This is a genomic window from Celerinatantimonas marina (genome assembly GCF_046054165.1).
Taxonomy (GTDB): domain Bacteria; phylum Pseudomonadota; class Gammaproteobacteria; order Enterobacterales; family Celerinatantimonadaceae; genus Celerinatantimonas.
Map to the genome: position 1 here is coordinate 1 of NZ_JBFNXK010000016.1, position 56445 is coordinate 56445.

59 protein-coding genes and 2 pseudogenes are annotated in these 56445 nt (G+C 46.4%); 40 read left to right on the forward strand and 21 right to left on the reverse strand.

The genetic code is table 11. The features are described from left to right. Nucleotides 1-153: 153 nt before the first annotated feature. On the reverse strand, nt 154-1809 hold the full coding sequence (hcp, locus tag ABUE20_RS15425; RefSeq protein ID WP_408620848.1) for a hydroxylamine reductase: 1656 nt from the start codon (nt 1807-1809) through the stop codon (nt 154-156). A 172-nt stretch (nt 1810-1981) separates the two neighbouring features. Next, nucleotides 1982-3511, reverse strand: coding sequence for a nitric oxide reductase transcriptional regulator NorR (norR, locus tag ABUE20_RS15430; protein WP_408620849.1), 1530 nt, complete (start codon nt 3509-3511; stop codon nt 1982-1984). Between the two features lie 231 nt (nt 3512-3742). Between norR and katG the strand changes: the two genes are divergently transcribed. After that, nucleotides 3743-5908, forward strand: a complete 2166-nt coding sequence (katG, locus tag ABUE20_RS15435; protein ID WP_408620850.1) for a catalase/peroxidase HPI — start codon at nt 3743-3745, stop codon at nt 5906-5908. Between the two features lie 649 nt (nt 5909-6557). After that, on the forward strand, nt 6558-7673 hold the full coding sequence (locus ABUE20_RS15440; protein WP_408620851.1) for a hypothetical protein: 1116 nt from the start codon (nt 6558-6560) through the stop codon (nt 7671-7673). Here the strand turns inward: ABUE20_RS15440 and ABUE20_RS15445 are convergent. The 6 genes and pseudogenes from ABUE20_RS15445 to ABUE20_RS15470 form a co-directional block, all read right to left on the reverse strand. Next, nucleotides 7670-8206 (reverse strand): GNAT family N-acetyltransferase, encoded by a 537-nt coding sequence (locus tag ABUE20_RS15445; protein WP_408620852.1) that lies wholly within the window; start codon nt 8204-8206, stop codon nt 7670-7672. The two genes, ABUE20_RS15440 and ABUE20_RS15445, sit on opposite strands and share 4 nt — an antisense overlap. 49 nt (nt 8207-8255) lie before the next feature. Continuing rightward, on the reverse strand, nt 8256-9182 hold the full coding sequence (locus ABUE20_RS15450; protein ID WP_408620853.1) for a ketopantoate reductase family protein: 927 nt from the start codon (nt 9180-9182) through the stop codon (nt 8256-8258). Between the two features lie 326 nt (nt 9183-9508). Beyond that, nucleotides 9509-10105, reverse strand: a complete 597-nt coding sequence (locus ABUE20_RS15455; protein WP_408620854.1) for a hypothetical protein — start codon at nt 10103-10105, stop codon at nt 9509-9511. A gap of 116 nt (nt 10106-10221) precedes the next feature. Next, nucleotides 10222-10665 (reverse strand): GNAT family N-acetyltransferase, encoded by a 444-nt coding sequence (locus ABUE20_RS15460; RefSeq protein ID WP_408620855.1) that lies wholly within the window; start codon nt 10663-10665, stop codon nt 10222-10224. A gap of 21 nt (nt 10666-10686) precedes the next feature. Beyond that, nucleotides 10687-11168 (reverse strand): annotated as a pseudogene (locus tag ABUE20_RS15465) (CatB-related O-acetyltransferase); the annotation flags it as partial. A gap of 368 nt (nt 11169-11536) precedes the next feature. Further along, entirely contained in the window at nt 11537-12139 is a 603-nt protein-coding gene (locus ABUE20_RS15470) for a nitroreductase family protein (RefSeq protein ID WP_408620856.1), read from the reverse strand. 719 nt (nt 12140-12858) lie between these two features. On the opposite strand from ABUE20_RS15470, the gene ABUE20_RS15475 reads away from it, so the two are divergent. Beyond that, on the forward strand, nt 12859-13848 hold the full coding sequence (locus tag ABUE20_RS15475) for a permease (protein ID WP_408620857.1): 990 nt from the start codon (nt 12859-12861) through the stop codon (nt 13846-13848). A gap of 76 nt (nt 13849-13924) precedes the next feature. Next, nucleotides 13925-14161: a thioredoxin family protein gene (locus tag ABUE20_RS15480; RefSeq protein WP_408620858.1), complete on the forward strand. Its 237-nt coding sequence runs from the start codon at nt 13925-13927 to the stop codon at nt 14159-14161. Nucleotides 14162-14653: 492 nt separating this feature from the next. On the opposite strand, the gene ABUE20_RS15485 is transcribed toward ABUE20_RS15480, so the two are convergent. After that, complete coding sequence (locus tag ABUE20_RS15485) at nt 14654-15367, reverse strand: S24 family peptidase (RefSeq protein ID WP_408620859.1); 714 nt, start codon at nt 15365-15367, stop codon at nt 14654-14656. Between the two features lie 75 nt (nt 15368-15442). Here ABUE20_RS15485 and ABUE20_RS15490 point away from each other — a divergent pair, with 75 nt between their 5' ends. Genes ABUE20_RS15490 through ABUE20_RS15505 form a run of 4 tightly spaced genes read left to right on the forward strand, consistent with a single transcriptional unit; the run spans nt 15443 to nt 17758 of the window. Further along, nucleotides 15443-15688, forward strand: a complete 246-nt coding sequence (locus tag ABUE20_RS15490; protein WP_408620860.1) for a Cro/CI family transcriptional regulator — start codon at nt 15443-15445, stop codon at nt 15686-15688. Nucleotides 15689-15704: 16 nt separating this feature from the next. Next, nucleotides 15705-16745, forward strand: a complete 1041-nt coding sequence (locus tag ABUE20_RS15495; protein ID WP_408620861.1) for a phage replication protein O — start codon at nt 15705-15707, stop codon at nt 16743-16745. Further along, a complete protein-coding gene (locus ABUE20_RS15500) occupies nt 16742-17380 on the forward strand; it encodes a replication protein P (RefSeq protein WP_408620862.1) in 639 nt (212 codons plus the stop codon). Before ABUE20_RS15495 ends, ABUE20_RS15500 begins: the two co-directional genes overlap by 4 nt. 48 nt (nt 17381-17428) lie before the next feature. After that, a complete protein-coding gene (locus ABUE20_RS15505) occupies nt 17429-17758 on the forward strand; it encodes a hypothetical protein (protein WP_408620863.1) in 330 nt (109 codons plus the stop codon). Here the strand turns inward: ABUE20_RS15505 and ABUE20_RS15510 are convergent. Continuing rightward, a complete protein-coding gene (locus ABUE20_RS15510) occupies nt 17755-18030 on the reverse strand; it encodes a hypothetical protein (RefSeq protein ID WP_408620864.1) in 276 nt (91 codons plus the stop codon). The two genes, ABUE20_RS15505 and ABUE20_RS15510, sit on opposite strands and share 4 nt — an antisense overlap. A 524-nt stretch (nt 18031-18554) precedes the next feature. Then, nucleotides 18555-18833, reverse strand: a complete 279-nt coding sequence (locus ABUE20_RS15515) for a hypothetical protein (protein ID WP_408620865.1) — start codon at nt 18831-18833, stop codon at nt 18555-18557. Between the two features lie 312 nt (nt 18834-19145). Here ABUE20_RS15515 and ABUE20_RS15520 point away from each other — a divergent pair, with 312 nt between their 5' ends. From ABUE20_RS15520 to ABUE20_RS15650, 27 genes are all read left to right on the forward strand, one after another. Beyond that, on the forward strand, nt 19146-19679 hold the full coding sequence (locus ABUE20_RS15520; protein ID WP_408620866.1) for a hypothetical protein: 534 nt from the start codon (nt 19146-19148) through the stop codon (nt 19677-19679). A gap of 430 nt (nt 19680-20109) precedes the next feature. Beyond that, nucleotides 20110-20445: a hypothetical protein gene (locus ABUE20_RS15525; RefSeq protein WP_408620867.1), complete on the forward strand. Its 336-nt coding sequence runs from the start codon at nt 20110-20112 to the stop codon at nt 20443-20445. After that, on the forward strand, nt 20393-20923 hold the full coding sequence (locus tag ABUE20_RS15530; protein ID WP_408620868.1) for a transglycosylase SLT domain-containing protein: 531 nt from the start codon (nt 20393-20395) through the stop codon (nt 20921-20923). The genes ABUE20_RS15525 and ABUE20_RS15530 overlap by 53 nt, the downstream gene beginning before the upstream one ends. After that, nucleotides 20916-21335: a hypothetical protein gene (locus tag ABUE20_RS15535; protein WP_408620869.1), complete on the forward strand. Its 420-nt coding sequence runs from the start codon at nt 20916-20918 to the stop codon at nt 21333-21335. Before ABUE20_RS15530 ends, ABUE20_RS15535 begins: the two co-directional genes overlap by 8 nt. Next, nucleotides 21253-21489, forward strand: a complete 237-nt coding sequence (gene lysC, locus ABUE20_RS15540) for an Rz1-like lysis system protein LysC (RefSeq protein WP_498038926.1) — start codon at nt 21253-21255, stop codon at nt 21487-21489. Before ABUE20_RS15535 ends, lysC begins: the two co-directional genes overlap by 83 nt. Beyond that, on the forward strand, nt 21465-21737 hold the full coding sequence (locus ABUE20_RS15545; RefSeq protein ID WP_408620871.1) for a hypothetical protein: 273 nt from the start codon (nt 21465-21467) through the stop codon (nt 21735-21737). The genes lysC and ABUE20_RS15545 overlap by 25 nt, the downstream gene beginning before the upstream one ends. 147 nt (nt 21738-21884) lie before the next feature. Continuing rightward, nucleotides 21885-22424, forward strand: a complete 540-nt coding sequence (locus ABUE20_RS15550; RefSeq protein ID WP_408620872.1) for a hypothetical protein — start codon at nt 21885-21887, stop codon at nt 22422-22424. After that, nucleotides 22421-22927, forward strand: coding sequence for a phage baseplate assembly protein V (locus ABUE20_RS15555; protein WP_408620873.1), 507 nt, complete (start codon nt 22421-22423; stop codon nt 22925-22927). The genes ABUE20_RS15550 and ABUE20_RS15555 overlap by 4 nt, the downstream gene beginning before the upstream one ends. Beyond that, nucleotides 22924-23409 carry a hypothetical protein gene (locus ABUE20_RS15560; RefSeq protein ID WP_408620874.1) on the forward strand — a complete coding sequence of 162 codons (486 nt, stop codon included), beginning with the start codon at nt 22924-22926 and terminating at the stop codon, nt 23407-23409. Before ABUE20_RS15555 ends, ABUE20_RS15560 begins: the two co-directional genes overlap by 4 nt. Further along, nucleotides 23390-23680, forward strand: a complete 291-nt coding sequence (locus ABUE20_RS15565) for a PAAR domain-containing protein (protein WP_408620875.1) — start codon at nt 23390-23392, stop codon at nt 23678-23680. Before ABUE20_RS15560 ends, ABUE20_RS15565 begins: the two co-directional genes overlap by 20 nt. Nucleotides 23681-23682: 2 nt before the next feature. After that, complete coding sequence (locus ABUE20_RS15570) at nt 23683-24021, forward strand: GPW/gp25 family protein (protein ID WP_408620876.1); 339 nt, start codon at nt 23683-23685, stop codon at nt 24019-24021. Then, nucleotides 24018-24908, forward strand: a complete 891-nt coding sequence (locus ABUE20_RS15575) for a baseplate assembly protein (RefSeq protein WP_408620877.1) — start codon at nt 24018-24020, stop codon at nt 24906-24908. The genes ABUE20_RS15570 and ABUE20_RS15575 overlap by 4 nt, the downstream gene beginning before the upstream one ends. Further along, nucleotides 24901-25536 (forward strand): phage tail protein I, encoded by a 636-nt coding sequence (locus ABUE20_RS15580; protein ID WP_408620878.1) that lies wholly within the window; start codon nt 24901-24903, stop codon nt 25534-25536. The genes ABUE20_RS15575 and ABUE20_RS15580 overlap by 8 nt, the downstream gene beginning before the upstream one ends. Before the next feature lie 21 nt (nt 25537-25557). Beyond that, nucleotides 25558-27024, forward strand: a complete 1467-nt coding sequence (locus ABUE20_RS15585) for a phage tail protein (protein WP_408620879.1) — start codon at nt 25558-25560, stop codon at nt 27022-27024. A gap of 2 nt (nt 27025-27026) precedes the next feature. After that, the gene (locus ABUE20_RS15590; RefSeq protein WP_408620880.1) at nt 27027-27446 is read left to right on the forward strand and encodes a phage tail assembly chaperone; all 420 of its coding nucleotides are present in this window, start codon (nt 27027-27029) and stop codon (nt 27444-27446) included. A 178-nt stretch (nt 27447-27624) separates the two neighbouring features. Beyond that, nucleotides 27625-29067, forward strand: a complete 1443-nt coding sequence (locus tag ABUE20_RS15595) for a phage tail protein (RefSeq protein WP_408620881.1) — start codon at nt 27625-27627, stop codon at nt 29065-29067. Further along, nucleotides 29067-29513, forward strand: coding sequence for a phage tail assembly chaperone (locus ABUE20_RS15600; RefSeq protein WP_408620882.1), 447 nt, complete (start codon nt 29067-29069; stop codon nt 29511-29513). Before ABUE20_RS15595 ends, ABUE20_RS15600 begins: the two co-directional genes overlap by 1 nt. 73 nt (nt 29514-29586) lie before the next feature. Further along, nucleotides 29587-31053, forward strand: a complete 1467-nt coding sequence (locus ABUE20_RS15605; protein ID WP_408620883.1) for a phage tail sheath C-terminal domain-containing protein — start codon at nt 29587-29589, stop codon at nt 31051-31053. After that, complete coding sequence (locus ABUE20_RS15610; protein ID WP_408620884.1) at nt 31053-31568, forward strand: phage major tail tube protein; 516 nt, start codon at nt 31053-31055, stop codon at nt 31566-31568. The genes ABUE20_RS15605 and ABUE20_RS15610 overlap by 1 nt, the downstream gene beginning before the upstream one ends. A gap of 72 nt (nt 31569-31640) precedes the next feature. Continuing rightward, nucleotides 31641-31937: a phage tail assembly protein gene (locus ABUE20_RS15615; RefSeq protein ID WP_408620885.1), complete on the forward strand. Its 297-nt coding sequence runs from the start codon at nt 31641-31643 to the stop codon at nt 31935-31937. A 103-nt stretch (nt 31938-32040) separates the two neighbouring features. Continuing rightward, nucleotides 32041-34446, forward strand: coding sequence for a phage tail protein (locus ABUE20_RS15620; protein WP_408620886.1), 2406 nt, complete (start codon nt 32041-32043; stop codon nt 34444-34446). A gap of 2 nt (nt 34447-34448) precedes the next feature. Further along, the gene (locus tag ABUE20_RS15625) at nt 34449-34877 is read left to right on the forward strand and encodes a phage tail protein (RefSeq protein WP_408620887.1); all 429 of its coding nucleotides are present in this window, start codon (nt 34449-34451) and stop codon (nt 34875-34877) included. A gap of 6 nt (nt 34878-34883) precedes the next feature. Next, nucleotides 34884-35090 carry a tail protein X gene (locus ABUE20_RS15630; RefSeq protein ID WP_408620888.1) on the forward strand — a complete coding sequence of 69 codons (207 nt, stop codon included), beginning with the start codon at nt 34884-34886 and terminating at the stop codon, nt 35088-35090. Beyond that, on the forward strand, nt 35081-36085 hold the full coding sequence (locus ABUE20_RS15635) for a contractile injection system protein, VgrG/Pvc8 family (RefSeq protein WP_408620889.1): 1005 nt from the start codon (nt 35081-35083) through the stop codon (nt 36083-36085). Before ABUE20_RS15630 ends, ABUE20_RS15635 begins: the two co-directional genes overlap by 10 nt. 202 nt (nt 36086-36287) lie before the next feature. Continuing rightward, on the forward strand, nt 36288-38549 hold the full coding sequence (locus tag ABUE20_RS15640; protein ID WP_408620890.1) for an ATP-binding protein: 2262 nt from the start codon (nt 36288-36290) through the stop codon (nt 38547-38549). A 36-nt stretch (nt 38550-38585) separates the two neighbouring features. Beyond that, the gene (locus ABUE20_RS15645; RefSeq protein WP_408620891.1) at nt 38586-39527 is read left to right on the forward strand and encodes a GGDEF domain-containing response regulator; all 942 of its coding nucleotides are present in this window, start codon (nt 38586-38588) and stop codon (nt 39525-39527) included. Between the two features lie 96 nt (nt 39528-39623). Then, the gene (locus ABUE20_RS15650) at nt 39624-40508 is read left to right on the forward strand and encodes a LysR family transcriptional regulator (protein WP_408620892.1); all 885 of its coding nucleotides are present in this window, start codon (nt 39624-39626) and stop codon (nt 40506-40508) included. A gap of 96 nt (nt 40509-40604) precedes the next feature. On the opposite strand, the gene ABUE20_RS15655 is transcribed toward ABUE20_RS15650, so the two are convergent. After that, the gene (locus tag ABUE20_RS15655) at nt 40605-40892 is read right to left on the reverse strand and encodes a YciI family protein (protein WP_408620893.1); all 288 of its coding nucleotides are present in this window, start codon (nt 40890-40892) and stop codon (nt 40605-40607) included. Nucleotides 40893-41103: 211 nt separating this feature from the next. On the opposite strand from ABUE20_RS15655, the gene ppiC reads away from it, so the two are divergent. From ppiC to ABUE20_RS15670, 3 genes are all read left to right on the forward strand, one after another. After that, nucleotides 41104-41382, forward strand: a complete 279-nt coding sequence (gene ppiC / locus ABUE20_RS15660; RefSeq protein ID WP_408620894.1) for a peptidylprolyl isomerase PpiC — start codon at nt 41104-41106, stop codon at nt 41380-41382. Between the two features lie 226 nt (nt 41383-41608). Beyond that, nucleotides 41609-41743, forward strand: a complete 135-nt coding sequence (locus tag ABUE20_RS15665; RefSeq protein WP_408620938.1) for a hypothetical protein — start codon at nt 41609-41611, stop codon at nt 41741-41743. 117 nt (nt 41744-41860) lie between these two features. Further along, nucleotides 41861-43396 (forward strand): DNA cytosine methyltransferase, encoded by a 1536-nt coding sequence (locus ABUE20_RS15670; protein ID WP_408620895.1) that lies wholly within the window; start codon nt 41861-41863, stop codon nt 43394-43396. Here ABUE20_RS15670 and ABUE20_RS15675 read toward each other — a convergent pair. From ABUE20_RS15675 to ABUE20_RS15685, 3 genes are read right to left on the reverse strand one after another with little or no spacing between them, the layout of a single operon-like run. Continuing rightward, nucleotides 43380-44750: a hypothetical protein gene (locus ABUE20_RS15675; protein ID WP_408620896.1), complete on the reverse strand. Its 1371-nt coding sequence runs from the start codon at nt 44748-44750 to the stop codon at nt 43380-43382. The two genes, ABUE20_RS15670 and ABUE20_RS15675, sit on opposite strands and share 17 nt — an antisense overlap. A gap of 2 nt (nt 44751-44752) precedes the next feature. Then, nucleotides 44753-46906 carry an ATP-binding protein gene (locus tag ABUE20_RS15680; RefSeq protein ID WP_408620897.1) on the reverse strand — a complete coding sequence of 718 codons (2154 nt, stop codon included), beginning with the start codon at nt 46904-46906 and terminating at the stop codon, nt 44753-44755. A gap of 60 nt (nt 46907-46966) precedes the next feature. Continuing rightward, entirely contained in the window at nt 46967-47542 is a 576-nt protein-coding gene (locus ABUE20_RS15685; RefSeq protein WP_408620898.1) for a GIY-YIG nuclease family protein, read from the reverse strand. Between the two features lie 595 nt (nt 47543-48137). Here ABUE20_RS15685 and ABUE20_RS15690 point away from each other — a divergent pair. After that, nucleotides 48138-48458: a helix-turn-helix domain-containing protein gene (locus tag ABUE20_RS15690; protein ID WP_408620899.1), complete on the forward strand. Its 321-nt coding sequence runs from the start codon at nt 48138-48140 to the stop codon at nt 48456-48458. Then, nucleotides 48455-49710: pseudogene (locus ABUE20_RS15695) on the forward strand (type II toxin-antitoxin system HipA family toxin). Before ABUE20_RS15690 ends, ABUE20_RS15695 begins: the two are co-directional and overlap by 4 nt. 517 nt (nt 49711-50227) lie before the next feature. Here the strand turns inward: ABUE20_RS15695 and ABUE20_RS15700 are convergent. The 6 genes from ABUE20_RS15700 to ABUE20_RS15725 all read right to left on the reverse strand — a co-directional run bounded on the left by ABUE20_RS15700 (nt 50228) and on the right by ABUE20_RS15725 (nt 56336). After that, the gene (locus ABUE20_RS15700; protein WP_408620900.1) at nt 50228-51331 is read right to left on the reverse strand and encodes a M20 family metallopeptidase; all 1104 of its coding nucleotides are present in this window, start codon (nt 51329-51331) and stop codon (nt 50228-50230) included. A 3-nt stretch (nt 51332-51334) separates the two neighbouring features. After that, nucleotides 51335-52090 carry a glutamine amidotransferase gene (locus tag ABUE20_RS15705; RefSeq protein WP_408620901.1) on the reverse strand — a complete coding sequence of 252 codons (756 nt, stop codon included), beginning with the start codon at nt 52088-52090 and terminating at the stop codon, nt 51335-51337. Continuing rightward, entirely contained in the window at nt 52087-53187 is a 1101-nt protein-coding gene (locus ABUE20_RS15710) for a phosphotriesterase family protein (protein ID WP_408620902.1), read from the reverse strand. Before ABUE20_RS15710 ends, ABUE20_RS15705 begins: the two co-directional genes overlap by 4 nt. A gap of 2 nt (nt 53188-53189) precedes the next feature. Further along, on the reverse strand, nt 53190-54209 hold the full coding sequence (locus tag ABUE20_RS15715; protein WP_408620903.1) for an ABC transporter permease: 1020 nt from the start codon (nt 54207-54209) through the stop codon (nt 53190-53192). Next, nucleotides 54190-54966, reverse strand: a complete 777-nt coding sequence (locus tag ABUE20_RS15720) for an ATP-binding cassette domain-containing protein (protein ID WP_408620934.1) — start codon at nt 54964-54966, stop codon at nt 54190-54192. The genes ABUE20_RS15715 and ABUE20_RS15720 overlap by 20 nt, the downstream gene beginning before the upstream one ends. A gap of 344 nt (nt 54967-55310) precedes the next feature. After that, the gene (locus ABUE20_RS15725; protein ID WP_408620904.1) at nt 55311-56336 is read right to left on the reverse strand and encodes a LacI family DNA-binding transcriptional regulator; all 1026 of its coding nucleotides are present in this window, start codon (nt 56334-56336) and stop codon (nt 55311-55313) included. Nucleotides 56337-56445: the final 109 nt, after the last annotated feature.

Sequence of the window (56445 nt, forward strand, 5' to 3'; positions counted from 1 at the left end):
GATGACTATGACGTCTATTTCTCGATGATGAAAATAGGTCGATTAGATGAACGCACCATGAAAATAATTCGTCTAAAGTAACAAGGGACATGTAAACCATGTCCCCGGTTTAAAATGTAAAGGATGTCCCGTTTGTACAGGGGTCGTCAGCGGTTAAGCCGCTAAAATTGTTTTTAGATCGGCATCGACCTGACCAATACTGCGCATATCAAATTTTTCCTGAATGATGGCGAGTAGATTTGGGGTCAGAAAAGCGGGAGCAGTTGGGCCGGTGTAGATCCCTTTGACCCCTAGAGCAAAGAGGGTGAGCAGGATCACAATCGCTTTTTGTTCAAACCAAGATAAGACCAGTGTGAGTGGTAGCTCATTAATATCACAATTAAATTCCTTGGCGAGTGCCAGTGCCAATTGGATGGCCGAATAGGCGTCGTTACATTGGCCGATGTCGAGCAGCCTGGGAATGCCGTTAATCTCACCGAAATCATTTTTATTAAAGCGATATTTGCCACAGGCCAGCGTCAGAATTAGCGTATCCTCCGGTGCTTTGGCAGTAAAGTCAGCATAGTAGCTGCGTTCTCTTCGACTGCCATCGCAGCCACCCACGAGGAAAAAGTGCTTAATATGGCCCTGTTTGACCTGTTCAATAACAGCTGGCGCGGCGCTCATTAAGGCATTGCGACCAAAGCCGATGGTGATGTAGTGCTCGATTTCGTCATATTGAAATCCGGGATGGGATAATGCGCATTCAATGACCGGACTGAAATCATCGCCTTCAAGATGAGCTACACCCGGCCAGCCAACGATGCTTCGGGTGAACAAGCGATCAGCATATTTCCCGACGTTGGGATCTAGCAGGCAGTTGGAGGTCATGACAATGGCACCCGGAAAGTTGGCAAATTCTCGCTGCTGGTTTTGCCAGGCGCTACCGTAGTTACCGACTAAATGAGGATATTTTTTCAGCTCCGGATAGCTGTGAGCCGGAAGCATCTCACCATTGGTGTAGACGTTAATCCCTTTGCCTTGAGTTTGTTGCAGGATCTTTTCTAGATCGTGCAAGTCGTGTCCGGAGACTAAAATACATTGGCCTTGGATGGGTTTGACGTTAACGGTGGTGGGTTCTGGATGTCCGAAGGTCTGCGTTTCACCCCGATCCAGCATTTCCATCACCTGATAGTTTAGCAGACCAATTTGCATCGAACAGTCCAGAAGTTGATTAAGATCGTCCGGATCGGTGCCGAGCCAACTCATGATTTCATGATAACGGGCATAGATATCGTTATCGGTTTGGCCAAGGACCCGGGCATGTTCCATATAAGCAGCAGCCCCTTTCAGACCATATAAACAAAGCAGTCGCAACCCAATGACATCTTCATGCAGTTGTTCATGTCCACGGTTAACGGCCATTTGAGGTGCCATCGCTAGAATGGCTTCAGCGCTTTGGGGGAGTTGAAACAGAGCGACGTTAGGCAGATCGACTGCTGCTTTCCCGGCCGTAGCGACACTGACCTGAGCCTTAAGTTGGCTGCGGTAGTGATCGGCTTGGGTGGCCAGTGCCAAAATGCGTTCCGGATCAAAGTTGACGTTGGTCAGTGTTGCGAAAAATGCTTTGGGAGCCCACTGATTGATTTCATCATGGATAATCCCCAATTCAAGCGCCCGAGTGGCCCAAAAAGAAACGCTTTGCAGCGCATAAACTAAAACATCCTGAAGATCAGATACGGCGGCGGTTTTGCCACAGACGCCTTGGGTAAATGCGCAGCCGGTCATGGTTGTGCTGTTGATGGTCTGTTCACACTGAATGCAGAACATAGCATGTCTCCGGTAATTTTTAGGATCATTAATTTTTAAATCAGCAGAGCAGAATGTATGCCACAATGTAACGTATTGATTTTATAGAGTTTATTTAAAGTAAATATGAACTGATGATGTGATAAGTACATCGCCTGCGTTGTCTTTATCACATCCACTGGTCGTGTGATGACTAGCGATCAATGCCGAGTTTTTTGCCCATCCGATACAGGTTGCCCCGATCCATCTGTAAAAAATCGGCGGCTTTAGACCAGACGTGGCCACTTTTGTTTAAGGCATGTTCAATCAGTTCTTTCTGATAGCTTTCGATTAGTGCACGCATCGGCTGGCTGTCTTGGGGCAGATAATGGGATGTGTTTTTAACATCATCTGCGACCAGCTCGCTTCCGAAATGATGCGGCATGATGGTGGTGGCATTCTGTGAGATGGCGTGTAAAGCAGCCCGAGTTAGGGTGTGTTCCAGTTCCCGGACATTACCGGGCCAGGGCAGGGATTCTAGTTGTGTGAGCACCTTGGGGTGAACATGCAGATTGGGCGCATTGAACTGCTGGCGGACTTTTTCCAGCAGATAACCGGCCAGTACCGGAATATCGCCTTCACGCTGGCGCAGCGGTGGTACATGGATTGGGAACACATTCAATCGGTGATATAAATCGGCTCGAAAGCGGCCGTTTTCCACCTCTATTTCCAACTGGCGATTGGTTGCCGCGATAATTCGGACGTTGACGACCAAATGTTGATCACTGCCAACTCGCTGTAGTTCACCTTGTTGGATCACGCGCAGCAGCTTGGCTTGTAACGTTAAAGGCAACTCACCGACTTCATCTAAAAATAGGGTACCTTCATCCGCCATCTCAAATTTGCCGGCCCGCGCACTGTTGGCACCGGTAAAGGCCCCTTTAACATGACCAAACAGCTCGCTTTCTGCCAGCGCTTCGGGCAGCGCCGCACAGTTAACGTAGATCATCGGCTTATCACAGCGTTGGGAGCGGGCATGGACGGCATGTGCGATCAACTCTTTGCCGGTTCCGGTTTCTCCGCTGATTAAGACAGCATAATCAGAGCGGGCGACGGTAGCGATATTACGCCGCAGTTGTTGCATTTGTGGGCTTAGACCAATGAGTTCATTATTTTTAGAGCGGGCCTGTTGAATTAAAGTCTGGGTGACATGCTGTTGCTTTTGATTCTGAGTTTTCAGTGCTTTTAATTGAGCAATATGGCGTAGTGTTGCCGCCGTTAATGCGGCAAAAGTTTCCATCGTTACCGGATCGATGCTATCGAAAGCGCCCACGGTGAGCGAGTCCATCGTCAGAGCCCCCACCAGTTGCTGCTCAATATAAAGGCTACAGCCCATGCAATCGTGTACATCAATGGAGGCGGCTTCGGCCAGCAGTGCTCCATCAAATGGATCCGGAAGCGGGCTGTTGGCATCAAAACGTACCGGCGAGCGGCTATTAATAATGGCCTCCAGCCTTGGATGCGCTCCGGGAAAATAACGTCGTCCCAGTACGGTATTGGAAACGCCTCTGACCGCTACCGGGGTGAGGAACCCCTCTGCATCCAAGATCAGTAAACAGCTGGCATCACAGGGAAAAACCTGCACCACACCGTCAATGAGGTGTTGATACTGCTGCTGATACGACAGATTTGAACTGAGATTTAAGGCAATACTAAGCAGAACCTGATCCAGTGGGGTCGGCATCGGTCTATTCCATCATTGTTAAAATACTCATGCTAGCAGATGGATGTCATTTTGACATCCACCCTGCGTGATGATGTGGAGGAACACCGATTTTTCTGGATTGTACATACAATAGTATTCATTCGGTTGTAGCCACCGACATAGGCTACTCTTGAAACGAGCCCGAGAGCTGATGTACGGAGCGTCATCTGTGTGCCGATAGCCTTTTGAAAATATGACAGGAATAAATGTATGGGAAATCAAAAAAGTAGCTCTGCAGGAAAGTGCCCCATTATGCATGGAGGGATGACATCGAGTGATCAGTCGGTGATGGACTGGTGGCCAAAAGCGCTGAATCTGGATATTTTGCATCAGCATGATCGCAAATCTAATCCGCTTGGTGCAGATTTTAATTATCGTGAAGAACTGGCCAAGCTGGATGTGAATGCCCTTAAAGCTGACTTGAAAGCGTTGATGACTGACAGTCAGCCATGGTGGCCGGCTGACTGGGGGCACTACGGCGGTTTGATGATCCGCATGGCATGGCACTCCGCTGGGAGTTACCGGATTGCCGATGGTCGGGGTGGAGCCGGGACCGGTAACCAACGTTTTGCACCACTAAATTCATGGCCGGATAACGTCAACCTGGATAAAGCGCGACGTTTATTGTGGCCGATTAAGAAAAAATATGGCAACCAAATCAGCTGGGCTGACTTGATCATTCTGGCTGGGAATATGGCCTATGAATCGATGGGATTAAAAACGTTCGGATTTGCATTTGGCCGGGAAGATATTTGGCATCCGGAAAAAGATACCTACTGGGGTTCTGAAAAAGAATGGTTGGCCCCAAGTGGCAGTGAAAATAGCCGTTACTCCGGCGAGCGCGATTTAGAGAATCCTCTGGCAGCCGTCATGATGGGGCTGATTTATGTGAATCCGGAAGGGGTTGATGGTCATCCGGATCCGCTGAAAACCGCTCAGGATATGCGAGTGACCTTTGCTCGAATGGCAATGAATGATGAAGAAACAGTGGCACTGACTGCCGGTGGTCATACCGTTGGAAAATGTCATGGTAATGGTGATGCGGCTAATCTTGGACCCGATCCCGAAGGGGCTGAACTGGAAGAGCAGGGGCTGGGCTGGATCAACCATAGTTCACGAGGCATTGGTCGCAATACGGTTAGTAGTGGCATTGAAGGTGCCTGGACCACCCATCCGACCCAGTGGGATAATGGATATTTCAGTCTGTTGTTCAAATATGACTGGGAACTGCAAAAAAGCCCAGCCGGCGCGTGGCAATGGGAACCCGTGAATATCGCCGCAGAGGATAAACCGGCCGATGTGGAAGATCCATCCATGCATTACAATCCGATCATGACGGATGCGGACATGGCTCTGAAAATGGATCCGGAATACCGTAAAATTGCTGAAAAATTCCAGCAAGATCAGGCGTATTTTTCTGAAACCTTCGCCCGGGCTTGGTTTAAACTGACTCACCGTGATCTGGGGCCTAAAGCTCGTTATGTTGGCCCGGATGTTCCCGCCGAAGATCTGATCTGGCAGGACCCAATCCCCGCAGGTAAAACCGATTACGATATCGCAGCCGCCAAAGCTAAGATCGCGGCTAGTGGCCTGAGTTTAGCGGATATGGTTGCAACCGCATGGGATAGTGCCCGAACTTTTCGGGGATCCGATTATCGTGGTGGTGCCAATGGCGCACGCATCCGTCTGGCTCCGCAAAAAGACTGGAAAGGCAATGAGCCGGAACGTTTGGCACGAGTGCTCGCCGTGTTGGAACCCATCGCAACGGGTTGTGGGATGAGCGTCGCGGATGCGATTGTGCTCGCGGGTAACGTAGGGGTTGAACAAGCGATCCAAGCGGCTGGTTTCTCGGTTGACGTACCGTTTATGCCCGGGCGCGGCGATGCGACCTCCGAGATGACGGATGTTGAGTCATTCGACGTGTTGGAACCGTTAGCGGATGGATTCCGAAACTGGCTGAAACAAGACTATGTCGTCCAGCCGGAAGAACTGTTGTTGGATCGAGCACAATTGATGCGATTGACGGCACCGGAGATGACGGTGTTAATCGGTGGGATGCGAGTACTGGGAACCAACTATGGCGGAACTGCGCATGGCGTATTGACGGACCGAGTCGGTGTTCTCAGCAATGATTTCTTTGTCAATCTGACCGATATGGCTTACACCTGGAAACCTAAAAGTCGCCGTCTGTATTCGATTTGTGATCGTCAATCCGGTGAAGAAAAATGGACGGCCACTCGTGTGGATTTGGTGTTTGGCTCAAATTCTATCTTACGCGCCTATGCTGAACTTTATGCGCAAGATGACAGCCAGCAGAAATTCATTGAGGACTTTGTGGCCGTTTGGACTAAAGTGATGAATGCGGATCGCTTTTAGGGGGTTGAGAATTTGAAGCGATAAGACAGACTAATGTCTGTCGACCCCACCCTAACCCTCCCCTTCATAAGGGGAGGGAATCATAGAGTTTGGATAATTATATCAAAGTCAGACCTCACTCTAATCCTCTCCTCTGGCAGGGGGAGGGAATCATAGAGTTCGGATGATTACATCAAAGCTAGATCTCACCTAGGCCTTCCCCTTTGGCAGGGGAATGATTGAATTTGGATAATTTCAGCAAAGCCAGACCCCACCTAGGTCTTCCCCTTTGGTAGGGGAGGGAATCATAGAGTTTGGATGATTACATCAAAGTCAGACCTCACCTAGGCCTGTCCCTCTGGCAGGAGAGAGAAGCATAGAGTTTGGATATTTCCTCCCCCTTATTAAGGGGGAGGTCAGGAGGGGGTTTGTAGTCACTTTGAATAGCACCTGCAATAAACTGAATTTATTTAAATACGTTATAAATATATAATTATCACTCGAATAGAAATATGATCAAAATTTTAAAAAATTAACATTTTAATTACATGTAAATATATTTTTAGAATAGTTATAGTAATCTGTGCTAAATTAAAAATAGTCATACTGTTATTTCAAAATAACGTAACGCTTGTATATGGACGTATTTGCTGAACATTAATAAATTATTATGTTTTTTGTCAAAATAAAAGGAATTAAAGTGAACCGATATTTCTCATATTTATTAGCTCCAATATTGTTGTTGAGTTCGTTGACTACGTATAGCAGTGGTTATTACCGGGAAGATACGCAGACATTTGGACTTTCTTCTCAGGATATTAAGTTTTGTCAGTATTTGAGTCATACCGATGCACAAGTGGTTAAACTATTTTTTATTGACGGGGTTCCAAAAGATAAAATAGTTAAAGTCCTTCAGGATAACGGTTTACCTGATAAAATGCTTCCAATGGTCAAAGACAGCATTGAACATGTCTGTCAGGTTAAGGATGCTCAAAAAAAGGCGAAGCTTAAAAAAATATATAGCCGTTATTTGAGTCAATATTCAACAGATGAATTAAATACTAAAAACTTGGAATATAAATTATCACTTCAGTGTCTGAGCTCTTCACTAACTAACCAAATATCTAAAGTTTTCCCGATAAAGGCATTTTACACGGCTTCTTCAGATTGTGGTCTGAATGCAGATTTAAAAGAAGAATTTATTTTATCTTATCTATTTAATGGGAATTCATTTGAAGCGGTGACTCAATCGCTAGAAGCCAATAGGAAAAAGGATTTAAAGAATCCAAATTATTCTAAATTGTACCATGATAATGTTGAACAGGCCGCATTTAAAAACGTTATGTTATTACATGCTAATTTTATCACAGATGATATGCAACCCCTTAATCCAGCACTTTTGACAGATAAAAAAATTAAAACAAGTTTGATTAAATCAGTGATTGAAACGAAAATTCCTTCGTATCTGACTTGTTTTGAAAATATTAAAATGCGTTATGATTATAAAAGTAAAAAATTGTCGGATAAAATTGATCAGTATAATGATAAAGCCCGAGCATTGTTGGAATCGCCTAAGATCCAGCTTAATGATGTCGTTGAATTTTTTTATTTTTCGAAATTTGTTGAGAATGCCGCTGGCTCTGATCTCGATTATTTATCGAAACACAATGTGGTGGTGTTATTGCGGTTCCGAGATCGGCTTTTAAACCTGTTTAAGGCCAGCGACAGTTATCAGGGAGAGGCTAAAAAGCTGATCGGATTGATGCTTAAAACCTCAACCTATTAATGCGATGAAAGACGGCTGTTGGCCGTGAGCAAATACGACGGGTGCTGAAGGCCCGTCGGGGCATAGAATTCATCATGGGTATAGGTAAAACCTAGCGATGTGAGTAGTTGTCGCGATCCGGTATTTTCTGGATGATGGCCGGCGAATAGGGCTGTCACCTGCAATGTTTCAAAGGCATAATCGATGACCGTTGTTGCGGCTTCAGAGGCATATCCCTGCCGCCAGTACTGAGCACAAATGTGAAACCCGATTTCCAGAATATGCCGCTGTTGATCATAGGGACGCAGCCCCGCGCAGCCTATCAACTGTTGTGAGGTTCGTGCAAATAGTGGCCAGTATTGATAGCCGTATTGTTGTTGGGTGGTGATTTCTTGTTGCAATCGATGGTTGACTTGAGTCTGGGTCAGTGGGCCTCGGTTGTCGAATAGCCGAGTCACCTTAAAATCCCCCCATAATTGCATGGCGATAGCGAGATCCTCTTGTTGCCAGATCCCAAATCCTAAACGTTGGGATGTTAAAAAGTAATGTCGCAAAATTAGATCTCCATTCTTATGGGGTCCCCTCGGTGAGCAACCGGAGGGACTAATCGTAAAATTCGTAGGCCCCCTCAATGGCATGGATTAAGGCAACGATTAAGGTGTTGTATGGGGTCGGCACGCCATATTGTTTGGCTTGTTCGACAATCGCACCATTGATGGCATCGATCTCCATTCTGACCCGATTTTTCCGGTCTTGATACATGGATGAATAACCATTTCCAGCTTTTTCACAGACGCTTCGGACCATATTGAGGGCTTCTCGGCGATCGAAATAAGTGCCATCGGCTTCAGCAACTTCAATGGCTTCGTAAATGAGCCGTTTGGCAAAATCCCAGGCGCTATCGTTTTTAATCATATAACCGATCGGGGTTTGGGTGATGGCAGTAAAGGTATTGACGGACAGATTGACGAGTAATTTGCTCCAGATAATGCGCTGAATATCGTCAGCAATTTCCACTTCAAATCCGGCCTGAGAGAGTTGCTGAGCCACCAGATTAAGCATGCGCTGTGCATCATGGTTGCTACCGATATTGGTGATCCCTTCACCGGGGTGTTGGATGTTTCCCTGGCCCAAATTGACGGCGTTGTGTTTGCTGGTACCAATGACAATATTGTTGGGGGCGACGTATTGGGCGATTTTTCGATCATTGCCAGCCCCGTTTTGCAGTGTCATCACAATGGTCGACGCTTTAAATAAGGCCTGATTTTGGGCCAATGCTTGCTCGGTGTAGGTCGATTTCACAAACACGATCACCAGATCGACACTTTCCTGATACTGACCGGAGCGATAGGCTTTGACGTTGCTAAAATGCGCTTTATGTCCATCGGCTTCCACGACGGTGATACCATTATTCTGGATAGCTTCAACTTGGGCGTCCAGAGCATCGATCATATACACATCATGATTCTTGCTCAGGTAAGCGCCATATAAGCATCCCATTGCACCTGCGCCGATAACTGCGATTTTCAATCCTGTTCTCCTGTTGATTTTATGGTGCCAGAGCTGTCTGCATTGGAGAAATAGAGCTGGCTGTTAGAAAGCATGATACCAATGTAAGCGTACGAACGGCTCGACATGCTAAGCCGTGCTCTAGTGATACGTATAGGCTTCGCCTTGTTGTCCGAGTCGTCATCCGAGTTGCGAACAGAGTAGCAAAAGCATGAGTCGGCAGCAAAATGAATTCGCTATTTGGGCCGCATGTGAGAAAGGCATAGAAAGCCCCGCGAGGTAAAACGGAGCTCCTCGCGATACCATCACTGCGCTTTATTGGCTGTAGACAAAAGGCAGTGATCCGATCAATTCATGAGTAAATCCACTAACGATACGATCACAAATGTTTTTGGGTCATAGACGACGGTATATCCCTGATAATAGCCCATATCATAACCTTGGGGCAGATTAGGTAATTGCCGGGTTAACGATGTGGGGGCTGGGGTGATGTAATGACGATAGCGGCTTGGGATCGGTTGTCCCTGATGGAAAGTGGGGCGACGATGGCGATCAACCCGGCCCAAAATTCGTTGATAATGCTGTTTCATCACATGTTTATTGTGGTCATTAACGACATAATGAGCCCCGGGACGATTCGAGTGAGATGGATTAGCGCCCATCTTTTGGGATTGATGCTGGTTTTGGGGATGACTCGCACCTTGATTGGTGTGCCAGCGTTGATCGCTAGGATGGGATGGCTTATTCCCCTGATGCGTTCCTTGAGTATGTTGCATCGGATCGGAATGAGGTTTTCCGGCGTGGGTCTGCTGGTCTCGTGCGTGCTGATTGATATTCGGGTGGCGGTTGGGCTGGTATTCTTGTGAAGCGGTATCCGCGGAATAGGTGGCCAGAACTCCGGCCATCAGAGTGGCAACAGCCATGCACCCTAATGATTTTTTCATTTTCATTCCTCATTCGATGCTGTTTGGTCGCAACATCATAGCGATTATCGGTAGCATGAATAACTTTTCATGTCCGGTTTTATTGAGTTTGCGCGCCCGCGAGCCCAACGGGAATATCAGCGAGCCTTTGGGGGGGCTATTTCATGACGCATGATAATCAGTGGATGTCCCCCGACGACTTCGGCATAGCGAATAAATTCGAATCCAAACTTCGCGTAGTAATCTTTTAAATATTCATGCGCATGGAGTTCTATCGCGCTAGCCTCTAATTGGTGGGCATGAGCCATTAAGGCTTCAATCATTTTCGAAGCAATGCCAAGGCCTCGGTAAGCCTTGAGTACCCCGACTCGGGCAATGACGGCCAAACCGGTGGTATCTACGGCTAAACGAGCGGTGGCAATGGGGGTTGGTCCATCTGTCACTAATGCGTGATAAGCCGTTTCATCTAAACCGTCGGTATCCAGTTCCCGAGGAATACCCTGTTCTATTGTAAAAATCTGATGTCGGATGGATTGCGCTTTGGCAATGAGTGCAGCGTTGCTTCCAATGGTGATATCCATACCGGTACATGCTCCTGTCGTTTACATTTCGGCTGCCTGATTTAACGCTTCTAAGTCGTGATTGGCAATTGTTTTTAAGTGGTGGGTAATTTTAGCAACGTCCTAATCCCACTAGGCGATTTCTAGTAACCGGGTAATGATGGCCGGTTCAAAACGAGATTTGATTACTGTCGCTGGATTTCCACCAACGATACTGTAAGAGGGCACATCCCGAGTGACTAGCTACGATAGCGCTATGCCCGATGATAACGCCAGCCATGATAGTCGCTTCGATATCGCCCCGATGATTGTATCACCTTTATAAGGTCGTTCGTTCAAAGTGGGTTGTGATCCTTCCTAACCTTGACCAAAGATATTAAAAGGGTAGGTAGAAAAGCCGGATATCTTATGGTTCATGCCGTTCATGATGAATTTGACGTTTTTGGCGATGGCGTAGAATTTGCCAATGATGAGTTGTCTTCTATAAAAAGGAAGTGATAAAGCACATGATGTTCAAAATTTTTATGCAATTGCTGCAATGGCTATGATGAGGGTGATTGCTCATTTAATGCATGCTGAAATAAAAACTAAGGTATGGATGATAAGATAAATGAGAGACTAAAAATAAATAGAGGGCAAAAAATAGCTGAATTCGATGATTGCTTGTTTTTTTAAGGCGGTTATCTTCGCGTGAATAGGTCAGCAGAGACAATGATGATTGGGGGCGTTGGCTATTTATTTTAAATAAGAGTGATTATCTTTAGCCGAAGCATCCAGGAGCCAAACTGATTTTTAATAAGATTGGGTTTTAGCATTGACGCATGAGAAGATGGAATAGATAAAAGTAACCCTAACAATGTGCGCTTTGCAGCGCACATCAATGGGCAGGCAATTATGCGTGAACGATGAAACGGTCACTATCTGCCATAAATTCTTTGTCCTGAGCAGGCTGTTCAATGCTACCAAATGGCATTTGAGCACGCAGTGTCCAAGTGGCAGGAATATTCCATTCTTTAGCGACAGCAGCATCAATCACAGGGTTATAATGTTGCAGTGTTGCACCGATATTTTCAGTGGCTAATGCAGTCCAAACTGCTAATTGAGCCATCCCACTACTTTGTTCTGACCAGATAGGGAAGTTGTCAGCATATGCTGCGAACTGTTCCTGCAGGTTTTTAATAACGGTCTGATCTTCATAATAGAGAACAGTCCCGAATCCACTACGGAAGCAGCCATCAATTTTGCTTTCAGTGGCACCAAAGTTTTCAGCTGGGACGATTTTACGCAGTTCGTCTTTGACGATATCCCATAATTTATGGTGATATTCACCGAACAGAATAACAGCACGTGAACTCTGTGAGTTAAATGATGAAGGTGAATTTTTAATGACATCTTGGATCAGGGTTGTCAGTTCTGCTTTGCTCTGAGTCAGTTTGTCACCAAGCGCGTAGATTGATCTTCTGGCTTTTAAATTCTTTAAAACGATATTATCCATAAATGCTCCAAATTGAATATTAAAGGACCGTTAAAATAAAATTACCTTTATTAAAGGCGAGTCCCGAACAGGACTAAATAATGGGCAATGACTACGGCCCGTTACAGTTATTAAAACTCGTTAATGATGATGTATCATCGCTCGATATGAAATAATTAACAACTCTTTTGTAAGGATTAGCGTTTAATATATTTAAACACAGCGTTTATATTTTCATGACTCTTACTGTAAAGAGGAAGGTTTTATATTTTTACTGTAATTTAAGAAAGTTAAAAGAATAATAAAACAGAGAGAATGACCTTTTTTCAAGGATCGGTATCACATTATTTCAATCACTGATAATTCGCTCAGATAAAATAGTGATCTGAGCGAATTAAACTTATCCATCGCTGGTACTTATTCAGACTATTGTAAATAGAAATCAGTCTCAATAGCTCATCAATATTGAATTCCCTTTATATCCCGATTGGTCACGGTGCTTATTTAAAGTTTTATTCTTATCTGTTGACGTTTTAGCTAAAAATAGCGCCGTAAAGCCCTTAAGAAAAATTGATCTACTCAATTTTTGGGGCGTTTCGAAATACAAAGTAAGAGCTCGTTTTTTAGCTCTGCGTCATTCGTGAAAAAAATCTGCATCCTTTTGCTTCGAGATACGTCTTAATGACAAACCCTTGGCGATCATCGTTGTGGTGTGGTCATGGAATGAAGAGGAAGGATCAATGTTTATCGTGTTTACTTTGCTGGCTGATTGGGTCGCTTATCGATTGTTGGCGCTGTCTCCCTCATCCCGTTGGGGCGGTGCCGTGCATTTTTTTGTAGAAGATACCAGTAAGATCATGGTGTTGCTGGTGGTCATGATCTATCTCATCGCGCTGCTGCGAGCTTCGCTGAATGTGGAAAAAGTACGGCATTATTTAGCAGGCAAACAACGTTGGTTTGGTTATTTGGCCGGTAGTTTTTTTGGAGCCGTGACACCGTTTTGTTCCTGCTCCAGCATTCCAGTCTTTCTGGGGTTTACCTCAGCGAGCATTCCCATTGGGATCACGATGGCTTTTTTGATCACATCGCCACTGATTAATGAAATAGCCGTACTGCTGCTATTTAGCCTGTTGGGATGGAAACTGACCTTGCTTTATATCGGCATGGGTATGGTGATCGGTATGCTGTGTGGTTGGTTTTTGGATGTCATTGCGGCGGAACGCTGGTTGCAACCGTTGGCCGCGAGGGCATTCGATCGGCGGCAAAATTCGGCACTGGTGACCTCAACAATGACGCCAGCGGTGTTGACACTGGGTGATCGGCATCAGTTTGCAAAACAGGAGCTGCGAGCCATCGTGGGGCGGGTGTGGAAATGGGTTTTGATCGGGGTTGGGATTGGGGCCTTTTTACATGGCTTTGTGCCCGATGGCTGGATTGAAATGCATCTCGGCGCAGGGCAATGGTGGTCAGTTCCGGTGGCGGTTATGGTCGGTATCCCTTTGTACTCTAATGCGACGGGGGTGATCCCGGTGATGGAAAGTTTACTCAAACATGGCTTACCGGTCGGGACGACGCTGGCTTTTTGTATGAGTACTGTGGCCGCTAGTATTCCTGAATTCGTGATGCTCAAACAGGTGATGCAATGGCGATTATTAGGCTTATTGCTGGCATTGTTGCTGGTTGCTTTTACGGTGATGGGATGGGTGTTTAATCTCAGAGTTCTGTTCTAAGAAGCCTTTTACGTGAGTGATACGCATCGATAGAACGTTGATGCGTATGACGTTTATTGGATTGAAGGAGATGATGATGAAAGTATTTAAAGTATTAGGATCCGGCTGCGCTAATTGTGTGAATACCGCCAAATTAATCGAGCAAATAGCACAGGAGCAGGGGGTTAGTGTGCGTGTTGAAAAAGTGACGGATATGGAAACCATTATGGATTACGGCGTGATGTCAACTCCCGGGGTTGTGCTGGATGGGAAAGTGGTGCATGCAGGGGGTGTTCCTCAACCGGAAGCAGTACTTCGCTGGTTACAAGCTTAAGCACAATGCCTTGGCCAAGATCGCACGATCTTTTATATCGTGTTGATACGAAGTTGTGGTCCGCAGTGGCGAAAGGGCTGCGGACCGTGAGCCATGGGCGATGTGCATGATCAGGCGACGTTTTTTGGTGGGGGCAGCGGATCGTGCTAAATCAAAAAACTTACTTATAGATAAGAATACTTAATTATTGTGGATTGAACTAAAGTTAAGAAAAATTATATTTTTCTGTCTTATAGGAATCAATCTGAAGAGTTACCCATCCCGCCAATAAGACGACAGCTCGTGAGGTGCGATTGTTGTTATTGAAGGGCCGCTGTTTAGCCATTGAGCTTGTCGCTAAAAAATTTGTAACAGAGGATGATCGCCACTGGCCAAGCTGTTTATTTTGAGGTCAGCTCGCTGGGTTAAAGTTTGAATATAAGCGAAGTATGAGGTCTGCGAGGACGCACTGTCCTGCCTGTCGGAACAGGCGCCATGCAGGCAGTACGTGAATTACAACAGCACGGAATACCAAAAAACCCGACCAATAAGGGTAATTTTTTGCTCGATAATCTGCTGCTCGGAATATTCTCTAGGCGGATATTCCTGCTCGTTAAAACTAAAGATCCGCAGCCCGCCTCCGGGGAGTTTATACAGTTTTTTGATAAACAGTTCCCCATTGTGGTTGATAGCAAAAATCTTGCCGTCGATCAATTGCTGGCAGCCGCGATCAATCCCAACCGTGGAGCCATCGGGAAGTACGGGTTCCATACTGTTGCCGGTCACTACGACGCAGACCGCATTCTCAGGTTCAACCTGATAACGTTTGAGAGTTGATTTTGCAAAACGCAGCCGGAATCCGTGATCGACTTCGGCCTCATTAACAAATCCATTCCCTGCTGAAAGATTGACATCGGTTAAAAATGGTAATGCCACTTCATCTTCTCCTAAAGGCGTTTGGCTATCCCAAACCTGCATATTCCCCAGCAATTCAGCATTACCTTTAAACGCCTGCTGCTGTTCCTTGCCAGTTTGTAACCAGGCCGGATCCAATTTGAGCCGGTTACATAATGCAATGAGGTTTGCGCCTTTTGGAGTGGTGTCTCCTCGTTCCCATTGAGTGACGGATGCAGCGGATACCCCAATACTCTTGGCGATATCTTTCTGGGTTAATTTGAGTTCTTTTCGAACCCGGCGAATACGGTCGCCAATCGATTCTTTATCCATGTTAGTTATCTTACATGATATTGACATAAGTTTTCTAATATGTGTAAATATAAGAAAACTTATTTTTAGGTGTTTATGAAAAAAATACATGTCATTCAGCAACTGGGCTCTGTTGGCCAAGTTGCCGATCTACTGGGGATCAGTCATTCCGCTGTCTCGCAGTGGGGTGAACTCATCCCAGAAAAGCAGGCACTTCGTCTTCACATGCTCACCCATGGAAAACTGAGCTATGACCCTGCTTTGTACCGTCACTCTCAGTATATGTCAGATCCAACGCAATCGCCGCAGCATCCTTCGGTTCGGATCTGGATGTTGAACTAATAGGGGAGAAGGATTGATGAATCAGGGAAATATGTCAAAAGCGGAGGCCATGCCGATGCCAAAACCACTTCAGGTGCAGCCAGATCTTAAGCAAGCTGGGTTTGTGGTGCTTTGGCGTAGCCTGCTGGAACAAAGTTGGACCAGTAATGTGTATCGGCTAGCCGCATTTATGCGACTGTTGAGTCGGGCAGCCCATCAGGAGCGAAGGGTTCGCTATAAATCTCGGGAGTGGTCACTGCGCCGGGGACAACTGGTGGTGAATGCCAGCGAGTTGGGGCTGCAACTTCGAGATCCGAATCATCGGCCGATGAGCCGAGCACAAGTTAAACGGATTTTAGATGGTTTTAAAGCGATGGGGCTGATCACGATTGAAGGGACGCCGTTTGGCTCGGTGATCACGATCTGTGATTACGATCAATGGCAATCCCCTAGTGTTGGCTCAGGTCTCGAATCGGCAGCGGATGCGACGGTGACCGCTTTAGCCGATCACCCGGTTGTGACAGCAAGCGATCGATTATCCGATCAAGCCGATCACAAGGTGGATATGGCATCGGCGGAGGGTGTGGATCAACCTGAGATCACAGCTGGTGATCAACAAGGCGTTGTAACAACAGAACAACCATTGCAACCATTGGATCAAGATCTTGATCGGCAGGTATCGTCCGGATCCTCGCTCACGGTGGATCATGGCGATGCTGATGATTGGCGTACTGCCTCCTGGATGGCGCAGCGGGTGGTGCAGATCCATCAGCAACAAGCGCTGCCGGGAAAACTTCCTTCACCCAATTTGGACAAATGGGCCCAGACCATTAGCCGAATGCGACGCTTGGATCACCTGAGTCATCACGATATCTGTGCGCTGTTTGACTGGTGCTGTCGGGATGATTTCGAGCGGGCGAACGTGCGTAGCCCGGAAAAACTGCGAAAGCGTTTCCCGCAATTGTGGCTGAAAGCATTTGCTAAAACGCAGCCGCGTAGCGATGTGGATGACGACGCGGACTTAAGTTGGATGGATGGCTTGCTGTTGCCGATTGCTCAGGGAGGGATGTGCTCATGAAATCGATTCAGGAAGCATGGATCAAACCCTCGGCATTTGAAGGTGAAGCCGAGGTCTCCAGAGCGCCGAGTACAACGGATGGGAGCTTTTTTATCGAGGTCTGGCGGCAGCTGAAAGTCGCCTTTCCAGCCTGGCGGCAAGCCTTTCCGACCAAAGCTGCGGAACAGGCCGCGAAACGGGTGTGGTTGATCGCGTTAATTGAAAATGGCGTCACGCAGGAGCAATCGATCCAGATGGGACTGCGAATGGCGCGTCAGTTGGAGATCCCGTTTTTCCCCAGCCCCGGCCAGTTTATCAAATGGTGTCAACCCACCCCAGAAATGCTGGGACTTCCCAGTTTGGAACAAGCCTATCGGCAGGCACTGACGCTGCGTCCAACCCATGCGGTCGTCAAAGCAGCGATCCGGGCGACCAAATTTGAGCGAGGTATTTTGCCGGAGGCTCGGTTTCATGCCGTATTCGAGCGGGCTTATACCATTATTTGCCGTCGCTATGCCCGAGGTGAACCCATTGATAGTGCCGTCAGTGCCGCGTTGAGCGAGCAGGCTGAGACCTGCCCGGTTAGTTGTGAGCGCGGTTTAGATTTAGTGGCCTCCGTCCGTCGGGCGTTGGGGCTCACCCGAGACCCACATTGAGAGTCATCGATGTCGATGAACCATCAGTAGATGACAGGAGAAAAGATAATGCGATTCAACCGACCTGAAATGACCTTTCACTGGCGCGAAAGCATTGCTGCTGGCCGCCCCGTGTTATCGGTCGAAATACACTTGGCCCCTCAACCCCAGATCCGTCCGCTGTTAGAGGATGATGAGCCGCTGCGCGGGGCTGCTCTATCCCGAGATCCACATCGCTCGGAAAACTTAGAACAAGCGATGTTTGAATACCTGACCACCCAGACCACGATGCGAAAAGTGGCCGCTAAGTGGGGCGTGAGTTCAACCACATTATGCCGCCATTTAGGGCTACTCAATCAGGTGAGTCGGGGAGAGTTAGTGCGGAAGTTAAAAAATTAAGTGCGGCATCGTCCCGGATTCCACGGTGTTGCATCCGGGCTACACGTATGAGGGAAACGTCGCCCGGCCATAGCGAAGCGGATGCCGGGGGGCCCGGATTGCACAGTGTTATATCCGGACAACAACACATATGAGGTAAACGTCGTCCGGCATAGCGAAGCGGATGCCGGAATATCCCCGGATTGTACGGTGTTACATCCAGGCAATACACATGATGTAAATGTAGCCCGGTCATAGCGCAGCGGATGCCGGGATATCCCCGGATTGCACAAGGTTATATCCGGGCAACATACATGAGGTTAAACGTAGCCTGGTAATAGCGCAGCGGATGCCGGGATATTTCTGGATTGCACGGTGTTACATCCGGGCTACACGCATCAGGTAAACGTCGCCCAGTCATAGCGAAGCGGATGCCGGGCCCGGATTGCACAAGGTTACATCCGGGCTACACATCTGAGGTTAAACGTAGCCCGGTAATAGCGCAGCGGATGACGGGGCTCCCGGATTTCACAGGGTTGCATCCGAGCTACACATCTGAGGTTAAACGTAGCCCGGTAATAGCGCAGCGGATGCCGGGTCCGGATTGCACAAGGTTACATCCGGGCAATACATATGATAAACGTCGCCCGGCCATAGCGAAGCGGATGCCGGGATATCCCCGGATTGCACGGTGTTATATCCGGACAACACATATGAGGTTAAACGTAGCCCGGTAATAGCGAAGCGGATGCCGGGGTGTTCCTGGATTCCACGGTGTTATATCCAGACAACACACATGAGGTTAAACGTCGCCCGGTCATAGCAAAGCGGATGCCGGGGCTCCCGGATTCCACGGTGTTACATCCGGACAATACACATGATAAACGTAGCCCGGTAATAGCGAAGCAGATGCCGGGATATCCCCGGATTGCACAAGGTTACATCCGAGCAACACACATGATGTAAACGTAGCCCGGCCATAGCGCAGCGGATGCCGGGATATCCCCGGATTGCACAAGGTTACATCCGGGCAACACGCATGAGGTAAACGTAGCCCGGTCATAGCGAAGCGGATGCCGGGGCTCCTGGATTTCACGGAATTATATCCCGACGACAAATATTGGAATGGCGTTGATAAGAGAATAAACACAATGAATATCAAAATATGATTTAAATACGCCTTGGGTAAATTTGAAATGATTCGTAATAAACAGGATTAATGATAGGCGATGACCATTTCAATTTAATTAATAATTATATTTATAACTTATTTTATATGAACCGTTATTTATTCCATGAACGGATGATGACGAAAAAATAAGAGTGGATGATTGTATTGAGTTGGGGCTTGAGCGTCCCGTCACTGTCGATACCATGAATCCATTCGATATGAATGAGGAGATGACCGATGTTAAACGATCCAATCGAAGCCTGGCATGATGCTTTTTGTTCCATTCGTTCCCGCTCTGGTTCCGGTAGTGGTAACAGCGGTATCACCTGGGAAGTGATGCAGGGAGAGTTAGCGAAAGTTAAACAAACGATTTTAGCCTTGCCTGCCAAGCAATTGGATATCGGCATGGTGATGTTCGCGCCGGATGATGTGCAAGGTAACTATCTGAATCGGGTCGAGCAGATGGTTTACCGAGCGCTGGTGGATGCCAAACCGGAGCGCGTGAAAAGTTTTAAACAGATCCGCCGTTTATCACTACTGGTGGACGCCTTACTGCTCCGCTGTCGACGGGAGTTGAATAACCCGGAAGCCAAGGTGGCAGATGCTGAAATGGCCGTCACTTTGGGGATCCAAGCTTCGGCTTATTATCGGGACTATAAAGAAGATAGCGAACAGGTGATCGCCATGATGAATCGCTATGCCCATGATGCCCTGATCCAGGTCGGATACACCTGCGATGCGATTCACCGACAGTACCGATTATCAGCATAAGGAATAAGATCGCAAAAAGAGCCTATGAGATGAACTCATGGGCTTTTTAATGGGCGCTGTAAAGTGACGTGCCTTTCGGGCGTGCTATTTATTGTAAAGCAGCGATGGGTGGATCATTGATATTTTTTGCAAATTGCCGCTTGCGATTTGTAAACGTGCCACGCATTGTTTCTTCACACTGCAAATTGGTCCGAAAAGAGAGCCTGTGAGATAAACTCATGGGCTTTTTAATGGGCGCTGTAAAGTGAAGTGTCTTTCGGGCGCGCTATTTATTGTAAAGTTACAATGCGTGGATAATTGATATTTTTTGCAAATGACTCCTTGCGATTTGTAAATGTGCCACGCATTGTTTCTTCACACTGCCAATGAGTACCTCTTTTAATCCCGTGGATGATGATTCGCGGGATTTTTTTATTTCTGAGGAAGCATTATGAAATTATTTTCAAGGCTACTGGAGTGGCTGAGTCAGCAGCGGCGATGGTTGCTGTGTGGGTTGGGGATCATCGTCGTGATCCTGTTAGCCTGGGGATTGCGCCATAACCCCATTTTTACCGCATTCGTTAGTTTTATGATCAGCTTGGCCCGTTCATGCACCATTGTGGGATTGGCCTGGGTGACACTGCGACTCTTTGATCGCAGTTGCCATTTAACCTTTCAACAGTGGTCGGGACGAGTCGATGATCCATATCACCAAATTGCGATGGGGTTGTATTTTGGCTTGCGCTGTCTGGCTGTATTCCTCGCCTTCGCGATCGGCATGGCCTAACCATTACGATTGGCAGATCCGCAAGTCGGCGCGCCATTATTTACCGTATGAACCGTGGCAACTTTATAAAGCACAGCTGATTCAGGAATCGTCGCTGAACCCTGAAGCAACCAGCCGGGTCGGGGCTCGGGGGCTGGCGCAATTTATGCCCCGAACCTGGGCGGATGTGTCCCGGCAGTTGCAGTTTGATGGTTCGCCCACGGATGCACATTTGGCGATTCCGGCTGGTGCTTATTATATGGCGCAGCTACGGGCCGTTTGGCATTGGCCTCGTCCCGAAACGGATCGCTACAATCTGGCGTTGGCCTGTTATAACGCGGGCTGTGGCCGAATTTTAGCCGCGCAGCAACGCTGCCATAATCCCTCGCGTTATTCGGACATTATGGCCTGCTTGGAGCAGGTGATGCCCGATCCGAACGAGACCCTTCATTATGCCCCAAGTATTCGGGCGATTTATCGAGAATTAATGAATGAGTAAATTTTTGATTTACCTGAGTCTGGGTCTGGCCTTGTGCACAGGAATGCAACAGTGGCGGATTCATCGTTCGGATCGGGCGCTGACGGTGGCGCAGCAGAATATCAGCCAGTTGACGCTGAATCGCGATCAACTGGCGCAATCTTTATCGGCTTCGGAAGCCAGTAACCGCTCTTTAAAAGATGCGTTGCAACGCCGGGAGCGATTGTTGCTGCAACGTCAGCAATGGCTGGCGTCGCAACAAAAACAATTCGCTGAGCTGACGGACAAACTAAAGGGACTGAGAAAAACAGATGAAAAAACAAAACAATGGTCTCATGCTCGTGTTCCCGATGGTGTTATCCGCCTGCTCGGCGCTTCCCGCTCGGCAAGTGGTCGTGCGAACCGTGTACGAACCAATGAGGCCTCCGGCTGAATACCTTCAGCCCACCGAGGCGCCTTCATTACCTACGATTCCGGCGCTGAATTATGATCTCGTCGATTATGCCAGTCGTCTGAAATTTGCCTTACAACGCTGCAATGCGGATAAACGGAGTCTTCGTCAATGGCAAGCCACATCAACCCCGTAAGTCAGACTGTGGCGAACGTTTCATCAGGCATTGCTTTATCACAGAGTTTACCGAATAGCGGGTTTGCTAAATCCTTGTTATCGGCTTCATTTGAACAGTTAATCCATGGTCATTTTCATTTTCAGACCGGCGATATCGTGACGCTGATCGTGACGGCCATTGTGATTTATAACTTTGTCGTGTCGCGCTGGCAGGCCCGGAAGAAAAAACCAGCCGGGCTGGTGAAGCCGTCTGGCGAAGCCAAATAGAGCTTCCTAATGGTGCTGCACCCAAGCCATCGAGGCTATGTGATAACTCGACCCTCCATCAGGGGTAACCCGTTGGATCCTCAAGGATGGGGTGATGCGTTTCGACGTTGGCAATGGCCTTTGTGACTTACCAAATTGGAATAGATGATGAGTGAAAATCAATCTCTTTTAGATCGTTATCAGAGCGCGATGCAAGCGTATTTATTATCTCAGTGTCCCTGGCTGGTTTCGGTCAGTCTGGATGCGGCTATGTTGGCGGCAGAGCCGTTAGCGACGCCTTGTGCGCTGTTGAATATCGAGCGCTGGGAACCTGCTGCGGAAAACTCGCATCAGGCCATGCCGCGCTTTGATCTGAGCTGCCAGCTGATTGTGATGGTGGCTGCCGATGGCTCGGATGGTTCCACCGGCATTTTAAATGCGGCAATGGCCTTGTCCCGAGCTCTCAGTGATCAAGCGCCGGGGCCCGATCTGCTCCCGGCGACGCTAGTGAGTGCCCAGCCTTATGTGCTGGAGGCAACATGGGATGGTTATCACGCTTGGGAGCTCCAGTTGCAGCAACCGCTGGAGTTCACTGAAGGCCTCGAAGAGGGCACAACGCCGCATGCGCTTTGGATCGGTCTTTCGCCGGATATCGGTACGGAGCATCTGAGTGACTATCAGCTGATTATCGATACGGAGGCATCATGAACTCGGATGTGCAGATCCTAAGAGACATTCAGCGGCGACTGGTCAATATCGTCCGACGAGGGCGAGTACATAGCGTTGACTTTTCGCAGACGCCTCCGCGCGTTCGGGTGCAGTATGCGCCGGATGTTGTGAGCGCCTGGCTGCCGTGGATTGGGGGTCGAGCTTCTGGGGCATCGCGCTGCGACTGGGAACCGCTGAGCGTGGATGAGCAGTGTTTGATCCTTTCTGAAAGCGGCGATCTGAATAATGGCGTGGTACTTCCGGCACTGCTGGATAGCAGCAATGTGCCTCCGAGTGTATCGGCGGATGAACATGTGACCCGTTACAGCGATGGCACGGAAACGCGCTATAACCGCCAAACGCATCAACTACAGATCACCATCAAAGGCGATATGAGCCTGCATTGTGATGGAAACATGACGCTGACGGCCGGAGGCGATATTGAACTGAATGCCTCCGGAAATATGAAACATCTTGCAACTCGGATTGATTTAAACGAATGAGCTGGATCCCAACCCAACAAACGCTGTTTCGAGTGATGGATAGTGCCACCCACCTGAATTATCAGCTGCAATATCAACCCGCCGAAAATGAAACGGTGACCGGTTATCAATGGCAAATGGAGCCGCCGGATCATCCGTTTACGTTGAGCACTCGTGAGGATGGGGTGATGCTGAGTGCGGTGCAGTTAACCGGTGTGTTTCATCCACAGGCGCTGATTTTTCGGGATGGGAACACCATCCGCAGCGTCTCCGACTGGTCTGAATTACCGTCTGCGGTGGCGCTCGTTGAATTTCATCCCCCGGCGAATGGGCAGCGCGGTTATACATTGACGGTGACCGCGCATATCGTGATCACCGATCCATTAACCGGAACCGAAACTGATGACGACGTCCATCAATCGTGGGCCATGAGGGTGCGTCATAACTACGATTCCGGCAAAACTTTACTGGAGAATTACATTCATGCCAGCTCTAACTCGTAATGGCGACGGAGGCACCGGTCATGGTGATTTTCCGCCGCGTCACAGCACCAGTGGCAGCTCCGATGTTTTTTGTAACGGCAAAGCCGTGCACCGCGTCGGCGATCACTGGGCGCAGCACTGTAACTCAACCCCAACTTGTCATCAGGGCGCATTAGCCAGCGGCAGTCGCCGGGTCTTTGCCAATGGGCTACCGGTGGGTCGCATCGGTGATCCGGTGGATTGTGGCTCGTTGGTCGCAGCAGGCAGCCATAACGTCTTTGCCGGAGGTTAATCATGCAGGGAATGAATCGCCATACCGGCAAAGCGTTATCCGGTATTGAGCATTTAAAACAATCCATTATCGATATTCTGACCACGCCGAGAGGTTCCCGGCTGATGCGGCGCGAATATGGCAGTGATCTGTTCCACTATATTGATGCACCGATGACGGCCGAGACGCGTATGTCGATTATCAATGCCACCGTCAACGCGCTGAATGACTGGGAAACACGAATTGCCGTCTCCAAAATTGAAGTCACAAATGCCTCTCGAGGCACGTTGTCGCTGACGATTACCGGAGTCTACCGACCGAATGGTCAGGTTATCACTTTAGAGGGAATAGCTATTTCATGAGTATTTCTGATTTATCGGCGCTCCCGGCACCGTCACTGCTGGAAGAGCTGGATTATGAAACGATCCTGTCGGAGATGATTGAGCGTTATCAGCTGGCCAATCCCGATTTTGATGCGCTGCTGGAATCGGATCCGATTTATAAAACCTTGGAAGTGGCCGCTTATTATCGAGTCAAAGATCGGCAACGCGTCAACGAAGCTGCCAAAGCAGTGATGTTGGCGCTGGCGAGCGATGCGGATTTAGATCAGATCGGTGCCCGGTATGCCGTCGAGCGGCAGTTAATCACGCCCGCCGATGAGACGACGATCCCTCCGACGGATGCAGTGTATGAATCCGATGATGATTTTCGGCGTCGGATCCTACTGGCATTTGATGGGCTGTCGGTCGCCGGACCGGAACAATCGTATATTTCACATGCCTTGTCGGCTGATCCGAGTATTGCTGATGTCAGCGCCATGATGACGGCGCCGGGGCAGGTGCAAGTGACGTTACTCTCCCGAAATGGCAATGGGCAGGCCAATGCCAGCCAAATCGCTCATGTTGCTGCTGCGCTGAATGCCGAAGAGGTGCGGCCATTAACCGATCAGGTGCGGGTGCAGTCGGCCGAGATCATCAACTATAGCGTCTCGGCGACGTTGTATATGCAGGATGGCCCGGAGCAGGAACCGATCCTGACCGCGGCGAACGCGGCACTGGATACCTATGTGGCGAATCAACAGCGGCTCGGCCGTAATATTCGCCGCAGTGCCATTATGGCTGCGCTGAGTGTATCCGGTGTGCAATATGTGGATCTGACCCAACCGGCGGAAGATCTGGTGTTAAGCCGAGCTCAGGCCAGTTATTGCACCGAGACCAGCATTCGCAACGGAGGCAATGACGATGGCTAATTCGATGCTCCCGGCAAATGCCACGCGGCTGGAAAAAGCGCTGGTTCAGGCGATCACACCGGACTTAGACGTCCCGATCCGTGACGTTTGGGATCCGCAGCGTTGCCCAAGCTCATTTTTACCCTATCTGGCGCAGAGTTTTTCGGTAGACCGCTGGGATGAAAACTGGAGCGATGATGATAAAAGAGCGGCGATTGAAGCCGCTTTTTTTGTGCACAAACATAAAGGAACCAAGGCCGCCATTCGCCGAGTCGTAGAGCCTTTAGGCTTTCTGATTGAAATACGAGAGTGGTGGCAACAAGCGTCCATCGGCAACCCGTACACCTTTTCGCTGGTTATCGGTGTTAAAGATAAAGGGATGACGGATGCCATGTATGAGCAGATGGTCAAACTTATTTTCGATGCCAAACCGCTGCGAGCTGATTTAATCGGGCTGGATATTCAGGCGCAAACGGATGGATTGGTTTATCTGGGAGCGGGATGTTATTCCGGCGACATCGACACCGTGTATCCTCCGACTCTTGCTCCGGTGGCCTCCAGTGGCAGTGGTTATTATGCTGCGGCTGAGCACAGTATCGATATGCTCAGTATCTATCCTCAGACTAGCGAATATCCTATTCAACAATAGACACAGTGAGTTTCTATTCCTATGAGTACATTTCTTACAATTTTAACCCAGGTGGGAGTGGCTAAACTGGCAAATGCCACGGCATTGGGGCAAACCCTCTCACTGACGCAGTTGGCCGTTGGTGATGGCAATGGCGCAGCGGTGACTCCCGAGCCGACCCAGACTGGATTAGTCCATGAAGTGCGCCGGGCCGCATTAAACTCGGTCTCAATCGATCCAGAAAACCCTAACTGGATTATTTGTGAACAGATCATCCCTCCAGAAGTCGGAGGATTCACGATTCGGGAGGTGGGGCTGTTTGATGATGCCGACGATTTAATCGCGGTTGGTAATTTTCCGGAAACCTATAAGCCCGTCTTAAGTGAAGGCAGTGGCCGGACTCAAACGATTCGGATGGTGCTGGAAGTCAGCTCAACGGAATCCATGGAACTGACCCTTGATTCATCGATTATCTTAGCCACCAATGAATATGTGGATCAGCATATAGCATCGCTGAAAAAATACAGCGATCAGCAAGATTCAGATTTAAAAACTTATGTTGACCAGCAAGATGCGAATTATCAAGCGAGCGCTGAAGCGGATGCGACAACGAAAGCCAATACCGCGCAGCAAGCTGCACAAAATTATGCGCAGCAGCAAGACACTAGCCTTAAAAGCTATGTGGATAGTCAGGATGTTGCCACGCTAGCTAGTGCCAATAGTTATTCTGATAGTGCAGCAAATACTGCATTGTCGAATGCTAAAACTGATGCTACGGGCAAGGCTAATGCAGCGACTCAAAGCGCGATTGATTATTGGACTCAAAAACTTAATCAGCATGGTTTGAATGGTGCAGCCCAACTTTATTACGGTGATATGAATTCACTCTTTGAGAATGGTATTTACATTGTTAAAGCCGGTGAAGGTGCCACGAACACCCCCTATGTCGAAGGTGGGCGAGATGGTATTTGTTGGGTCGGTGGTCAAGGAAATAATTCATATAATACACAGTTATATATAAATTATAACGGAGGATTATTTTATCGTTCTGGAAGCATTAATTTTGATACTAACACAGTTAATTTTTTAGAATGGAAAACCGTTTTTTCATCTGAAAATTTATTGCAGGTTCTGGATGCAGAACTCACCGAACTGACATCGGAAACGCTTCGGTTATTTAGTCCGGTCAATATAAAAACAGCGATTGGTCGTCAGTTCCCGGGGTCGTCGGGGAATAATTCATTCCAGACTTTTGGTCATAAAATTTTACAGACATTTGTATCGACAGTACCGATTAATGGTGATTCATCGGCTTCATATTCATTTCCTGTTCAATTTCCAACCGGTTGCAATGTCGTGATCCCTGCGTTGATGAATGCGACTGATAAAGATGACGATGTTTTTCCTAAGGTTTTGAATTATAACGAGTCTCAAGTCACTCTGCGGGCCGAATCAGTTGCAGCAAACGAGGGCAGCCGTTTTATGATGTTTATCGCCATTGGAGAATAACAATGCAATATAGCCCATCCCGAAATATGTTTTTTAATCCAGATTGGCAGAGCCGTTATCAAGCATCCGGAACATGGCCAGATGATTTAATCGATATTGAAGCGGATATTTTTGATGAATATACAGGCATTGCACCTGATGGGAAACAACGTCAAAGCGATCCTGATGGTCATCCCTGTTGGGCTGATTTGCCTCAGCCCACCGATGATCAGAAACAGGCTGCTCAAGCTGCCGTCATTCGCTCCCGGCGCGATGCGTTAGTGGATCGTGTTAGCCGTGAAATCAATCGCCTGGAAGATAAAAATCAGGATGCCAGCCCATGGCGTGCTTATCGTGAGCAATTGCGAAATGTTCCTGAGCAAGACGGTTTTCCGTTTACGGTGACGTGGCCGGATGCTCCCGGTGAGTTTACCGGGAAATAATCGATTTTCGCCCGATTGCCACCAACGGTTATAACCCATTTTTTACCTTCCATTTCAATTAGATCTATCCGGTCACGGTGATCAGTCATCTACTTAACTTTCTTTGAGGCAACGGTTAGCCGATTCAATGGCGAACCGTGATAGCTTTGGGGCCGGATGGATTCGATGAGTATCCATCATGAATACATTTTTTACGATTTTAACCCAACAGGGCGCGACGAAGCTGACGCAAGCCAGCTCGCAGGGGCAAACCATTGCACTGAGCCAGATGGCCCTTGGGGATGGCAATGGTAATGCCCCAACCCCCGATCCAGCTCAAACAGTTCTGGTGCATGAAGTTTACCGAGCCGCACTTAATGCAGTCAGCCTTGATCCACAGCACTCGAATCAGATGATTTGCGAATTGATTATTCCTGAAACTGAAGGCGGTTTTACCATTCGGGAATGCGGCCTTTATGATAGCGATGGTCATTTATTTGCTATTGGTAATTGCCCCGAAACCTATAAACCGCGCTTGAGTGAGGGTAGTGGTCGAACCCAGACCATCCGCATGATTTTGGCTGCGAGTGCTATAGAGTCAGTTGAACTGATGATCGATCCTGCTATCGTTCTGGCCAGTCGTGAATATGTGAAACAGCAGGATTCAGACTTAAAAGCGTATGTTGATAGCCAAGATGCGAATTATCAAGCGAGCGCTAAAACAGATGCGACCAATAAAGCTAATCAGGCATTAACAGATGCTAAAAGTTACGCGCAGCAGCAAGATACTAGCCTTAAAAGCTATGTGGATAGTCAAGATGAAACGGTGTTGGCGAGTGCCAAGTCGGATGCGACCAGCAGGACAAACGGTGCTCTCAGCAGTGCTAAGAGCTATGCCGATACGCAAGATGCAACGATCTTGGACAGCGCCAAATCGTATAGTGAAGATGCGGGAAATTTAAAAAAAGGAACTATCGCCACAGAACGGCTTCCTGAAGGCACTGTCCTCGCCAGCATAGATTCCCAAATTAACGTCGTTGATGCTAACTCTGCAGATGCATTGCCATTCGGCTGTGTTCGATTTACTTCGGCTCTTGTTACTGGTGCAACCAATACAGACTATGGCTATGATGGCCTCAAAATTGGCATAGCTGGCTCATATAAAATCATCGCATGGTCGTATGCATCAGGCAAACATGTCGGGGCCTTATATACCCGCGATGATGATACTTGGTCTCGGATTTTAACGCAGAATTTAGCGGCCACGCTCGCTGAGGTTCTTGCGGGTGAAGATACATTGACCTACGTGTCACCCGCCCAATTAAACCATGCAGGTATTGTTCCTTCCTTGGGAGCCGGACAAACTCGAACCATCTATACTGTCGGCACAGACCGCATTTTAGGCACAACCTACACTAATAGTTCAAATCGACCTTTGTGGCTCAATCTATTCTTTGGCAATGGGACGAACCACTCGAATTTGAGTGTCACGCTCAATGGCTCTGTATATCTCAGTAGTGAAGACATTGACCAATCTAACGATTTAAGTAATGCCAGTTTGTCTTTTTTGATTTTACCCGGTGAAACCTATTCGATTGACTATGACGGAAACGGGAACTTGTACTGGATGGAGATTGTGTAATGCGCTATTTCAAAGATAATACCAATCAGCTTTATGCCTACGAGGATGGTTTGCTCACATCCACTGAAAAACAGATACAGGTAGACGCTGCTCAGGTGGCGTATGATGCCGATAACTCAGATGAGAATCTAGCCGTTCTGCAAAGTGCTCAGTCCATTCGGGTATACATCAAAGATGATTTAACAGCGCTCAGTGAAACCGACTATCAAGCGGCAATTGCTCCCACCGACGAACAAAAACGTGCGACTACCGCCGCCACCCTCCGCTCCCAGCGCGACGAATTAGTCGATCGCGTTAGCCGCGAAATTAATCGGCGCTGGGATATTGGTGAAGATATCAGTGCCTGGCAGGCCTATCGAGTGGCGCTGCGTCATCTCCCCGAACAGGACGGCTTTCCGTTTACGGTAAGCTGGCCGGATGCCCCCGGTGATTTTACCGGGAAATAACCCCTTATTTTTTAATTCCTTAATCACCCGCCACTGGCGGGTTTTTTTTCACCCGACAAACAGGATAAATCCTATGGTGCAATTTTTACATGGCGCTGAAGTCATCGAAGTTGATGATGGCTCGCGTGCAATTCAAACCGTCCGTTCCTCTGTGATCGGCTTGGTCGGAACCGCGCCGAATTCAGCTGGTGCGGCGTTTGCTTCACTGCAAATCGGCAGTGCCATTATCAATGATGGCTTAGTCTATACCGCGCAAACTGCCGGAGCCGGTGGCAACGCGGTTAGCCTAACCTTAAACCGTCCGGTAGATGCTAATGCCGAGTTGGCGGTCAGTGTGTCCGGCCAGAAAATTACCGTATCCCTAGCCACTGATGGCAATGCTCAGGGCGTTTCAACCGCCAATGAGGTCAAAGCCGCAATCGAAGCCAATGCCGAAGCAGCGGAACTGGTGAGTGTCAGTGTATTAGGAAGCGGTGAAGGCGAAGTGATGAGCAACAGCGAGTCTTATTTAAGTGGCGGCGCTGATGAACCCTTCCCGTTAAATACTCCGGTTGCCGTCGCTGGGAGTCCGCTGCAAGTGAGTCAGTTGGGCAATGCGGGCACATTGGGTAAAGCATTTGCTGATATTTTTGATCAAACCGGTGCGCTGGTGGTGGTGGTTCGTGTAGCTGAAGGTGCGAGCGATGCTGAGACTCAAGCCAATATTATCAGTGGTATGAACGGATGGTTGTCGGCCAAAACCGAAACCGGCTATCAACCACGGATCCTGATCGCTCCTGAATTTAGTCAGTTTGATAACGTCAGTGCCGAGATGGAAAGCAAAGCCGAACGGCTGCGCGGTGTGGCTTACTTTGATTGTGAGCGCAGTGCCAGTTATACCGACGCTATTAAAAAAGCGCGTCAATATGGCCGACGCTGTGAAGTGATGTGGCCTTGGGTCAAAGTCTTTGACACCGACCTGGCGAAAAACGTGGCGCGTCCGTTATCAGCCCGAGCCGCGGGACTACGCGCCCGAATTGATGCGGCTAATGGCTTTTGGTGGTCAAAATCCAATCAGGTTATCTATGGCATCGTTGGCACAACTCAACCGGTGGACTGGGCTTTGGATGATGCCAATAGCGTGGCCAATATGCTTAACGAAAACCACGTAAGCACTGTGATCCAGGAAGATGGCTATCGCTACTGGGGCAACCGCAACTGTGCCACCGATACGCAGTGGATGTATGAACAGACCGTTCGGACCTCCGACATGATCAACGACAGCATTCAGCGAGCGCATCTGTGGGCGGTTGATCGTAATTTAACCCAGACCTACTTCTCTGAAGTTGTTGAAGATGTGAATGATTATTTACGTCAGTTGCAATCGGAAGGCGCGATTTACGATGGGAAGTGTTGGGTGGATACCGACATCAATACTGCCGAAACTGTGAAACAGGGGCTGGCTTATTTTGACTTTGATTTTGAACCGCCATTCCCGGCGGAACATATTATTTTCCGCAGCCGTCTCAACGATGGCTACATTGAGGAGATTTTTAACTAATGGCAGCAGATAATTTATTAAAAAGTTGGTCGCTCTGGGTCGACGGAGTAGGCAAAGCAGGCAATGCCCGTGATTACACGCCCCCAACATTGGAAGTGAATACGGTCGATTTTAAAGCCGGAGATATGGATATGCCGATCCCGGTGGATGATGGTATGAATGCCATGGAAGCGCAGTTCTCTATTTTTGGAATTGATCCCTTGATCTTGCCTTTGTTTGGATTTCGTCAGGGAACCAATACGGCTTGTTCAGTACGTTCGACTTATACCGATGCAACTGGAAATACAAAACAGTATGTGGAAACCCTGCGCGGCATGATTACTCAAATCGCTCGTGATCAGCAAGATAGCAGTAGCCAGCGGGATAAAGCCATGCAAGTTACCATGCGGCTGAATTACTACAAAGTATCCTATGATGGGGCCGTATTAATCGAGATCGATCCTGTGAATCATGTGCGTTCTTTTGGTGGAATTGATGTTTTAGAAGGTGTTCGGGCTGCATTACAGCTTATGTAACTAGTTGATATTGAATAGTTAATTTTAGAAAGGCCACATCGGTGGCCTTTTCTATTTTAAAGAGGAAAAAGCATGAGTTATCCCAATGAAAAAACAGCGGTTGAATTGGAGTTCCCGGTATTTGTGGCGGGTGTGGAATATAAAACCTTGTCCTTTCGTCGTCCTAAAGTGCGGGACAATCTGATCGCCGATAAAACCAATCCGGCTGATGCTGACAAAGAAATCCATTTGATGGCTTTGTTAGGAGAAGTTGAACGCGCGGTAATTGAAGAGTTGGATATGAGCGATTATACCCAAGTACAACAGGTGATTATGGGGTTTCAAAAGAAAGCCCAAGACTTGCCGAGCGAACCATCCAGCGCGGATTAATGGCTCTGGCAAGTCATACCGGCTGGGGCATTGATGAGATGCTGGACTTACCCACAGAGACCTTTATCGCCTTTATAGAACTGCTACCAAAAGATCATAAATCATGACGAATCAAAGTCTAAAAACCGTTGTCACACTGGTTGGGACGGTCGATAGCTCATTTACACAAATGGGTAGTCTGTTTACGAAATCAATGACTCAGTCGACCAAAACCGTGGATCAATTGAATCATGCTCAAACGGGCCTGATGTCACAAATCAAGCGTTTAGGGAAAAGCGGCAACACTATTACCAATCTGACGCAACATTATAAATCACTGGATACTCAGGTTGAGAAGACCAGTAAACAGAACAATATTTTTAAGCACCTGTCCAAACTTGGCAAAACCGCAGCCAGTGCCATTAACAAAACCGTTCCGGCGGTCGTGAAATTGGTGAACTCGACGAATAAATCAACGGCATCCATGGCGCTGTTTGCTAAATCGCAGGGATTTAGCGTTGAGCAATTTCAGGAATGGGGGAGTGTGGCCAAGCAGGCCACTTTAAGTGGTGACAGCATCAGTAAAATGATGGGCACACTGGGCAAAAATTACAACAAACTGGGGTCGCTTAAAAAGCCCAGTGCGATAGGCGATGCGTTCAATCAGCTTGGGATCGATAAAGATACCATGAAAGATATGAGTGCAGCGCAGCAGTACGAAACTATCATGCAGCGTTTGCTGAAAATGCAGGACAAGCAAAAAGCCGCGAGTCTGGCTGATACGCTGTTAGGCGGTGATGGCAGTAAAATGGTCACGTATATTCAGTCGACGGGGAAAAGTCTGGATAATCTGCTCAAAACCCAGCAGCAATACAACGTCCTGAATAAACAAGGGATCAGTGGAGCGACACAATACAGTAGCGCTTTTAGTAATCTGGATACAGTGTTGACCAGTAGTTGGCAGCAATTGGCGGGCGTAATTGGGGGCGAGATGGCTCCCAGAATTAACCAGCTGAGCAAAACACTGGCTGATTTTGTGAAAAAACATCAGGCTGATATCGTTGATTTTGTCGATAAAACCATCACCGCGGCGATTGAATTTGGCAAGTCACTCTACCAGATGGGCCAAGAAGTTAATGCGGTGGTCCAAAGCTTGGGCGGCTGGAAAACCGTAGGCGCGACCTTAAGTGTGTTGCTGGCCGGGAAAATGCTCAGTAGCGTATTCCGGTTTGTGAGTGCCCTCGTGAGCATCGGGGGGCAGTTGAAAGATGCCCGGGACGCAATGGCGGCATTTAATCTGGTCTCCAAAGCTAAATCGCTGGGCGGCATGGTTGCATCGATTGGTCGGCTCGGTAGTAGCTTGTTGGGAATGGGCAAAAGCTTAGGCGTGGCCCGAGTGGCTATGGTCGCATTTAATTTGGTCGCTTCACTGAACCCTATCGGACTCGTCGTGATGGCGGTGAGTGCCTTGGTATTTGCGGGAATTGAACTGTATCGCAACTGGGATAAGGTGGTGAAATGGTTCAGTGGTGCGCTGGGCTGGTTTAAAAAAGCGTTTCCGGAAACATTTAATTTTCTGAAAACTCTCTTTGACTGGACGCCGTTGGGCCTAATTATCAATAACTGGGGGGCGATCACCGGATTTTTCAGTGCATTATGGGATGGAATAACCGGTTTGTTTAGCGCTGCCTGGGATGGCATTAAATTCCTGTTTAGCTGGACGCCGTTGGGCCTGATTATCAATAACTGGGGGGCGATCACTGGATTTTTCAGTGCTTTATGGGATGGCATAACCGGTTTGTTTAGCGCCGCCTGGGATGGCATTAAATTCCTGTTTAGCTGGACGCCGCTGGGCCTAATTATCAATAACTGGGGGGCGATCACTGGCTTTTTCGGTGCAATTTGGGATGGTGTGATTGGTTTGTTTAGTGCCGCCTGGGATGGCATTAAATCGATGTTTAGTTGGTCGCCGCTCGATGGTCTCTCGGAGGCTTGGGAACCATTTGTTAACTTCTTCACCGATATTTGGGATCGCGTGACAGGAATTTTCAGCAAAGGCGGGAAGTTTGTAGGTGGCATTTTCAAAGGCATTAAAGGGTTTTTGGGTTTTGGCAGTGATGATAAAAATTCAGAAAATTCTGATGATAACTCGAAATCCAAGCCGCTGTTGAATGCCCGTGGGCCGCATAGTCGCTTACAGCGTCAGGCGGTGATGCCTCTGGGCTCGTCCCATAAGAGGGATGCCCGTCAAAAGTCTACATTACCGGCCACTACATTACCTACAACCACTGTACCGGGACCGGCTCAAACCGCCTCAAACACCGAGCTCTCAGAGACCGCTTCCGCTCGTGCGACATCAGCCATTAATGCCGCAGCGCCCGGAGCGCGCTCGGTAACGGTTCAGCAGAATGTCGGTGGGATCACCATCAATGCGGCTCCGAATCAGTCCGCTCGCGAGATCGGGCAGTCTGTTCTGCAAATCTTAACCGATCAACGGCTGAATGCTTTATACGATTTACCGGACTTATAACGATGACTGAAATAATGCTTGCTTTGGATAGTTTCTCGTTTTCAGTGGATACGGCCACTTATAACGAACTGACGCGTACTTTTTCATGGAACTGGGCGTCGCAAGGGCGAACTAACAATGTGGACCTCTTGCAGTTTGGGGGGAGTAGTAGCCCTAAAATTTCGCTAAAAGGACAAATCGCAACCTCTTTTAAAAATGCGGGAACCCAGCAAATCCAAACACTGATCAATATGGCGAACAAAGGGAAACCCTATTCACTACATAGTGCTCATGGTGATGTGATGGGGCGGTGGTGTATTCAGCAAATTCAGGAAACCAACTCACACTTCGGTGCAAGGGGAGTCCCTCGCTTTCAAGAATTCACGATGGATTTAATTTACTACGACGAGGACAAGACACCTGCCGCTTCCAAACATTCAGCACGGACTTAATTGACTATGACAACAACAACCTACACCACACATGATGATGATGTGTTGGATCGGATCTGCTATGCCTATTATGGCCGGGAGAATGCCATTGTCGGTGTCTATGAAGCCAATCCAGGGCTCGCCGAGTATGGCGTGTTGCTTCCGGCCGGTATTGTGATCAAGCTGCCGGAGCTGACAGAACCCACAACTCAGGGGACGGCATTATGGGATTAGTCGTCACCCCGGCCTTTGCCATAATGCTCGATGGCAAAGACATCACCTCCCGTGTGAAGCGAAATCTGCTCGGCATCCAGTTGCTGGAGTATTCCGGGCGGATGTCGGATCGGCTAATTATTACGATTGGTTTGCCTGAAACCGATAAGATCTTGCCGCATGGTGGCGTTTTGAGCTTGTCTCTGGGAGCCGGTGATATTCTGGTCTACAAAGGGCAATTTATTATCGATGAACTGATTTTGTCAGGGTTTCCCCGGCAATTACAGGTGGTTGCCGATGCCGCACCGATGGATGACACGCGTCAGCCGGCGACCCTTCAAAGCCACAAAACGCGCAGCTTCGATGCGATCACCTTTGATACTTTAGTCACCACCATCGCTAAAGAACATCAGTTGCGCCCCAAAGTCAGCCGTGAGCTAGCCGGGCAGCTGTTTACACATATTGATCAACACAACGAAAGCGATATCAACCTGCTGACCCGTTTGGCCCATCAGTATGGCGCGGTCGTTAAACCTGCCAATGGTTATTTATTACTGACCCCCGATGCGGCCGGGAAAAAAGTTTCCGGTGCGGATTTGCCCGTTGTCACCCTCAATCCTAAAGAGATTTCATCTTGGCAGATCCGCTTAACCAGCCGTACTCATCCGGGACAAGTTGTGGCCGGATATTACGATGTGGCCAGTGGACACTATCAAACTTTCACGGCCGGATCCGGTGATCCGGTCTATCGCATCGTCTATCAATACCCTAACCGAGAACAGGCTGCGGCGGCTGCAAATGCCCGATTGAAGCAAAACCGGGCGAGCAGCGACATGATTGATATCACCTTGCCAGTACAACCTAAATTTATGCATTTGGTCGCTGAGAGTTACATCCAGCTACGAGGATTTGGCTATACCGAAGACCGCCAGTGGAGGATTCATCGTCTGGAATGGACCATCCAAAGTTCCGGCATGACCATGCATCTCACCGGCGATGCCGGTAAAACAGAATAAACGACTTTCCTCGTTAATGGCTTAATCACCATTCCTACCTTACAGCCCCATCACCCGGCCGCATCGCGGCCCCTTTCATTTCTACATTGAAGTCAATTCACATCCCTTCGAATTAATATTTTTCATTATTGGATTTGAACGTTACTATCGGCATTTCGCTCGTTGTATCAATGTACAGATTTCTGAATAAAGAGCATGGCGTATGTGTGAATCAGACTTTTTTTTCCAGAACCTGTTTGCGCAGGCTCCGCAATCGATTCTGATTCTGGATGAACAAGGCATGATTGTAGAAGCCAACGCTCAGGCCATGGCTCTGTTTTCTGGTTCCATAAAAGAACCACTGACAGCACTTTATTTCCCTGATGCCATGAAGCGCATCATGAGCTGTTGTGATGTTCAAAAATACCGACAATACATGGCTCAAGCGGCAGTGGATTCGAGCCCTAAATTAGAACTTATCAATGGCAAAACGATCGAGTTGCAGTTTTCTTCGCTACCGATGGATTCTGTTGAATACCAGATGGTCCAGATCCGGGAAATCCTTCCTCCTAATCTTCAGTGGGAGTGTTATTTAGCGAAAGTGCTTGAATTTTTGCCCGAACCGATGATGGTCGTTGATCTGAATGGTATCGTCGTGGTGTGGAATAAAGCGATCGAAGATATTTCTGGCGTTAAAAAAGAGCAGATGATTGGCAAGGGAAACTATGAATATGCGCTGCCTTTTTATGGGGTTCGCAATCCTATTCTAGTGGATTGGGCACTGGATCCAGAAAGCAACGTTCCTATCGAAAATTACAGCTTGGTCCGACGAGACGATGAGAAGCTCTACGGCGAAATATATACCCCGAATGCCCTTGGTGGTAAAGGCGCTTACCTGTGGGGCGTTGCGACGCCTTTAAAAGATCATACCGGTAAAGTTGTCGCGGCCGTTGAGTGTATGCGAAATGTCACCGAACGAAAAATGGCTGAGCAAGATCTAAATCAAGCGAAAGAGGCTGCAGAAGCCGCTACCAAAGCAAAATCGGAATTTTTAGCCCGAATGAGCCATGAAATTCGGACGCCGATGAACTCGATATTAGGAATGAGTGAGCTACTACTGGAAACACCTTTGGATCCTGAGCAGACGGATTTTTCGGAAACGTTGCATTCTTCCGGAGCGTTGTTGCTGGATATTATTAATGACATTCTGGACTTTTCCAAAATTGAAGCCGATCAGATCGAACTAGAAAAGGCTCCATTTAATCTGGGTCACCTCATTGAAGATGTGGTCCGGATTTTCGCATCGAAAGCTGAAGAAAAAGGATTGGAATTTTCCTATCACATTTCACCCGAGGTGTGTTGTCAGGTGCAGGGCGATCCTGTTCGTTTGAAACAGATCGTGATCAACTTACTGAGTAATGCGATTAAATTTACCGATCAAGGACGGGTGTCTTTGGATGTTCTTCCGGAACCCGGAGAGCCGGATATGCTGTTAGTTGCGGTGAGTGATACCGGGATTGGGATTCCCCGCACGAAACAGGCGGTTATTTTTGATAGTTTTTCCCAAGCGGACACCTCAACTACTCGTAAATTTGCGGGAACTGGTTTGGGACTGGCCATCTGTAAGCGGCTGGTGACATTGATGGGGGGACGGATTTGGATCCTTTCGGAACCGGGAAAAGGGTCGACATTCTTTTTTACAGTTCATGTTGAGCGCACCGCTGAGATCCTAAGTTGTGAGCGCAGGGAACATCAACCCACTCTGCCACAGTGGTCGTTAAAACCGTTAAAATTACTGCTGGTTGAAGATATTTTGGCCAATCGCAAAGTCGTTCGGTTATTCCTGAAAAAAACGGCGATTCAGATTACGGAAGCGGCTAATGGTCAGGCGGCAATCGATGCCTATCTACACAATCAAGGCAATTTTGATGTGATTTTGATGGATCGGGAAATGCCGATTCTGGATGGCCTTACCGCTACCCGCGAGATACGACTTTTTGAGCAAACGTATCAGTTACCACGAACCCCAATTGTCGCGCTGACGGCTCATGCATTTACCCAACATAAAGATGAATGTATTAAAGCGGGTTGTGATGATTTTTTATCTAAACCAGTGAAGAAAAAAGCATTGTTAAGAACCTTAGAAAAAGTGATCTCAGCCACGATCCGTGGTGGATCTCAGAATGATATGCCGTTGTGGGTTGAGGTTGACGCCGAGCTCCAGGAGCTGATCCCAGAATTTCTTGAAGAACTGGAGCAGGAAATGTCCCGCATGGGCATTGCTCTAGAGCAGGCTAACTTTGAAGAACTGCGTCGTTTGGCTCACGGTTATAAAGGCGCGAGTGGCAACTATGGCTTTTTTGATCTGGCAACGCTTTATCTGGAATTGGAAAATGCCGCTAAAGAACAGAATCTATCGCAGTGCTGTAAGATATGGCGTACCGCAGGCACATTTATTGAGCGGATGGAAATTCGATACATCTAGCAGAACGCATTCCAGAGAGAGTAGAAGGCAAAATTCGTGGCGATACCTAGACCGAAAATCATGATTGTGGACGATGTGAAAGCCAATTCCAGACTGTTAGCCAAACGGTTGGGGGATGAATATGATTTTCAGATTGTGACTCAGGGCGATGAAGCGCTGGCAGAAGCTATCCGTACGCTTCCTGATTTAATATTATTAGACATCTTGATGCCGAACATGGATGGTTTTGAAGTGTGTCGGCGTTTAAAGGCCCATGATCAAACCCGATTAGTGCCGGTGATTTTTATCACCAGTCTGGACGATGAAGAGGATGAAGCCAAAGGGCTGGCTCTTGGCGCAGTTGACTATATAAAAAAACCATTTCGAATGCCGATCATCAAAGCCCGGATCAAAAATCATATTCAACTCAAACAGGCTCGGGATCTGTTAGAGAAACAAGCGTTTATTGATTCGCTGACGGCTATCGCCAATCGGAGACGTTTTGACGAAATTTTAGAAAAAGAATGGTATCGGGCTGCTCGGGGACAAACATCCATCGCTATGATTTTACTGGATATCGACTACTTTAAGCAGTACAACGATAACTATGGTCATCAGCAGGGCGATAAATGCTTGATCCAGATAGGGCAAGCACTCCGGGATTGTATGAAACGAGGATCTGATTTTGTTGCCCGGTACGGGGGTGAGGAATTTGCCGTGATTCTGCCGGCACAGGATCTTGAGGATGCACAGAAAGTCGCCAAATTTATACAGGAACAGATCGCCGAATTACAGATCCCCCATGATTATTCGCATCTGGAATCACCTTATGTGACCGTTAGCATCGGGATCACGTCGTTTATCCCCTCAGATAGCACCCAACCGGAATCGCTATTTTTAGCGGCTGATCAGGCGCTGTATTTGGCCAAACATTGCGGCCGAAATCAGATCCAAAAGTATCAACCTGAATCACTAAATCTTTCAACATTTAGACTGTGATACATCGGCTAACGCAATATTGAGAAATGGCAGGTTTCAATACAATTTAAAAGATCATAACCTTTGCAACTCCCGAACGATAAAAGATAGCGTGTCATGATTGATTCAATGAAAGTGTTTTGCATGGTGGTGGCTAAAAACGGCTTTCGCGCCGCCGCTAGTGAACTGGATATGTCACCGGCCATGGTGAGCCGACATGTCGCAAAACTGGAATTTGAGTTAAAAACATCGCTGTTAAAACGCAACACCCGATCACTGACCTTAACCGATGCCGGGCGCTCTTTTTATCAGCGTTGCGGCCAGATTGTGAGTTTATATGACCAGTGTTTACATCAGGTCAGCCATGACAACAAATCCATCAGCGGCCACTTAAAAGTTGGGATCCCGCATTCTATCAGTCAACTCCATGTCATTCCGGCGCTGGAGTCGTTTTATCGCGAGTATCCGGAGATCACGTTGGATATTATCGCGGGGAATCATTCTTTGGAGCTCTTCAGTCATGGCTACGATTTAGCCCTGCATTGTGGACCATTGCCCGATTCTGCCCTTTATTACACCCTGATAGGATACTGGCGCAAACAGACCGTGGCTTCGCCGAGTTACCTGCAACAACATGGCACACCGCAGGTCCCCGATGATTTAAATGCGCACCAGTGCTTGCTTCACTTTGATAATCGCGCGCGCAGTTGGCGCTATGTGGTGGATCAACAGCCTCTGGATGTGCCGGTCTTTGGCCGGACGCGCATCAATAGTAGCTTGGATCTGTGCCAGCTAGCTCAGGCCGGACAAGGGATCGCCTATCTGCCTGATTTTACCGTTAAGCCGATGCTGGCCCGAGGTGAGTTAGTGAGTCTTTTGGAAGCGTTTATGCCGCCCCCGCTGCCGATGTATGTAGTGCATATCAATCCGCAGCCTTCCAAACGAGAACAATTGTTCATCGACTTTCTTAAAACATGCTCACTCGCTAAAGCCCAGCCGTAATCGAGGCATGGATTGTGATCTTTGGCTCTCTGCAAGCCCATTGGAATGTCTGGCCCAACGATAAGCGATGTCGGGCCAGATTGGTGTGGATGCGGGCTAGTCGGCCAAAAATGCCAGACTTTCCGCCGTTTGCCGAGGGGTAAACTCTGTTATCTCATAGCGAGCTAATCCTTGTTGGTAGAATGGGTCATGGGTGAGCAGCTCATCCAATTCTTCCCGAGTGACCTGATGTGCCAGAATGATCCCGCCATCCCGAGGCTTTTTCCCACCCGATACCAACAACTTGCCCCGCGCATACAAACTATCTAAATACTGGCGATGCGCTATTAAATACTCGTCAACTTTGGCTAGATCATATAAATAAGTCAGTGAAACGATAAACATCTCTTTTTCCTTCTTCATAACAGTCTGTTTAGGATACGAAATTGGCCATCATCCACCAGAATTGATGCTGCAACAGTTTGTTGAAGAATGTGAAACAGTCGATGTTGGGGATGGAAACAGGGGCGGCTCGGTGGCGCTATCGCACGCATCACTCGATACCTGGAACGCTCTGTTATACACTACACGGCATTGGATTAAGGAGAGCGTACTTATGGCTTCAACCGCAGCGGCATTGCACATTCTGGTGAAACACAAAACTCAGGCTGAGGACATCTTAAAGCAGCTGAAAAAAGGCGCCAAGTTTCAGACGCTCGCCAAAAAATACTCCACCTGTCCATCTGGCAAACGGGGCGGAGATCTCGGTGAATTCCGCCGTGGCCAAATGGTTCCGGCGTTTGACAAAGCCTGTTTTACTGGCGAAATTCTCACCCCACAGCTGGTTAAAACCAAGTTCGGTTGGCATGTGGTGAAAGTGTTGTATCGCACTTGAGTCATGCCAGCAAAACCGGCCTATCTTGTTATTGATGAGCGCTGTAGGCGCTCTAATTCGTACTATAAAAACCGTTTCTGCAATCCATCGTTATTATCAATTTTTAACCCTCCGTATCGAAAATCGACCATAGTGTCCAAAGAGCATCGCATTACTGAATTAATCTGACTAAAGTGTTAATTTAGAAAAACTGTAACTCTTTCTTTTATTGGTTGAATGGGGATTCATGCAGCAGATAGGGATATACGAACAACTGATCACCCAGTTGATCGATAGTCGATTGGATCAAGAACATTTTTATGTCGGTGAGCGAGAGCTGATTAGCTCTGAAGCGGTTAATCGTAGGTATCCACTTGCTTAGGTAATAGGCAGACATTAATTTGTTCTAAACCAAGACCAATATACATGAGAAACTTATTGCCAAGGCGATCAAGCCTAGTATTATTGCCAAGCATTGTAATTGGCAGTATTTGTGATAATGGAAACTGGTGAAATCCTCGTTATTGACTTGTTCGCTGGCCCTGGTGGTTTGGGGGAAGGTGTGTCTTCTTGTGTTAATGAAAATGGTAACAAGCCTTTTCAAATTGGCATATCTATAGAGAAGGAACCTTCCGCCCATAGAACACTTACAACACGAGCTTTTTACCGAAAAATCTATGAACTAGAGAATGGGCTAGATAGTTACAATTCATATTTAAACGGCAACATTACACGAAGCGAATTGTTTAAACGCTTTCCAAAACAGGCGCAAGAAGCAAAGCAAGAAACTTTCTTTGCTCCTCATACATTAGGTGAAGACAATTCTGATATTCACGCGCGTATTCGTGAGTTAGTTGCTTCTCATGGCACCCGTCCCAAAGTTGTTATTGGCGGCCCTCCCTGTCAAGCGTATTCATTAGCGGGACGTTCTCGTAATGCTGGTATTGTTGATTATAAAGCGGAAAAGGACGATCGCCACTTTCTGTATAAAGAATATCTTAAGGTTATTTCTATTGCTCAACCTGACGTTTTCGTCATGGAAAACGTACAAGGAATTTTGTCTGCAAAAGTCGGTGGCGAAGTTATGTTCCCTCGCATTTTGAAAGACTTAAAAGCTCCGGGTCGAGTTACAAAAATTTCCAGCCCTAAATACAAAGTGTTTTCATTGGTTGTCAACGCTGATGACCCAACTAATCCCACATATGCAGATCCAAAAGACTACTTGATTAGGTCTGAAGACTATGGCGTACCGCAAGCCCGCCATCGTGTTATTCTACTTGGCGTTCGAGAAGATATAGAACGAGTCCCGGGAACGTTGTTACCACGGGAAGATAAAACTACGGTAGAACAAGTGATTGCTGATTTGCCTGCATTAAGAAGCGGCTTTTCTAAGCGCGAAGATAATGCGAAAGACTGGGAGAGAGAAGTTTCTAAAAATGCGACACGTGTTAAGAAGCTACTTAGAAAACAGTTTGATGGTGCAGCAGATCTCGATTTAACACCGATAAAGAACTTACCGAGAAGTGCCGCTCTTCCTGTTAATGAACCTCTCTTGATGCCAGAGCATTTAGTTGAGTGGTATAGAAATAACGCCCCAATGTGCGTTCTAAACCATGAAACTCGTGGGCATATGGATAGTGATTTACTTCGTTACGCATATAGTGCTGCATTTACTATCCTTAGTGGAGGCATTTCTCCAAAGGCTCGAGATTTCCCTGCGGATTTAGCACCTGCCCATGATAACTGGAATACTGGAACGCATGCAGACCGATTTAGAACACAAGTTGCAAACAAGTACTCAACAACCGTAACCAGCCATATTTCGAAAGATGGTCATTACTTCATTCATTACGATCCAAAGCAATGCCGAAGTTTAACTGTCCGTGAAGCTGCTCGCTTACAAACATTTCCAGACAACTATTTGTTTGAAGGCAATAGAACTCAGCAGTATGTGCAAGTCGGAAATGCTGTGCCTCCATATTTAGCACAGCAGATAGGGAAAGTGGTAATGGATTTACTTAGTCAAATCGAATAATTCCAGGCCTTGCAGAGTGTTGTGATGCCTTAAAACTTATATCAGATAATATTTGGTCCTTGAGCCTAAACACTGGAGATCCTAACCATTTGTTAAAATCTGGAATCGCTCCGACTTGATACATAAAACTAACCTCTACAATGTATTCTTTTCCATTGACTACAACGTTGGGTAAGCGATAAATTCCAGCATGAGCAGTGTCGTTCTTGCCATTTTGGAAAAAAGTGAAATGTTCAAATTTTACGGGAATCATTGCAGATAAGAAGTATCTATTTAGCTTAGTTTTCCTTTGGGCTTGGTCACATTCTGCTGAAAGTTCAAGGAATCCAAGTTTAGTTTCCGAACGAGCTTCTTTTCTGGTAGCTTTCGTACCTTGTACACAATCAATAAACTCTTCGTGTAGAAGTGTCTTTATATCTCGTCCCAGATTTTTTCTAATTTTGGGCTCATTTTCACAATCAGTTAAGTAAGAAGAGGAAAATTCAATCCAAGTGCCTCGTTTATTTTTAGGGGATTTGTCGTCACATTCTTCAATGTGATAAAAAGAATTTAGATGAGCTTTAACATCACTATCAGCGTTTTTTTTAGTACCTATTCCGTTTGCTGCATCTAACCATACTGATCTATCTATATGCTCGTACATAGATTGAATATGGTCATGTAAGACAGGTTCTAATCCTAATTCTATAGCTATTTCAGGTTCATCTTTAGCATTTTTTGTACCAAGAGTTTCATTACCTATAACTGCTAACATGGTTTTAAGTTTATCTGTGGTAGCTGATTCGAACTGATTAATATCATCAATTGCTTTAGGTTTCGCTAGTTTGAATAGAGAATCAGTAGTTAATTGAGCAGCTTTAGATATTCGATTTTCCCAACTGAACATGGCATTAAATATTGCGTTTTCTTTAAATAAATTTACTACTTTATCGACTAATTCTTCTGGACGACTTTTAAAGTGTGTCTTGTCTAAAATGCCCCAATGAATAGGGGCTGGAATTTCGGGAAAACGTTTTGAGATTAAATTCATAACATTTTCAACAATTTTACCATTTTTTGACCAAAAGTAAAGTAAGTATGGTCCATCAATAGCTAATTTTTTTAGAACTTCAGCGATAGGTGCGACTAGAGTTTTTTCTTCAATTTGTAATTCTTGTAGATTTAGATCTGTAATAATCACACGGGGATGAATCATGTCTAAATTAATATGATCAATTCCTGAACTATTACTCGGTTCAGTTCCTTTGTAATGAATTGGAAAACATGGATATCCGGCCGTTATCAAACTGTTTTGAATATCATCTAAATCCTGTTTATTATCATCGATTAATACAATACCTGGTAAACTCATCATTTTTATTTTTCCTGATTAAATATCATTACCACTGCTGCGCCCTGATATACTTCTGGTAGATCTAAATCTTCTGGGTTACATATTTGCAATCTACCGCCAATGCTTTCCATGACTTTATCTGCGTAATAGAGACCAACGCCCATACCACCAGGTCGTGATGTTTTAAAAGGTTGAATAGCTTCTTCCGGGGTTAAACTAAAACCGGGGCCGTTGTCCATAACGATAAGAGCTGGACCTTCTTTAAACCAATTAGGTAAGCTATCAATTTTTATTGCTGGAATGTAATTTCCATCTTCTTTCTCAGCTTTAAGGCTTGTCCAGTGAATAGCGTTGTCTAGTAGATTGGTAAGCGTCGCTTGTAGTAATCCAAATGGTGCAGTAACTTCAAATGAGTCGGATTCACCACTATTTATGGGGCAAGATATAGTTATCTTATGGTGATTAAATCGATGTTGATTGAGACTCACTATTTTTTGTGTCAACGCTTTTATATCAAAATTCTTTTGTTCATTACGGCGTAATAGTGGAGCAAACCCCTCCAGAAGTTCAGCTAAATATTCAGCTCTCTTCAATAGAATATCATGGTCATCTGAGTTTTTAATTGAAGTATTTAAGTCGTCAACTCCGCGCTCAACCTCATGAAATATAACTGCAAGGTTTATCCCAGCGATTCCAGAACTCAATGTTACTTCTCGCATTTGTAAGTAATCTGATTCAATTTGAACTACTTTGTCACTTATTTCCTCTTCAAGACCATATTTCTTTATTGTGTTTTTAATATCTCGGATGTTTTCAGAAAATCTAGTTGTCGCGGGAGATGCATCCTTAATATCACCTTTAATGTAGTCATTTAGTGCTTCACGGTCTTTTCTGTGTTTTAAATGAAAGTTTTCAACTACACTTGCAATAATCCATTTAAATCTTTTATATGTTTTATTCTCATCGAATCCTTCACGATTCGTTTTTTCTTGGAGGCCATAACTTTTTTCTAAGTTTAAATCGACTCCACCTATCACCATCCCTGTATCAATTTTTTGTCCTGGCATGTTAATCCTACCTGCATTTAAACCAAGCCAGTCGTCTCTCCCTTCACCATAGTTAAATACGCGTATACCATCTCTGTAAACACGAATACCAGATTGCTCTTTTAAGTATTCTTTTATTAATTGAGGTGAACCTGTTGCACTTAGAACAGCTGCGGATTTCATGAAAATGTAGAATGTACCTGAAATTGGTCCAATATCCTTCAAATCTTCTGGAGTCATAAGTAAAGACTCTTTTATATCTATTTCTCGAGCAAGTTCCTCTTCTTTGGTTGGTTTTATTAGTTCTAGTCGTGTATCACTATCATCAATATGTGATTTTGCTAGCTCTCTAAATGTTTGCGGAGGATTATAGGTATAAGCAGATGAAAAAATACCGTCTTCATCAATAATAAAATCGTATGTCCAAATTGCTTTATCGAGTATATCTTTTGCATCTAGCAAGTCAGCAATTTCTTTTTCTCTACCTGGTATTTCTAAGTTTACTTCGAAGTCTGAAACACTTTTAAAAGGTGATATAAGGCTAGTTAAAAGACGCTTAAGTCTTCTTAATTCTCCTCTTGTCCAATTAGTATTGTTTAATGCACCTATTTTTATTCTAGTTCCTGTTTCTGAAGGAAAAAATTCAGGAGTGTCTAGTTTTGTTATTGTTACTTTTGTATCTTGAATATACTCGGCTTTACTAATTAGACTAGTCCAATCAATAGCTATTTTGTATTCATTAGAATCTTTTGCTCTAGTATTGATAATGAGTTCATTTCCAAGCTTATGTACAGCAAGACGCCCAACGCCTTTTTCTCCGAGAGGCAAGCGGTTTAACCCCGGCGTTCTTAATCGATTTTTACTTCGTTTGCTATCTGTACCGATTTCCATCCATTTGTTTAAGATGTCATCCTTAGTCATGCCAAAGCCGTCGTGATCCCAAACTATTATATTGGGCGACTCACTCTCTAAGTTAAGCGTTACATCAACACTTCTAGCATTTGCATCATAAGCATTCTTAACAAGTTCAAAGACAGCTAAACGGTCATCTCCAATTAACTCATCTCCTAGTAGTTTTAAGAGGTGCGCATTGGCTTTAAATGGTTTTACTATAGATTTATCATTTTCCATTTATATAGAACCTTAAATTAATTTAATGAAATAATGTTTATATTAGCCATATTTCCACTATTACAATTTTTTGTATTTTCTACGGCGCCCATCTGTATAAATTCCCAACACGCCTTCCTTTAGCAGAAGTCCTAATACACTGTAAGTGAGGTAATCCTGTTGATTGCCTTGATTATCCGATTGTAGGCCTAAGTAATGCGCACAATCTGAGTTTGTTATTCCATCTGGGTTTTCTTCAGATAACGAACTTATTGAGTCTTTGATTAATTTTAGACCCAAGTGTGCTTTTTCTACTGCACCATTCGGGACTACGATGTTCTTATCTATTTTGCGTTTTACAGCTTTTGGTATTACTGAATTGTAGAGTGATCCGCCACTATCGATGGTACCGAAGCTGCTGATCAGTTCGAGTTCTATTTGGAGGGCTTGTTCTTCTGTTAGATTTTCGACGATTCGGGAGATGGTAGGGGAAGTTCCACTATCTAGAATTTCTTGAATGAATCTGCCTTTACGTGTGTCGTCGACTTTTTTTAAGTGGTCTGTTGCTCTACTACCGGTACCTTTGCCAATATAGAAAACGCGAGCTGGTTTCTCTCGAGGATCTTTCAAAGAGTAAACGTAATAGGTGTTGCTCATAAAGCTTCTCCATCGTAAAGCTACCCACACATTTCACGTTGCTTCGAGCAAAGATTGAAAGATCACAAGTGGAAGCAATTATTTCGAATGTTGAGTAACTACTATTTATAAGGATAACACTATGGTTTCATATCAAATAGCCATAAATACTACTTTTATGACTTAAGTTTGAACGATCGTGACTAAGACATGGAGCTAAACAATAGCACAAAGCAGAATTCCCTAAGGGGCAGTAGTGCAACTGACCTGCTCCCATTAATCTAGTCCAGTCTATACATTAGTAATGTTCATCCAACCAAGGAGATGAAGAACCATTAGCTTCTCATCGCTAGGCAATAAACATATCTAAAGTTTGGTGAAATGAACTTATAACTAAAGTGTTATATCGCACTTGAGTTGCGTGAGCACAAACTATTCCTTTTGTTTCTGATGAGCCCTTGCGGGCTCTGATTTTCTCCCAAGACTCGCTTCCCTTTAACACCTTGCTTTAATTATTTCAGTACAACGCAAAAGTTGTTTATGAATTAATTTACAACTAATATATTGTATGGGATTCTTAGTACAACTCAAAAGTTGTTTAGTGAGAAGTGAAGCGATGAAAAGTCTCGAAGAAATTGCAGTGCGGCTGACCGAGCAGCGTAAAAAGCTCGGTATTGAGCAAAAAGACATGTACATGCGGATTGGCATGAAGCAGCAACAGTATCAGCGCATTGAAGCGGGCAGTGACATCAAACTATCCACTTTACTCCGGGTGCTAGAAGGACTTAATTTGGAACTCTCGATTTCACCTAAAGGCGAAAAAGTGCATCTCACTTCGGTGGATCACGTTTTATCCAAACAGTCACTAAAAAACGATGAGTTGCAAGATGATACCGATGACTTAGGTTTTTGGTTTGATTCTGAGGATCAGCAATGAGCAAGCAGATTGAGAAAGTTGAAGGTCTCAGGATCCAACTGCATAACATTGATGTCGCGGTTATGGCCCATTATGCAGGGGGTAAAAATATTCTGACTTTTAACCCTCATTTTGTCGGAATGCCAGATCAGCTGCGCCCCGTTTTTACCTTGAGACAACTGCTTGATCCGAATTATTTAAGTAAATCACACATTCGAACCGATAAAATCCCACCAGTCTTATCTAACCTGCTGCCCGAAGGGGCACTCAGAGAACTCACAGCCCAGGCGCTTCGCTGCACATCAATAATGAGTTTTCAATCCTTGCCTATTTAGGGGCCAACTTGCCGGGCGCGATTATCGCAACGCCGATTAAAGCCGGAGATATGCCAGTTTGGGCACTAGAGTCAAGACTCTCGGTAGCGCCTCAACAAATTGATGTGAAACATGCCGATACTAAGTTCTCATTAGCGGGCGTACAGATGAAATTTTCATCCTCACATATCGAGGGGCGATATCACATTGATCAGACAATGTCCGATGACATGTGGATTATCAAAACGCCGTCAACCATTCATCAAGGCGTTCCGGTGAATGAGTACAGCTGCATGAAGTTGGCCGAAGCGGCAGGGGCCAATATCCCAGCAATTAGACTCATCCAACTCAGTGAGCTGGAAGGGCTGCCTAATATCCGCCTACCGGATGAGCCGTATGCTTATGGGATCCAACGCTTTGAGCGCAGCAGCCGTGGTCGAATCCATACCGAAGATTTTGCGCAGATTTTCGGCCTTTATCCATCAGACAAGTACCAACGCATCAATTATGAACAGTTGGGCCGTGTGCTTTATCGAACTAGCACCGAACGGCTGCAAGATATCCAGCAAATGGCCAGAAGGCTGCTGATTAACGTTTTACTGGGCAATGGGGATGCACATCTGAAAAACTGGACCTTGACCTATAATGATCAGCGTTCTCCGCGGTTATCGCCGCTTTATGATGTGTTGTTTACAGCCCCTTACATCGATCATGATAGCCTGGCTCTCAACATGGCCGGAACCAAACAATGGTTTGAGATTTCGATGCAGCATTTTAAAGTATGGTCAGAGAAAACGGGAGCGCCGTGGATCGCCATCAAGCCGCATCTATTCGATGTGATGGACAAAGCCCGCAATCAATGGCCGCAATTACTGGCAGAATTGCCGATGATAGACGAGCATAAAGAAGCATTAAAACAGCATTGGCGACAGCTGCATGCAGATTTTACAGTTCATTGAACCTTTTTCTGAACTTTATATATTCTTGTTTTTAAGAAAATAGGATTACTTTTATTCGAAGCATTGGCCATGATTAAAATGCTTATGTAGTTCTAAATTTTATATAAAATAAATTTCCAAACCCGAATTCAACTTCGAAGTGCGACACCCTCTAATATCAAGCGACCAAAGCCGATTTCTTTGAGCCCGTCGTTAAAGTCATGGTCCGGGATCTCGGTGTCGGTCTGTCAAAAAAGCGCAAAGAATTCTTAAGAAAAAACGGTCGCAAAGTTCACAGTAACGCGAGTACGCCGATTTATGGGCATGACTACTACCCAAATGTATTAGCGGAACGAGTCAATGAAATATTAAAACAGGAATATCTACTGACAAAGCCGAAAAATTTAAGTGGGGCGAGGAAGATAGTGAAGGCGTCAGTGGGACTCTATGATCATTACAGGGGCACTAAAATACAAAATGCCCGATGAAGTTCATCAGGCGTTTTAACTTAAAAAGTGTCAACTCATATCAGGACGGGTCAGTGGGTCATAATCGCTTGGTAAATATCACAGCTTTTATAAAGATTCTCTAAAAGGCAATATTCGTCAGTTTGGTGAGCTTGATCGGGGGAACCAGGCCCTAAAATGACGCAAGGTGGATGGTTAAGCGCTTGCATCAATACAGAAGCGTCACTGAAATATGAGACGATTTGTTTCTCAGGTGATGACTTGTGGTTGTGTTGCTCACAAATTTTTCGAACCTTGTGTAACCACGGATCGCTGGTTTCAGTTAATACCGCAGGTAAGTCCATCAATGATTCAATTTCAACTTGCTCGCCTAAGTACTGACTCAACCGTTGTTTAATGTGCGCATGATTTAGCTCAGGATGCGTTCGAATATCAACATCAAACTGTGACTTATCCGGAACAGAGTTAATATTAATGCCGCCTTCGACGCGCCCTACATTGAGTGTCGGTTCAGCCATAATCGCATGGCTTGGACCTACCTCAAACGATTGAATTTTATGAATGGCTGATGCTGTTTTATAAATCGCGTTATCGCCTAAATGGGGCATGGCTCCATGAGCTGTTACTCCACGGCTTTGACAGCGCAACCAGAGGGCGCCTTTGTGACCAATAACCGGTTGGTTATTCGTTGACTCTCCCACAATTAATGAAGATACAGGTGCAATTGCACGCTCTTTTAAAAGGGCTTTAGCGCCTTCGCATCCGGTTTCTTCACCACCGGTGATAAGCAACATTACGCCTTGGGTTAATCCTGCTTGGAGCGCACGACTTAGCGCGATGATAAAAGCGGCGATGGCTCCTTTCATATCGCTACTGCCGCGTCCATACAATCGGCCTTGGTTAATATCTTCACCCCAAGGGCTAAAGCGCCAATTTTGTAAACCTAGAGGAACGGTATCAACATGCCCGGTGAAGGTTAGATAATGCGTAAAGGAGCCCGGTGTTTTGGCTAAAAGGTTACAGCGATTTGGGGCAAAATAATGAAGTTCAACATCTAGCCCTAGTTCATTCAGCCAGCTTTCAATCAACTTGATACAAGGCTCTTCTGAGCCTGGTGGGTTGATAGTGTTTAGCGCAAGCAATTGCTGCGTGAGTTGTACGACATCATTTTGCATCGCTTATTTTCCTGTAAGCCAGTCAAGACAGTTGATCCAGAGCTGACGATAACCTTCCCAGTGGCAAAATTCATCCGGAAGCCAATGTTCAGCCATGTCGCTGGTCCACGCCAAGGTTCGGCCTTGTTGATAATCACGTACGGCTAACAACGGCAGATTACTCTCAGATACGCTAGCTAATAAAGTGGCTTCAGGGTGCAAGGTCACTTCGTTATAGCCGAGTAACCAAGGCCATTGGTTGGGCATGTTTGCCATGATAGGGTGCTCAGCGTTAACAATTTCTGCAAATTGTCCTTCGGGCGCTTCAACACGATCATCATAGGGTAGACACTGGACCGGTAAGACTTTTTCAACCGCCGTTCGGTGATAACGCGCGGTGCCATTGATCCCCTGAAAACTAAAATAGCCGCCAATCATCATCAATGCACCGCCTTTGGCAACATAATCATGGATAAGTGTTAAACGGTTAGCGGTACGTTTACTCTTAAGCCAAGTATCTGGATGTAACAATAAAGTATTGGCGCCAATATCAGAAAGAATGATGACATCCCATTGCTGGAGTTCTTCCAGTGTCAGTGGAAAATTGGCTGAAACTTCGTGTGCGGGCATATGGGTGACATCATAGTCTGAGTCTTTTAACGCATTTAAAAAATAAGTCGCACCGGTGTGCCAAGTTGTGGTGTGAAATTGATCGAATCCTTTAACGTGAGTGGCACTGCTTTCCCATGATTCTCCAACCAGTAAGACTTTTTTGCTCATGACAACTTCCTTAATTTTTGACTAAATATTTGCATCGGGTTTTGAATCATCAGTGTTTCGAGCTGTTTGCCCGTGACTCCGAGGCGTTTTAAACGGGGGACAAAATGCTTCAGGATATAGCCGTATCCATGGCCGCCATATTCAGTGAGCATGGTTTTTAGAAAGGTATCCTGAGAGAGTAAAATAGAGTGAATGTAACCATCATTAATCAGCTCTAAAATGGCTTGAGCATTTTCACTATCAGATGGGGATTGCGCATGCTCATCGGCGTAGTAGTAGCTCATGCCGATCATGTCGTACTCAATAAATGCGCCTCGATCAGCCAGCTCTCGCTGATAAATCGGATCAGAAAAGCTTGGATTCATGTGGCACAAGACAACATGGTGTAAGTCGGCGCCTTCTGCTTCTAGAATATCCAAGACTTGATGGCCTAAGCGCTCCCACCCGGGTAAGTGAACTTCAACTGGAACTTTAGTGATGGCACTCGCTCGCCCTGCGGCGCGCAGGGATTTTTGTTCTTGAGGCGTAAATTTTGCGGATACACCAATCTCGCCGATTAAACCTGCGATAATTTCTGGTTTTTCTTGTGCGCCACCTAAGTCATAAACGAGCTTGTCACAGAGCTGGTCGATTGAAATATCTTTAACCCAGTTTGGGTGTGATGGTTCCAGATATAAGCCTGTACCCATCACAATATTTAAACCAGTCATGCGAGAGATCCTCGCCAGCGCTTGGGGATCGCGGCCGATGCCGATATTGGTTGGATCAACAACGGTTTCGCCGCCAAGAGCTTTGTATTTCATGAGCTCGCGAATGGCTAAATCGACATCAAATAACTGGCAGTTATCTTTGCTGATTAATGGATTTTGAGAGAGCTCTCCCAGCTTATCCATCGTGACCGGTTCTTCGGCCAAATAGCGTTGCCCACAACAGCTGGGTGGAACCCACTTGCCAGATGCATCGAGAAGAATATGTTCGTGAGCAAGCGTCACGCCCATTTGTGTCACCGGGATTGGCCCGGTAACCGTCATAACCATCTCTGAATCAACCCCAACGGGCAGTGGTTCAGGATGACAAAATATAGATCCCTTGTTCATAATTATTTCCCTGTACCTGCGTGACCAGGACTAAGAATGCGGGTGTTGAGCCAGATAGCCAGAAGAATGATGAGGCCTGTCGCAATCTGAGTAAAAAATGGTGAAATATGCGCGAGAATTAAGCCGTTTTGCATCGCGGCGATGGATAACACCCCGAGCAGTGTTCCAACAATGGTTCCAAAGCCACCAAATAAACTGGTGCTGCCTAATACAACCGCAGCGATCACTTGGAGCTCGAATCCTTCACCTTGGTTTGATGAGCCGCTGCCCAGTCGCGCAGTGGTAATCATTCCGGCTAAAGCGGCTGCCATCCCGGTTAGCACATATGCTTGCATCGTCACTCGCTGGGTTGCAATGCCGCTGCGCCGGGCTCCTTCGCTATTGGTCCCAATCGCTGTAACGTAACGGCCAAACCGCATATTGTTGAGCATGAGATAACCGGCGATGAGCGCGACAACGGCGATAATGGCAGGTACCGGAATCCCCAAAACCCAGCCTCGGCCAAGCAGGCTAAATGGGTCGTGCCGAGGAATAGGAATCGAGTATCCTTGGGTAATCAAAAGAGCCGTGCCGCGAATAATTGCCAATGTCGCCAAGGTTACGATAAACGCAGGGATCCCTTCATAGGCGATAAAAAAACCATTGATTGAACCGATAAGTGCACCTGCTATCAGGCCCGCAACAAGAACGGCATACCATGGCCAGTGCCAATCGTGCAGCGCAATGGCTGAAAGAGCGCCCACTAAAGCGAGGGTTGAACCAACTGACAAGTCAATCCCGCCCGTTGTGATAACAAAGGTCATGCCTATCGCCACGATTAAAATGGGAGCGCTTTGGCGAATAATATTTAGCCAGTTTGCTTGCGTTAGAAAAAAATCAGAAGTAAAAGAAAAAACGGCGCAGCATGCAATTAAAAAGATAGCAATACTGGTTACCCCGGGATTTTGGGTGAATAACTGACGAGTTCGCGATAACTTAATTTGGCGATTTTGTGGTAATGGTTTAGATGCGGACAGGGTCATGATTATCCTCCTGATGGGGCCTTGCAGAAGCGGCGGTAAATTTCTCACCGACAATCAAATTGACGACCTCGGCCAAGTCAGTCTCTTTTATGGCGCGTTCGGCAACATTAGTGCCTTCATACATCACCATGATCCGGTCACAGACTAAGAACAAATCTTGTAGTCGGTGGGTAATCAAAATAACACTCACGCCCATGGCGCTGACGCGTCGAATTAGCTCTAACACGGCTTCGACTTCAGCAACGGCTAGCGCTGCGGTTGGTTCATCCATAATCAGCACTTTGGGGTTAAATCCAACCGCGCGTGCAATCGCGATAGCTTGGCGTTGCCCTCCAGACAACCCGCCAACCATCAACGAAGTATCCGGAATCGAAATGCCTAAACCTTTGAGCATTTCTTTGGCATTTTCATGCATCGCTTTTTTATCTAACAGTTGAATCCCTGCAATTGATTTAAGTGGTTCCCTGCCCATGAATAGATTGCCAGCAACATCAACGGTGTCACACAACGAGAGGTCTTGATAAACCATTTCTATATGACAGCGGCGCGCATCTGATGGCGATTTAAAGCTGACCTTTTCTCCATCAATAAAAATCTCGCCACTGGTTGGTATGACAGCCCCTGACAACGTTTTGGTCAGCGTTGATTTGCCAGCGCCGTTGTCGCCCACGATTCCCAACACCTCCCCAGGGGCTATTTGCATATTGACCCCCTGTAGAGAACGAATAGAACCGTAAGTTTTGGTGATATCCACCATTTTCACTCGCGGTTCTACACTGTTATTTTGCTCCACAGTTTCACCTCCCTATGCGATACCAATAAATTTAATGGCCACTTAAAGCCGACTAAAAGTGTTATAAAATGGCAGCTTACAAAAAAGTAAACCGGTTTACCCAATTACTATAACTAATTTAAATAACTCAATAAAAAGGTGAATTTAATTGCCTTTTGAAAATTTAAATAGCAATGGTTATGCCAGAATGAAAGAGGTAATGGTAGAGCTATATAAAATCATACAATTAAGTAAACCGGTTTACTTAATGGCGCAACATAAATTTATAATATTGTTCTAAGATAGTGCGTTTGCACATAAATGAGTGTTTATTTTGAATCATCTAAAGGCGTAATTGAATCGCGTTCAATCCATTCAACCGGGAGAATAATTTGTTGAAAATTTTGCTCAGGAGCATTCATTTGTGCAAATAAAATATCAACAGCCGTTTTGCCCATTAACTCAAAAGGCTGTCGTACGGTCGATATTCTTGGGGTAAGTAGATCGGCGAACGAGGCATCGTCATAACCTGCTAATGAGAGCGACTCAGGAGCATTTAACTTTAAATATTTTAACCCATCAAGCACCCCAAACGCGATGTAGTCACTGGCGGCAAATACAGCCGTTGGGCGCTGAGGTTGAGCCATAAATTCTAAAGTCGCTTGCATGCCAAAGCTACGTTCGTAGTCCCCGTAAAAGGTCCAAAATTCGTGATACGGTAACTGAGCTTCGGTTAATGCATGACGATAACCTTCAAACCGCTCTTTAACACTTTTAAGATATTTGGGGCCGCCAATGTAGGCGATATGGCGATGCCCTGCGGCAATTAGGTTTTTGGTGGCTAGGTAGCCACCTTGAAAGTTATCTGAAAAAACTTTAGAAAGTTCAGTATCTTGAATGTTTTCATCAATGAGTACGATATCTCTACGTTGATGAACCAACGCTTTAAGTTGGGAATTTATATCCGCCTTGTTGGTAATAAATAGCAACCCGTCAACTTGTCGGCTATCCAGCCATTGAATAAATTGACACTCTTTCGCAGCATCATTACGGCTAATACATAAGACTAAGCTGTAGCCATGACGAGCTGTGGCCGCTTCGACGGCATCGGCCAACTGAGCAAAAAACGGGTTAGTGATATCAGGAATCACCAAGCCAATCGTTTCGCTGCCACCTTTACTTAATCGCCGAGCTAGAGTATTCCGCTGATAATGCGTCTCTTTAATCGCTTTTTCAATGCGTCGAGCCGTTCCCTCAGGCAATGATAAACTGTGGTTTAAATAGCGAGACACGGTGGCCTTGGAAACGCCCGCTAGCTTTGCGACATCTGATAAAACCACTCGTTTTGCATTCATATAGGAGAACTCTTTTGACAACTTGGATAGATGGTTAAAACGAACATTTATATTTAAAATATTAATTAAGCTTGACAGCAATAGAATTTTAATAAAAACTACGATTGTT

Excerpts from the sequence above, each read along its gene's own strand:
- hcp (WP_408620848.1), bottom strand. The coding sequence starts at position 1,809 with ATGTTCTGCATTCAGTGTGAACAGACCATCAACAGCACAACCATGACC.
- norR (WP_408620849.1), bottom strand. The coding sequence starts at position 3,511 with ATGCCGACCCCACTGGATCAGGTTCTGCTTAGTATTGCCTTAAATCTC.
- katG (WP_408620850.1), top strand. The coding sequence starts at position 3,743 with ATGGGAAATCAAAAAAGTAGCTCTGCAGGAAAGTGCCCCATTATGCAT.
- ABUE20_RS15440 (WP_408620851.1), top strand. The coding sequence starts at position 6,558 with ATGTTTTTTGTCAAAATAAAAGGAATTAAAGTGAACCGATATTTCTCA.
- ABUE20_RS15455 (WP_408620854.1), bottom strand. The coding sequence starts at position 10,105 with ATGAAAAAATCATTAGGGTGCATGGCTGTTGCCACTCTGATGGCCGGA.
- ABUE20_RS15460 (WP_408620855.1), bottom strand. The coding sequence starts at position 10,665 with ATGGATATCACCATTGGAAGCAACGCTGCACTCATTGCCAAAGCGCAA.
- ABUE20_RS15470 (WP_408620856.1), bottom strand. The coding sequence starts at position 12,139 with ATGGATAATATCGTTTTAAAGAATTTAAAAGCCAGAAGATCAATCTAC.
- ABUE20_RS15475 (WP_408620857.1), top strand. The coding sequence starts at position 12,859 with ATGTTTATCGTGTTTACTTTGCTGGCTGATTGGGTCGCTTATCGATTG.
- ABUE20_RS15480 (WP_408620858.1), top strand. The coding sequence starts at position 13,925 with ATGAAAGTATTTAAAGTATTAGGATCCGGCTGCGCTAATTGTGTGAAT.
- ABUE20_RS15485 (WP_408620859.1), bottom strand. The coding sequence starts at position 15,367 with ATGGATAAAGAATCGATTGGCGACCGTATTCGCCGGGTTCGAAAAGAA.
- ABUE20_RS15490 (WP_408620860.1), top strand. The coding sequence starts at position 15,443 with ATGAAAAAAATACATGTCATTCAGCAACTGGGCTCTGTTGGCCAAGTT.
- ABUE20_RS15495 (WP_408620861.1), top strand. The coding sequence starts at position 15,705 with ATGAATCAGGGAAATATGTCAAAAGCGGAGGCCATGCCGATGCCAAAA.
- ABUE20_RS15500 (WP_408620862.1), top strand. The coding sequence starts at position 16,742 with ATGAAATCGATTCAGGAAGCATGGATCAAACCCTCGGCATTTGAAGGT.
- ABUE20_RS15505 (WP_408620863.1), top strand. The coding sequence starts at position 17,429 with ATGCGATTCAACCGACCTGAAATGACCTTTCACTGGCGCGAAAGCATT.
- ABUE20_RS15520 (WP_408620866.1), top strand. The coding sequence starts at position 19,146 with ATGTTAAACGATCCAATCGAAGCCTGGCATGATGCTTTTTGTTCCATT.
- ABUE20_RS15525 (WP_408620867.1), top strand. The coding sequence starts at position 20,110 with ATGAAATTATTTTCAAGGCTACTGGAGTGGCTGAGTCAGCAGCGGCGA.
- ABUE20_RS15535 (WP_408620869.1), top strand. The coding sequence starts at position 20,916 with ATGAGTAAATTTTTGATTTACCTGAGTCTGGGTCTGGCCTTGTGCACA.
- lysC (WP_498038926.1), top strand. The coding sequence starts at position 21,253 with ATGGTGTTATCCGCCTGCTCGGCGCTTCCCGCTCGGCAAGTGGTCGTG.
- ABUE20_RS15545 (WP_408620871.1), top strand. The coding sequence starts at position 21,465 with ATGGCAAGCCACATCAACCCCGTAAGTCAGACTGTGGCGAACGTTTCA.
- ABUE20_RS15550 (WP_408620872.1), top strand. The coding sequence starts at position 21,885 with ATGAGTGAAAATCAATCTCTTTTAGATCGTTATCAGAGCGCGATGCAA.
- ABUE20_RS15555 (WP_408620873.1), top strand. The coding sequence starts at position 22,421 with ATGAACTCGGATGTGCAGATCCTAAGAGACATTCAGCGGCGACTGGTC.
- ABUE20_RS15560 (WP_408620874.1), top strand. The coding sequence starts at position 22,924 with ATGAGCTGGATCCCAACCCAACAAACGCTGTTTCGAGTGATGGATAGT.
- ABUE20_RS15565 (WP_408620875.1), top strand. The coding sequence starts at position 23,390 with ATGCCAGCTCTAACTCGTAATGGCGACGGAGGCACCGGTCATGGTGAT.
- ABUE20_RS15570 (WP_408620876.1), top strand. The coding sequence starts at position 23,683 with ATGCAGGGAATGAATCGCCATACCGGCAAAGCGTTATCCGGTATTGAG.
- ABUE20_RS15575 (WP_408620877.1), top strand. The coding sequence starts at position 24,018 with ATGAGTATTTCTGATTTATCGGCGCTCCCGGCACCGTCACTGCTGGAA.
- ABUE20_RS15580 (WP_408620878.1), top strand. The coding sequence starts at position 24,901 with ATGGCTAATTCGATGCTCCCGGCAAATGCCACGCGGCTGGAAAAAGCG.
- ABUE20_RS15585 (WP_408620879.1), top strand. The coding sequence starts at position 25,558 with ATGAGTACATTTCTTACAATTTTAACCCAGGTGGGAGTGGCTAAACTG.
- ABUE20_RS15590 (WP_408620880.1), top strand. The coding sequence starts at position 27,027 with ATGCAATATAGCCCATCCCGAAATATGTTTTTTAATCCAGATTGGCAG.
- ABUE20_RS15595 (WP_408620881.1), top strand. The coding sequence starts at position 27,625 with ATGAATACATTTTTTACGATTTTAACCCAACAGGGCGCGACGAAGCTG.
- ABUE20_RS15600 (WP_408620882.1), top strand. The coding sequence starts at position 29,067 with ATGCGCTATTTCAAAGATAATACCAATCAGCTTTATGCCTACGAGGAT.
- ABUE20_RS15605 (WP_408620883.1), top strand. The coding sequence starts at position 29,587 with ATGGTGCAATTTTTACATGGCGCTGAAGTCATCGAAGTTGATGATGGC.
- ABUE20_RS15610 (WP_408620884.1), top strand. The coding sequence starts at position 31,053 with ATGGCAGCAGATAATTTATTAAAAAGTTGGTCGCTCTGGGTCGACGGA.
- ABUE20_RS15615 (WP_408620885.1), top strand. The coding sequence starts at position 31,641 with ATGAGTTATCCCAATGAAAAAACAGCGGTTGAATTGGAGTTCCCGGTA.
- ABUE20_RS15620 (WP_408620886.1), top strand. The coding sequence starts at position 32,041 with ATGACGAATCAAAGTCTAAAAACCGTTGTCACACTGGTTGGGACGGTC.
- ABUE20_RS15625 (WP_408620887.1), top strand. The coding sequence starts at position 34,449 with ATGACTGAAATAATGCTTGCTTTGGATAGTTTCTCGTTTTCAGTGGAT.
- ABUE20_RS15630 (WP_408620888.1), top strand. The coding sequence starts at position 34,884 with ATGACAACAACAACCTACACCACACATGATGATGATGTGTTGGATCGG.
- ABUE20_RS15635 (WP_408620889.1), top strand. The coding sequence starts at position 35,081 with ATGGGATTAGTCGTCACCCCGGCCTTTGCCATAATGCTCGATGGCAAA.
- ABUE20_RS15640 (WP_408620890.1), top strand. The coding sequence starts at position 36,288 with ATGTGTGAATCAGACTTTTTTTTCCAGAACCTGTTTGCGCAGGCTCCG.
- ABUE20_RS15650 (WP_408620892.1), top strand. The coding sequence starts at position 39,624 with ATGATTGATTCAATGAAAGTGTTTTGCATGGTGGTGGCTAAAAACGGC.
- ABUE20_RS15655 (WP_408620893.1), bottom strand. The coding sequence starts at position 40,892 with ATGTTTATCGTTTCACTGACTTATTTATATGATCTAGCCAAAGTTGAC.
- ppiC (WP_408620894.1), top strand. The coding sequence starts at position 41,104 with ATGGCTTCAACCGCAGCGGCATTGCACATTCTGGTGAAACACAAAACT.
- ABUE20_RS15665 (WP_408620938.1), top strand. The coding sequence starts at position 41,609 with ATGCAGCAGATAGGGATATACGAACAACTGATCACCCAGTTGATCGAT.
- ABUE20_RS15670 (WP_408620895.1), top strand. The coding sequence starts at position 41,861 with ATGGAAACTGGTGAAATCCTCGTTATTGACTTGTTCGCTGGCCCTGGT.
- ABUE20_RS15675 (WP_408620896.1), bottom strand. The coding sequence starts at position 44,750 with ATGATGAGTTTACCAGGTATTGTATTAATCGATGATAATAAACAGGAT.
- ABUE20_RS15680 (WP_408620897.1), bottom strand. The coding sequence starts at position 46,906 with ATGGAAAATGATAAATCTATAGTAAAACCATTTAAAGCCAATGCGCAC.
- ABUE20_RS15685 (WP_408620898.1), bottom strand. The coding sequence starts at position 47,542 with ATGAGCAACACCTATTACGTTTACTCTTTGAAAGATCCTCGAGAGAAA.
- ABUE20_RS15690 (WP_408620899.1), top strand. The coding sequence starts at position 48,138 with ATGAAAAGTCTCGAAGAAATTGCAGTGCGGCTGACCGAGCAGCGTAAA.
- ABUE20_RS15700 (WP_408620900.1), bottom strand. The coding sequence starts at position 51,331 with ATGCAAAATGATGTCGTACAACTCACGCAGCAATTGCTTGCGCTAAAC.
- ABUE20_RS15705 (WP_408620901.1), bottom strand. The coding sequence starts at position 52,090 with ATGAGCAAAAAAGTCTTACTGGTTGGAGAATCATGGGAAAGCAGTGCC.
- ABUE20_RS15710 (WP_408620902.1), bottom strand. The coding sequence starts at position 53,187 with ATGAACAAGGGATCTATATTTTGTCATCCTGAACCACTGCCCGTTGGG.
- ABUE20_RS15715 (WP_408620903.1), bottom strand. The coding sequence starts at position 54,209 with ATGACCCTGTCCGCATCTAAACCATTACCACAAAATCGCCAAATTAAG.
- ABUE20_RS15720 (WP_408620934.1), bottom strand. The coding sequence starts at position 54,966 with ATGGTGGATATCACCAAAACTTACGGTTCTATTCGTTCTCTACAGGGG.
- ABUE20_RS15725 (WP_408620904.1), bottom strand. The coding sequence starts at position 56,336 with ATGAATGCAAAACGAGTGGTTTTATCAGATGTCGCAAAGCTAGCGGGC.